At 33.7% G+C, this 57,671-nt stretch carries 52 protein-coding genes (2 of these 52 cut by a window edge); 27 read left to right on the top strand and 25 right to left on the bottom strand.

What is annotated here, in order from left to right:
* The 3 genes from cdd to porU all read right to left on the bottom strand — a co-directional run.
* Positions 1-116 carry the beginning of a cytidine deaminase gene (gene cdd, locus IR010_RS15490; protein WP_194605124.1) on the bottom strand. The gene continues 367 nt to the left of window position 1, outside the view, so the window shows 116 of its 483 coding nt (coding positions 1-116); it begins with the start codon at positions 114-116; its stop codon lies off the left edge, out of view.
* 77 nt (positions 117-193) lie between these two features.
* Positions 194-1,396, bottom strand: coding sequence for a type IX secretion system outer membrane channel protein PorV (porV, locus tag IR010_RS15485; RefSeq protein ID WP_029271888.1), 1,203 nt, complete (start codon positions 1,394-1,396; stop codon positions 194-196).
* 41 nt (positions 1,397-1,437) lie between these two features.
* Positions 1,438-5,274 carry a type IX secretion system sortase PorU gene (porU, locus tag IR010_RS15480; protein WP_194605122.1) on the bottom strand — a complete coding sequence of 1,279 codons (3,837 nt, stop codon included), beginning with the start codon at positions 5,272-5,274 and terminating at the stop codon, positions 1,438-1,440.
* Between the two features lie 212 nt (positions 5,275-5,486).
* Here porU and gldJ point away from each other — a divergent pair, with 212 nt between their 5' ends.
* Both gldJ and IR010_RS15470 read left to right on the top strand, forming a co-directional pair.
* The gene (gene gldJ / locus IR010_RS15475) at positions 5,487-7,172 is read left to right on the top strand and encodes a gliding motility lipoprotein GldJ (RefSeq protein ID WP_029271890.1); all 1,686 of its coding nucleotides are present in this window, start codon (positions 5,487-5,489) and stop codon (positions 7,170-7,172) included.
* Positions 7,173-7,288: 116 nt separating this feature from the next.
* A complete protein-coding gene (locus IR010_RS15470; protein WP_194605121.1) occupies positions 7,289-8,575 on the top strand; it encodes a UDP-N-acetylmuramoyl-tripeptide--D-alanyl-D-alanine ligase in 1,287 nt (428 codons plus the stop codon).
* A 55-nt stretch (positions 8,576-8,630) separates the two neighbouring features.
* Here IR010_RS15470 and IR010_RS15465 read toward each other — a convergent pair whose 3' ends face one another.
* On the bottom strand, positions 8,631-11,501 hold the full coding sequence (locus tag IR010_RS15465; RefSeq protein ID WP_194605119.1) for a triple tyrosine motif-containing protein: 2,871 nt from the start codon (positions 11,499-11,501) through the stop codon (positions 8,631-8,633).
* A gap of 345 nt (positions 11,502-11,846) precedes the next feature.
* Here IR010_RS15465 and IR010_RS15460 point away from each other — a divergent pair, with 345 nt between their 5' ends.
* The 11 genes from IR010_RS15460 to bglX all read left to right on the top strand — a co-directional run bounded on the left by IR010_RS15460 (position 11,847) and on the right by bglX (position 29,508).
* Positions 11,847-14,957 carry a SusC/RagA family TonB-linked outer membrane protein gene (locus IR010_RS15460; protein ID WP_194605117.1) on the top strand — a complete coding sequence of 1,037 codons (3,111 nt, stop codon included), beginning with the start codon at positions 11,847-11,849 and terminating at the stop codon, positions 14,955-14,957.
* 13 nt (positions 14,958-14,970) lie between these two features.
* Positions 14,971-16,479 (top strand): RagB/SusD family nutrient uptake outer membrane protein, encoded by a 1,509-nt coding sequence (locus tag IR010_RS15455; RefSeq protein ID WP_029271894.1) that lies wholly within the window; start codon positions 14,971-14,973, stop codon positions 16,477-16,479.
* A 31-nt stretch (positions 16,480-16,510) separates the two neighbouring features.
* The gene (locus tag IR010_RS15450; protein ID WP_194568182.1) at positions 16,511-17,389 is read left to right on the top strand and encodes a PKD domain-containing protein; all 879 of its coding nucleotides are present in this window, start codon (positions 16,511-16,513) and stop codon (positions 17,387-17,389) included.
* 151 nt (positions 17,390-17,540) lie between these two features.
* Positions 17,541-18,992 (top strand): glycoside hydrolase family 30 protein, encoded by a 1,452-nt coding sequence (locus IR010_RS15445; RefSeq protein ID WP_029271896.1) that lies wholly within the window; start codon positions 17,541-17,543, stop codon positions 18,990-18,992.
* A 94-nt stretch (positions 18,993-19,086) separates the two neighbouring features.
* Entirely contained in the window at positions 19,087-20,556 is a 1,470-nt protein-coding gene (locus IR010_RS15440; protein WP_194605114.1) for a glycoside hydrolase family 30 protein, read from the top strand.
* A 27-nt stretch (positions 20,557-20,583) separates the two neighbouring features.
* Positions 20,584-22,056 carry a glycoside hydrolase family 30 protein gene (locus IR010_RS15435; protein WP_194568187.1) on the top strand — a complete coding sequence of 491 codons (1,473 nt, stop codon included), beginning with the start codon at positions 20,584-20,586 and terminating at the stop codon, positions 22,054-22,056.
* A 36-nt stretch (positions 22,057-22,092) separates the two neighbouring features.
* Positions 22,093-23,829 carry a cellulase family glycosylhydrolase gene (locus tag IR010_RS15430; protein WP_194605111.1) on the top strand — a complete coding sequence of 579 codons (1,737 nt, stop codon included), beginning with the start codon at positions 22,093-22,095 and terminating at the stop codon, positions 23,827-23,829.
* A 23-nt stretch (positions 23,830-23,852) separates the two neighbouring features.
* On the top strand, positions 23,853-24,929 hold the full coding sequence (locus IR010_RS15425) for a glycoside hydrolase family 16 protein (protein WP_194605109.1): 1,077 nt from the start codon (positions 23,853-23,855) through the stop codon (positions 24,927-24,929).
* Between the two features lie 72 nt (positions 24,930-25,001).
* Entirely contained in the window at positions 25,002-25,841 is an 840-nt protein-coding gene (locus IR010_RS15420) for an endonuclease/exonuclease/phosphatase family protein (protein WP_194568192.1), read from the top strand.
* Positions 25,842-25,843: 2 nt separating this feature from the next.
* Complete coding sequence (locus IR010_RS15415) at positions 25,844-27,268, top strand: glycoside hydrolase family 30 protein (protein ID WP_194605105.1); 1,425 nt, start codon at positions 25,844-25,846, stop codon at positions 27,266-27,268.
* Between the two features lie 14 nt (positions 27,269-27,282).
* The gene (bglX, locus tag IR010_RS15410) at positions 27,283-29,508 is read left to right on the top strand and encodes a beta-glucosidase BglX (RefSeq protein WP_194605102.1); all 2,226 of its coding nucleotides are present in this window, start codon (positions 27,283-27,285) and stop codon (positions 29,506-29,508) included.
* 54 nt (positions 29,509-29,562) lie between these two features.
* On the opposite strand, the gene IR010_RS15405 is transcribed toward bglX, so the two are convergent.
* Positions 29,563-29,820: a hypothetical protein gene (locus tag IR010_RS15405; protein WP_029271904.1), complete on the bottom strand. Its 258-nt coding sequence runs from the start codon at positions 29,818-29,820 to the stop codon at positions 29,563-29,565.
* Positions 29,821-30,065: 245 nt separating this feature from the next.
* Here IR010_RS15405 and IR010_RS15400 point away from each other — a divergent pair, with 245 nt between their 5' ends.
* Both IR010_RS15400 and IR010_RS15395 read left to right on the top strand, forming a co-directional pair.
* The gene (locus IR010_RS15400; protein WP_029271905.1) at positions 30,066-30,821 is read left to right on the top strand and encodes an NUDIX hydrolase; all 756 of its coding nucleotides are present in this window, start codon (positions 30,066-30,068) and stop codon (positions 30,819-30,821) included.
* 27 nt (positions 30,822-30,848) lie between these two features.
* Positions 30,849-31,166, top strand: a complete 318-nt coding sequence (locus tag IR010_RS15395; protein WP_194605099.1) for an MmcQ/YjbR family DNA-binding protein — start codon at positions 30,849-30,851, stop codon at positions 31,164-31,166.
* Between the two features lie 57 nt (positions 31,167-31,223).
* On the opposite strand, the gene IR010_RS15390 is transcribed toward IR010_RS15395, so the two are convergent.
* The 7 genes from IR010_RS15390 to ahcY all read right to left on the bottom strand — a co-directional run bounded on the left by IR010_RS15390 (position 31,224) and on the right by ahcY (position 36,573).
* The gene (locus IR010_RS15390) at positions 31,224-31,832 is read right to left on the bottom strand and encodes an alpha-ketoglutarate-dependent dioxygenase AlkB family protein (RefSeq protein ID WP_194605096.1); all 609 of its coding nucleotides are present in this window, start codon (positions 31,830-31,832) and stop codon (positions 31,224-31,226) included.
* Positions 31,819-32,064 carry an Ada metal-binding domain-containing protein gene (locus tag IR010_RS15385; RefSeq protein WP_194605093.1) on the bottom strand — a complete coding sequence of 82 codons (246 nt, stop codon included), beginning with the start codon at positions 32,062-32,064 and terminating at the stop codon, positions 31,819-31,821. The genes IR010_RS15390 and IR010_RS15385 overlap by 14 nt, the downstream gene beginning before the upstream one ends.
* Before the next feature lie 170 nt (positions 32,065-32,234).
* On the bottom strand, positions 32,235-32,948 hold the full coding sequence (locus tag IR010_RS15380) for a 2OG-Fe(II) oxygenase (RefSeq protein WP_194605091.1): 714 nt from the start codon (positions 32,946-32,948) through the stop codon (positions 32,235-32,237).
* A 71-nt stretch (positions 32,949-33,019) separates the two neighbouring features.
* Positions 33,020-33,871, bottom strand: a complete 852-nt coding sequence (locus IR010_RS15375; RefSeq protein ID WP_194605088.1) for a methylated-DNA--[protein]-cysteine S-methyltransferase — start codon at positions 33,869-33,871, stop codon at positions 33,020-33,022.
* Between the two features lie 135 nt (positions 33,872-34,006).
* A complete protein-coding gene (locus IR010_RS15370; RefSeq protein WP_194605085.1) occupies positions 34,007-34,468 on the bottom strand; it encodes a GNAT family N-acetyltransferase in 462 nt (153 codons plus the stop codon).
* Positions 34,469-34,569: 101 nt separating this feature from the next.
* Positions 34,570-35,052: a hypothetical protein gene (locus IR010_RS15365; protein ID WP_194605082.1), complete on the bottom strand. Its 483-nt coding sequence runs from the start codon at positions 35,050-35,052 to the stop codon at positions 34,570-34,572.
* A 204-nt stretch (positions 35,053-35,256) separates the two neighbouring features.
* The gene (gene ahcY, locus IR010_RS15360; protein WP_029271915.1) at positions 35,257-36,573 is read right to left on the bottom strand and encodes an adenosylhomocysteinase; all 1,317 of its coding nucleotides are present in this window, start codon (positions 36,571-36,573) and stop codon (positions 35,257-35,259) included.
* Between the two features lie 303 nt (positions 36,574-36,876).
* On the opposite strand from ahcY, the gene IR010_RS15355 reads away from it, so the two are divergent.
* Positions 36,877-37,527, top strand: a complete 651-nt coding sequence (locus tag IR010_RS15355; protein WP_194568207.1) for a 4'-phosphopantetheinyl transferase family protein — start codon at positions 36,877-36,879, stop codon at positions 37,525-37,527.
* A gap of 107 nt (positions 37,528-37,634) precedes the next feature.
* Here IR010_RS15355 and IR010_RS15350 read toward each other — a convergent pair whose 3' ends face one another.
* The 3 genes from IR010_RS15350 to IR010_RS15340 all read right to left on the bottom strand — a co-directional run bounded on the left by IR010_RS15350 (position 37,635) and on the right by IR010_RS15340 (position 39,004).
* A complete protein-coding gene (locus IR010_RS15350) occupies positions 37,635-38,042 on the bottom strand; it encodes a group III truncated hemoglobin (protein WP_194605079.1) in 408 nt (135 codons plus the stop codon).
* Positions 38,039-38,326: a hypothetical protein gene (locus IR010_RS15345; protein WP_029271918.1), complete on the bottom strand. Its 288-nt coding sequence runs from the start codon at positions 38,324-38,326 to the stop codon at positions 38,039-38,041. The genes IR010_RS15350 and IR010_RS15345 overlap by 4 nt, the downstream gene beginning before the upstream one ends.
* 81 nt (positions 38,327-38,407) lie before the next feature.
* A complete protein-coding gene (locus IR010_RS15340; RefSeq protein ID WP_194605076.1) occupies positions 38,408-39,004 on the bottom strand; it encodes a Crp/Fnr family transcriptional regulator in 597 nt (198 codons plus the stop codon).
* Between the two features lie 94 nt (positions 39,005-39,098).
* Between IR010_RS15340 and IR010_RS15335 the strand changes: the two genes are divergently transcribed.
* The 5 genes from IR010_RS15335 to IR010_RS15315 all read left to right on the top strand — a co-directional run bounded on the left by IR010_RS15335 (position 39,099) and on the right by IR010_RS15315 (position 45,410).
* Entirely contained in the window at positions 39,099-39,830 is a 732-nt protein-coding gene (locus IR010_RS15335) for a geranylgeranylglyceryl/heptaprenylglyceryl phosphate synthase (RefSeq protein WP_194605074.1), read from the top strand.
* Positions 39,831-39,851: 21 nt separating this feature from the next.
* Positions 39,852-40,475, top strand: coding sequence for a nicotinamide riboside transporter PnuC (gene pnuC / locus IR010_RS15330; RefSeq protein WP_029271921.1), 624 nt, complete (start codon positions 39,852-39,854; stop codon positions 40,473-40,475).
* On the top strand, positions 40,436-42,550 hold the full coding sequence (locus IR010_RS15325; protein ID WP_194605071.1) for a DUF4301 family protein: 2,115 nt from the start codon (positions 40,436-40,438) through the stop codon (positions 42,548-42,550). Before pnuC ends, IR010_RS15325 begins: the two co-directional genes overlap by 40 nt.
* A complete protein-coding gene (gene arfB / locus IR010_RS15320; RefSeq protein ID WP_029271923.1) occupies positions 42,550-42,954 on the top strand; it encodes an alternative ribosome rescue aminoacyl-tRNA hydrolase ArfB in 405 nt (134 codons plus the stop codon). Before IR010_RS15325 ends, arfB begins: the two co-directional genes overlap by 1 nt.
* 293 nt (positions 42,955-43,247) lie before the next feature.
* The gene (locus IR010_RS15315; RefSeq protein WP_194605068.1) at positions 43,248-45,410 is read left to right on the top strand and encodes a TonB-dependent receptor; all 2,163 of its coding nucleotides are present in this window, start codon (positions 43,248-43,250) and stop codon (positions 45,408-45,410) included.
* A gap of 53 nt (positions 45,411-45,463) precedes the next feature.
* Here IR010_RS15315 and IR010_RS15310 read toward each other — a convergent pair whose 3' ends face one another.
* Entirely contained in the window at positions 45,464-45,877 is a 414-nt protein-coding gene (locus tag IR010_RS15310; RefSeq protein WP_029271925.1) for a Rieske (2Fe-2S) protein, read from the bottom strand.
* 155 nt (positions 45,878-46,032) lie between these two features.
* Here IR010_RS15310 and greA point away from each other — a divergent pair, with 155 nt between their 5' ends.
* On the top strand, positions 46,033-46,509 hold the full coding sequence (gene greA / locus IR010_RS15305; RefSeq protein WP_029271926.1) for a transcription elongation factor GreA: 477 nt from the start codon (positions 46,033-46,035) through the stop codon (positions 46,507-46,509).
* An 82-nt stretch (positions 46,510-46,591) separates the two neighbouring features.
* On the top strand, positions 46,592-46,978 hold the full coding sequence (locus IR010_RS15300; RefSeq protein WP_029271927.1) for an HIT family protein: 387 nt from the start codon (positions 46,592-46,594) through the stop codon (positions 46,976-46,978).
* Between the two features lie 58 nt (positions 46,979-47,036).
* Here the strand turns inward: IR010_RS15300 and IR010_RS15295 are convergent, their stop codons facing one another.
* Entirely contained in the window at positions 47,037-48,191 is a 1,155-nt protein-coding gene (locus tag IR010_RS15295) for a sensor histidine kinase (protein WP_194605065.1), read from the bottom strand.
* A 157-nt stretch (positions 48,192-48,348) separates the two neighbouring features.
* Between IR010_RS15295 and IR010_RS15290 the strand changes: the two genes are divergently transcribed.
* The 4 genes from IR010_RS15290 to IR010_RS15275 all read left to right on the top strand — a co-directional run bounded on the left by IR010_RS15290 (position 48,349) and on the right by IR010_RS15275 (position 51,325).
* Entirely contained in the window at positions 48,349-49,224 is an 876-nt protein-coding gene (locus IR010_RS15290; protein ID WP_029271929.1) for a flavin reductase family protein, read from the top strand.
* A 30-nt stretch (positions 49,225-49,254) separates the two neighbouring features.
* Positions 49,255-49,626, top strand: a complete 372-nt coding sequence (locus IR010_RS15285; protein ID WP_029271930.1) for a DUF3127 domain-containing protein — start codon at positions 49,255-49,257, stop codon at positions 49,624-49,626.
* A gap of 263 nt (positions 49,627-49,889) precedes the next feature.
* A complete protein-coding gene (gene aat, locus IR010_RS15280; RefSeq protein WP_194568219.1) occupies positions 49,890-50,525 on the top strand; it encodes a leucyl/phenylalanyl-tRNA--protein transferase in 636 nt (211 codons plus the stop codon).
* Between the two features lie 5 nt (positions 50,526-50,530).
* Complete coding sequence (locus tag IR010_RS15275; RefSeq protein WP_194605062.1) at positions 50,531-51,325, top strand: MOSC domain-containing protein; 795 nt, start codon at positions 50,531-50,533, stop codon at positions 51,323-51,325.
* Here the strand turns inward: IR010_RS15275 and IR010_RS15270 are convergent.
* The 8 genes from IR010_RS15270 to thiC form a co-directional block, all read right to left on the bottom strand.
* Entirely contained in the window at positions 51,322-52,032 is a 711-nt protein-coding gene (locus IR010_RS15270) for a HesA/MoeB/ThiF family protein (protein WP_194605059.1), read from the bottom strand. The genes IR010_RS15275 and IR010_RS15270 overlap by 4 nt on opposite strands.
* A 91-nt stretch (positions 52,033-52,123) precedes the next feature.
* Positions 52,124-53,236: a 2-iminoacetate synthase ThiH gene (gene thiH, locus IR010_RS15265; RefSeq protein ID WP_194605056.1), complete on the bottom strand. Its 1,113-nt coding sequence runs from the start codon at positions 53,234-53,236 to the stop codon at positions 52,124-52,126.
* A gap of 39 nt (positions 53,237-53,275) precedes the next feature.
* On the bottom strand, positions 53,276-53,653 hold the full coding sequence (locus tag IR010_RS15260; RefSeq protein ID WP_194605053.1) for a GxxExxY protein: 378 nt from the start codon (positions 53,651-53,653) through the stop codon (positions 53,276-53,278).
* 133 nt (positions 53,654-53,786) lie between these two features.
* Entirely contained in the window at positions 53,787-54,563 is a 777-nt protein-coding gene (locus IR010_RS15255) for a thiazole synthase (protein ID WP_317174476.1), read from the bottom strand.
* The gene (locus IR010_RS15250) at positions 54,544-55,182 is read right to left on the bottom strand and encodes a thiamine phosphate synthase (protein ID WP_194605050.1); all 639 of its coding nucleotides are present in this window, start codon (positions 55,180-55,182) and stop codon (positions 54,544-54,546) included. The genes IR010_RS15255 and IR010_RS15250 overlap by 20 nt, the downstream gene beginning before the upstream one ends.
* Positions 55,175-55,915, bottom strand: a complete 741-nt coding sequence (locus IR010_RS15245; protein WP_194605047.1) for a hydroxymethylpyrimidine/phosphomethylpyrimidine kinase — start codon at positions 55,913-55,915, stop codon at positions 55,175-55,177. The genes IR010_RS15250 and IR010_RS15245 overlap by 8 nt, the downstream gene beginning before the upstream one ends.
* A complete protein-coding gene (locus IR010_RS15240; protein WP_194605044.1) occupies positions 55,873-56,481 on the bottom strand; it encodes a thiamine phosphate synthase in 609 nt (202 codons plus the stop codon). The genes IR010_RS15245 and IR010_RS15240 overlap by 43 nt, the downstream gene beginning before the upstream one ends.
* Before the next feature lie 104 nt (positions 56,482-56,585).
* A protein-coding gene (gene thiC, locus IR010_RS15235; RefSeq protein WP_194605040.1) for a phosphomethylpyrimidine synthase ThiC crosses the window boundary here: on the bottom strand, positions 56,586-57,671 show its 3' portion. Its footprint extends 738 nt past the window's final position; only the last 1,086 of its 1,824 coding nucleotides appear in the window; its start codon lies beyond the right edge, outside the window — the gene reads right to left on this strand; it ends in the stop codon at positions 56,586-56,588.

Here is a 57,671-nt window from a genome sequence, read left to right as displayed (position 1 = left end):
GCATATGCTTTTTTTCTGATCTCAACGGCCTCATTCATTAATTGCTGTACTTCTTCAGATACTTCTTTTAAGCTGTCGTATACTGTAAATGATGATGTGATGCTTATTTCTTTCATTCTTTTTATGGGAAAAAAAATCCAAATTCCTAAAAAATTAGAAATTTGGATTGTTATTGGTTTTTTTATTTTCTTTTTTAATATTCGTCGTATTTGTCGCCAAAGTTAAAGGTTAAAGAAAAACGAAGTGTATTTTCTAATGGATTTTTAACTTTTGATGATGAAAATAAGTAAGAAACGTCAATTTTTACAATGTTATATTTGAAACCAGCTCCTAAAGAGAAGAATTGTCTAGCTCCTTTTTCTGGGCTCTCATGAAAATAACCAGCTCTAACTGCAAAAGCATCCTGATACATGTATTCTCCAGCAACACTATAAGTTATTTCTTTTAATTCTTCACTAAAGCCTCCTGGAGCATCTCCAAATGATTTGAAAATTCCTTCAACCCACCCGATGTCATTGTATTTGTTGTAGCTGATTGTATTTGCCTCTTCTTGTGAAATATCTTCAGGATCTGTAAAATCGCCATCTCCATTTGCATCTACAGGTGTTCCTGGACCCGGAGGAGTAGGAACTAATAGCTTAGTAAATTCGACACTGACGCCTACTTTATTATAATCGTCTAAGATAAAATCAAAACCTCCTCCTAATCTTAAATTAGCAGGTAAAAAGTTTGCGCTCAAATCATCATTGTCATAACTTATTTTTGGACCTAAATTCTGCATATTGAAACCTGCTCTCCACCTTCCGTTGAAATCGTTATAAGCAATTTCTTCTGATTGATAGAATCCGGCAACATCAACAGCAAAAGATTTCGCTGCAGAAGCATCAACATCTTCTGAAGCTACTTTTAGATTTGAGCGAATATATCTTCCTGCTACTGCCATAGAAAATGTTTCGCTGAGTTTTAGAGAATAAGATCCGTCTAAGGCAAATTCGTTTGGAGAAACAATATTTGGGACTTCATTTGGGTCGCCAGTTCTTCTTAATTCAATATCTCCAAAACCAAAAAAACGAAAGCTTCCTGCAAAAGCACTTTTTTCGTTAATCCTATTATAATAGGTTAATTGGCCAAGTGAAATATCGTTGGCTAAATCTGTTAAATAAGGAGTGTAGCTGATAGAAAGTCCTTGCTTGTCTAGTGCAAAAGCATATTTTGCAGGATTCCATTGTTGAGAATAAGCATCAGCAGATGTTGCAACACCTTGATCCGCAAGACCAGCTGCTCTGGCATCAGCAGCAACTAATAAAAAAGGAACTCCAGTTGTAATAGGTCGATCTTGGGCTTTTGCGTATGATATAATTAAAAAACAAATTAATAAAAGTGATATTTTTTTCATTTATAGGGCTAATGGTATTTATGATACAAATATATATATTATTATAAGATGACAAGCTTTTCGTACTTTTCTGCTTTTTTATTTGTCAAATTAGATTTTACAGTGAGTTTGTAAATATAAACTCCTTTTCCAATTCGATCTCCAAAATCATCTTTTCCGTCCCAAGTTATTTCTCTTGATAAAAAGCCCTCTGTTGTAATAATTTGATTTTTAGTCCACACTACTTTTCCTGTAATAGTCATGACCTGAACCTGAACATCTAATGGTTCATAAGGTCTGTTATGAGAAAACCAAAATTGGGTGTAAGTTGAAAAAGGATTCGGGTAATTAAGAACGTGCGTTAAAGATAATGATTCATCTCCAACAACAATAAATTGTATTTCACTTGTAACAGGATTATTGTAAACATCCCAAGCTGTAAAACTTATTGTATGCATTCCTGCTGTTAAATTTCTAAGCGGAAAGCGTAAATTTCCATTTGTATAATCATCTAATTTTGTCTGATAATAATCATTCAAAATATACGGATTATTTACATCCCCATCTAAAATAGCTACTATATCATGCCCAATACCGCTTGCTGTATTGATTCCGTTTTCATCTTCAAGAAACGCTAAAAGAAACGGCGATTCATTTGTAATACCACCTGAAACAAAAGTTTCGTCGTTCATATATAACTTAACTTTTGGACTTATATTGTCCTGAGGTGCATTTTCATTTATTCCTCCAATTTTAATAGCCGTATTATAACCGGATTGATTTTCTAAAAGCTGTGTTTTTTTAGCATAAAAACTTATGCGCCCATAATCAACAGGAATGCGTATATCTCTTGGGACAACAAAGCTGAATTCAAATTTGCCATTGGTTACAGAAGCATTTCCTCTGAATATAGTTTCACCAAGGGTTTTAAATGACATTGCAGGGCTATATCCATCATTATTTAATGTCGAAGCAGTGATTAATTTGTCAAAAATCGCTGTTGCTAATTCGCCATTATAATTGCTTAAAATGTTATTATTTTCGTCTGTGATTTCTCCGGAAATTTTAATTTTTGCCAAAGATTTTAAATCCGGAATCGGCTGCGAAATCACAATATCGTTTACTTTTGTTAAATTTATTCGTGGTTTTGGAATGGCAAGCATTAAAGCTGGATCTCCAATATAAAAAATTACGTTACTCGATGAACTTGGGTTTTCATTTTTAGAAATCCGAAGTGCTTCAGCAATTGTGGTATATTGGTTCGAGCCATAAGCAAGAAGATTTTTGCTTAAGCTGTCATTGAAATTTTCAGCGTTAAATTGACCAATGGCGCGAATTGTTGTCAGCATTGAAATTGCTCCTCCTTTTGGGTTCCAAAAAGTATATTCGCCGGCTGTTGGCCGCGTTGGATCATCAAATCTTGAAAATTCGCAGGTAATAGTTATAAATAAAGGATACTTGTATTGATTGTTTAAGTTTTGACCATCTGATTTTTCCCAAATTCGCTCGCTTGCCAAACCGTCCTCGCCGCCATGTCCTAAGTAATTAAATACTAGTGCTCCTTTTTCAAAAGCATCAAAAAAATCGGTTCTTGCTTTTGGGTATCTCGATCCTCCTGCAGAAGCTTCTTGAGTGTAAGAGTCTAAAATGATTTTATCAATATTAAAAAAAGGTTTTTCGGTTGCAATAACATCCGCTAAGCTGTTTTGACGCGATTGAATAGAAGCATCAGAACTTTGATCAGCGTCATCACTTATTAATACGAAATTATTTCTCCAGTTTCCGTACGATTTAACATCATGATATTCTAAAACCTTATTGACCATTTCGCTGGCTTGAGCATTGTCTGAAACCAGCATTCTTCCAACGGCAATATCAATTCCGCCGAAAAAAGAGGTTACATTTCCTTCATCAGCATCCATTAATCCATAAAAATCATCAGATGCAAATGAAGATTCTCCGATAGTATTGCTAATTAAAGAATGATATATAGGTACAATATTAGTATTGTTTGAAATTCGGTCTTTATAATCGAAGGAAGCATCTCCGAATAAATTTACATATTTTATTCTTTTGTCAGAGGAGGAGGCGTTGTTGTAAATGTATTTAATGCAGTTTCTAATGGCTGCAATGTCTTGTTTTCCAGAAGAAAATTCCTGATAGATATTTTCTAGAGTAATTACTTTTACGTTTAAATTAGAATAACTGCGATGAAAACTGGCTAATTTTTCAGCTTGAGAAACCAAAGATTTTGGTGAAATAATCACATAATCGATATCTTGAAAACTGTTTTGAGCATTTTTAAAGATTGTTCCTTTTAAGTTTTGATTTGTTACTTTGGATTGACTTTCTTTTAAAGGAGTAAAATAATCAGCAGCATCAATGGCTATATATTTTCTAATTTCTCCCAATGAAGCTTTAAAACTAAAAGTGGCTTGATTTGCGTTTTCAATTTTTGATACATTATATAGGTCTGTAATATCCCATATTTGAGAAATTCCTGATGCGTTTGTGATAGTGTAATTTGCAATTCCGGCTGTTGAGACAGCTAAATCGTATTGAAATTTAAATTGTTTTCCGGTGCCAATAAGCTTTCTTTTTGCGATTAAATTGATGTAATCTAGATAACCTTTTGAGCCGGGAACACCGTTATTATTATAGGTAAGCTTTATTTTAAGGTTTTCGGTTCCTGTAAATGTTGCATTTGAAGGCAGTTTTGCGGTGTAAAACTTTATATCTGAACTTGATACGAGTGCATTAAAATTAATGGTTCCTATGCTTTGTCCGTTAGTGCTTACTGCAAATGAAGTAGGGGTAAAAGCTGCCGAAGCTGCATTGACTTCAATTTTTATCGGAACTGAAGTATCTAGATTAGGAAAAGTAAATGAAAATTCCTGTTCCTGATTAATATCAAATGATTCTCCAAACCATTGGCGGCCTAAATGCGCAATATTTGTCTGATCGATTTCATGATATTGATAGTCATCAAACGTAGTTAGTTCTAATGTGCTGTTGGCTGTTGGCTGATTCAAAGTCGCAATCCGTTTTCCATCTCCGCCAGTAACAGTAATGTAATAATAAGATTTTGAGTCAAATAAATTAAGATTCGTCTGGCTCTCAGTGTTCCAGTTTTCGACTCCCTCAGCGTAAAAAAGAATATAATCTTCATTATTAAAGACGCCGTCGCTTTCTCCAATAATTTGAATGGCATTCTCTGTTAAATCATCAGGATAAAAAGTATTATTGGCTAACGGAAGCATTTTGCCTCCATTTCCATAAATTTTGATTTTTCTTGGATCTGTTTTGCTTGCATCAAACCCTAAACTTTGCAAAAATGATTTTGAAATTTTATAAGCTCCTGATTTTTCGACATAAAATCGGTACCAATCGCCAGTTGCTAAAATAGAATTATAGACGATATTTGATTTTTGTATAGAAGATGAACTGCTGTTTTTTGATGCAGAGTTAGTCGATGAATACGAAAATGATTTGATTCTTTTGTAGCTGTTTCCTTCTCTAATAATTGGTGAAAGTGATACGAAAATTTGCTTTTTATCTCTAGAAGATACCACTTTTAACGTTTCATTTGGTTTTTGCGGAATGTTTTCGACTGCTAAATCACCTAAATCAGCATTTGAAATTGCCTCGTAAGTGATGTTGGAAATCTGGACAGAATTGCTTCCGGAATAGTTCGATTCGCCTACATTAAGGAGCAGTGTTATGCTTTTTTTGGTAAAATCGTACCGAAAAGCATTTCCGGAAAAGTAGGGAATGATTGTTTTGAAATCGCCAAAACTCATTTCTTTTTTACCTTGCCAATCTATCGTTAAGCTCCCATTTATCTGGGAAAACGAAAGAATTGGAATTAGAAAAAGATATAAGATTAGGGCTTGTTTCATATGTAAAGAAAGTGAAAAAAATTATAAAATATTTTAGTAAGTAAAAATATAGTATTTCATGTTATAGTAAATAATAAAAAGTATATTTTTGCGTTCGTAACTATAGGTTATTTTCTGGTAAAAAACAGCTAAATAAAATTATTAGAACAGATGTTGCTAATTAAATGTTAATTATTATATTGCAGCACCTAAATTTATCACCTAGAATGAGTATGAAAGTAAACAAAATTGTAGCCCTGCAATTAATGATGTCAATGGTATTGATGTTAGGCACGGCTAGTTGTAGCAAAAAATCGAGTTCCTCTCACGCTTCTCGAGCAACGGGTTGGGACGTAGATAGTCAAAATGGAACTGCTGCTAGAAATGCAGGGAAAACACAACAGGCTGGTCCTGGTTTGGTTTTTGTTGAAGGAGGTACATTTACTATGGGTAAAGTACAGGATGATGTTATGCACGATTGGAATAACACACCAACTCAACAGCACGTTCAATCATTCTATATGGATGAAACTGAAGTTACGAATGGTATGTATTTAGAATACCTAGAGTGGTTAAAGAAAGTTTTTCCTCCAACAGAAGAAAATTACAAAAATATTTACGAAGGAGCATCTCCGGATACTTTAGTGTGGAGAAATCGTTTAGGATATAACGAAACGATGACTAACAACTACTTGAGACATCCTTCATATGCAAACTATCCTGTAGTAGGTGTTAACTGGATTCAAGCAGTTGAGTTTAGTAAATGGAGAACTGACCGTGTAAACGAGGCAGTTTTAGAGAAAAACGGATATCTTCAAAAAGGTGCTAAAACAAATGATGTTACTGCTGAGAATGCATTTAATACTGAAGGGTATTTAATGTCTCCAAGTACTTCACGTGGAGGTAATGAAGAGATTGTAATAAAGAAAAATCCAAACGGAAAAAGACCAAAAGCTGGAAAAGATGGAGTAGTTCCTGAAGAGAAAAATGTGTACGCACAACGTTCTTCTGGTGTTATCTTGCCTGAATACAGACTTCCTACTGAAGCAGAATGGGAGTATGCAGCTGCGGCAGATGTTGGACAAAGAGAATATAATATATACAAAGGACAAAAGAAATATCCTTGGTCTGGTGATTATACGCGTTCATCAAAACGTAAAAACAAAGGAGATCAATTGGCTAACTTTAAACAAGGAAACGGTGATTACGGTGGAATTGCAGGTTGGTCTGATGATGGAGCTGATATTACAAATGTCGTGAAAAGCTATGCGCCAAACGACTTTGGATTATATGATATGGCTGGTAACGTAGCAGAATGGGTTGCCGATGTTTACAGACCTATTATCGATAATGAAGCAAATGATTTTAACTACTATAGAGGAAATCAATATGCTAAAAACAAAATTGGTAAAGATGGTAAAGTTGAAATCGTTTCAACAGCTACTATTAAATATGATACTTTAAGTAATGGTAAAGTTGTAGCAAGAAATCTTCCAGGAGAAATTGCTCAAGTTCCAGTTGACGAACAAGAAACATATTTGAGAACAAATTTCAGTACAAGCGATAATATCAATTACAGAGATGGTGATAAACAATCTTCTAGATATTTTGACTTTGGAGATTCTGAATCAGGACCAAAAACGGATCAAGCAATGTATAATTCTCCTAAACATAATATTACTACTGATAGTTTAGGCAAGATGATTAGAAAATATGATAACTCAAGCAAACGTACTACTTTGATCGATGATAAAGTAAGAGTTTACAAAGGAGGTTCTTGGAGAGATAGAGCTTATTGGCTAGATCCAGCTCAAAGAAGATATTTCCCTCAAGATATGGCAACTGATTACATTGGTTTCAGATGTGCAATGTCTAGAGTAGGTTCTAAAGCTGAAAAAAGAAAATCACCAAGGAATTAAGATTTAGAAATTCCAATAAAAAAAATTCCAAATTCCAAATCCTGAACATTCAGTATGGGATTTGGAATTTTTTTATTGTTTTTTTTCTATTTTTATGATCTATAAAATTTTTATAAATGAATATTCAAGACATTCATAACTTGTTTTTACAATGTAAATCTCTTTCGATTGATACTAGAAAAATTGAAAAGGGATCTATGTTTTTTGCTATAAAAGGCGAAAACTTTGATGCTAATGCCTTTGCTGAAGAAGCTTTGAAATTAGGAGCTTTATTTGTTGTTATAGACAACGAATCTTACTTTATAGATGGTAGAACTATTTTGGTTGAAAATAGTTTAGAAACTTTGCAAGAGCTGGCTAAATTTCATAGAAATTATTTAAAATTGCCAATTGTCGCCCTGACAGGAAGCAATGGAAAAACAACAACAAAAGAGCTGATAAATGCTGTTTTGTCTAAAAAGTTCAATACAAAAGCTACAGTCGGAAATTTAAATAATCACATTGGAGTTCCGTTGACGTTATTATCTTTTACTAAAGAAACGGAGATTGGAATTGTAGAAATGGGTGCGAATCATAAAAAGGAAATTCAATTTTTATGCGAAATTGCCCTTCCGGATTACGGCTACATAACGAATTTTGGAAAAGCACATTTAGAAGGTTTTGGTGGAGTGGAAGGAGTAATTGAGGGCAAAAGCGAAATGTACCAATATCTCGCTAAAAATGATAAATTGGTTTTTGTAAATCTCGAAGATCCTATTCAGATCGAAAAATCTGCGGGAATACGATCATTTACATTTGGCGTAAATAATGATAAGGCAAATATTAATATCAAAAATATTCAGGCGAATCCTTTTGTTGCTATTGAGTATGATAATTTTGCTATACAATCTCATTTAATTGGTCTGTATAACGCGAATAATATAAATGCTGCAGTTTCTATTGGTAATTATTTTAAAGTTGATGACGAAGCTGTAAAAGAAGCAATCGAAAATTATATTCCAGAAAACAACAGATCACAATTGTTAAAAAAAGGCTCTAATCAAATTATTTTAGATGCTTATAACGCAAACCCTAGCAGTATGTCGGTGGCTATCGCGAACTTTCTGCAATTAGAAAATCAGAACAAAATTATGATTTTGGGAGATATGTTTGAATTGGGTAAAGAAAGTGAGCAAGAACATAAAATTATTGTTGATTCACTTATAAACCAAGATAATTCGATTTGTTATTTAATTGGAAAATCGTTTTATCTGAATAAAGTTTCCAGCGAGAAAGTTTCATTTTTTGAAACATTTAATGATTTTGCTGATTATCTAAAAACGCTTCAGTTTAATGAGAATACAATTTTGATAAAAGGCTCAAGAGGAATGGCATTAGAACGTACTCTTGAATATATTTCTTAAATACATTCTATTTATAGAGAAGGCCATTCGTCGCAACGAATGGCCTTCTTGTTTTCTAAATACTCATTAAAAAACCAATTAAGTTTTCTTTTTTATTTAATCCGAGTTTTTTTCTCAAACGATATCTTGCCAATTCAACTCCTCCAGTCGAAATGTTCATAATTTCGGCTATTTCTTTGGTTGACATGTTCATTAATAAATAAGTTGATAGATCCAATTCGCGTGGCGAAATAGTTGGATATTTTTCTTTGAGTCGTTTTAAAAATTCAAAATGAACGTTCTTAATGTGTTTTTCTAAATCTTTCCAGCTCTTGTCTGTATTTACTTCTTTAACTATACTTTTGTTCAGTTTGCTGACTTGAAACTTAGTTGAATCATCTAATGCTTCAATATCAATTTCCTTTAGTTTGTGTATAATTCCATTTAAGATTTTATTTTTCTTTACAACCTGTAAAGAATTGTTTACTAGTTCTTTGTCTTTAGCTAGGATTTTGATTTGAAGTTTGTCATTTTTCAATTTTTCAATTTCCTTTTCCAAGTCATATTGTTCTTGTCTAATTCTCGATTCTTTTTCAAGGTAAAGCCTTCTTTGTTCGATAGTTTCGTAATATTTGTTTTTTCTAATCTTCATTTTAATTCGATCAGAAACTACATATATTCCAATTATAATTAAAATAAAGTAAATCATAAGCGCTAAAAAATGTCTGTACCACGGCGGAGAAACGGTAAATGACAGCGTCGACGCCTCAGATTGAATTCCGTAGCTGTTTCTCACTTTTACCTTCATCGTATATTCTCCCTCTCGAAGATTAGTATATTCCTTAATAGAAATAGTAGACCAATTACTCCATTTCTCGTCAAAAGGCTCTAATTGATAAGAGAATTCGACATTCTCTAGATTTTCATAAGTTGGCGATGAAAAAGTGAAGCGAACATGGTTTGATGAATATGGAATTCGAATATTTTCTATTTTATTCTGATTGTTTCCTAGAATTACAGTGTCACCAGGAAATGAAAAACTTCGGATAAAGGCTTTTGGCTTTGTTACAAAGTTGTTTAGCAATTCAGAATCGTAATGTGCTAATCCGTCTGTTAGTCCAATAAAAATATTTTTTGAATCGATTGTATTAACAGATAAATAACTGCTGACCAAATTGCCAGTTAAATTTGAAAATGGTGCGACAATATTTGTGTAATAATTATTTTTCTTCATTAAAACCCCCAAAGACTCATTAAATGCATACCATAAATTTGATTGTGAATCTTCGCTTAAGCTATTAATGATGGGAATGTTTTGGAATAATTTTGATAAATTTTTGTCTTCGTAAAATATATCCTGTTCTTTAGAATATTTATAAAAATGATTGTTAGTTTGAAAATACAGTTGATTGTCTATCTTCTGAATGCTCCCAATATTTTTGTATTGAGAAGTTAATCGATCTATTTTTTTAATTGATGAAAATCGTGTTAAATCATCGCTGAGTGCCATTCTATAAATAGATTCGTCTTTTTTAAGCCATAAATAAGAATCGTCAAGCTCAAAACTGTTAGACGATTTGTCAAAACCAATTACCTGATTTTTATACCTTAATCCGGTTGGTGTTTTTTCAAAAACTGCAAATCCGTCATAATTTGAACCTAAGAAAAATCCAGGTCGATTTGGAATTTTCTTAAAACCAAAATATCCTTTAGAATCTATAATTTTGGTTACTTTACCTCCTTTTATAACAAGAGCACCTCGGTTGTTAGAACAGATAAGTTCATCATCGATAACCTGAACGTTCCAAGACTGAGCCGTTGTTCCTTCGACAAGTTTAAAAGTATCTTCTTTAAAGCTGTTATTCCAAGCGTGGTAAAAAACACCTTGATTTGTGGCTACATATAAGTTTCCCTGATGAATTACTGAAGCGTATACGGTACTAATGTCATAACTAAATCCAAAATAAGTAAATGGAGAAGCTTCATTTACAAACGCGATACCGTTATCAAGCCCAAGCCAAAGGTTGTTTTTATTGTCTATAAAAGAGGTCAAAACGGTATTATTCTGGAGTCCTTTTTTTCTATTAATATGCTGAATTATTTTTCCATTAAAGTCGCAAATAACAATTCCATCCAAGACAGAATTTAAAACAATAAAATTGTCTTTTATGGTTACACCACCAAGAGAGTTATTCTTTTTGACAAAACTATTGGCTTCCGTATCCCAAGGTTTTACATTATGGTTTTCGTAAATAAATAAACCCTTTTCTAATGTGATGATTAAAGTTTTGTTTTTTGCCAGCGGATACATTCCCCAAATTTCTGTATTATTTAAGACAGTTGTATTTGGCAAAGCGTATAGTCTGCCGTTTTTGAATTCTAAAATTCCTTTCTCAATATCCTGAAAGTATAATTTTTTATTAACTACAAAAGAAAATTGAAAGCGTTTAGGCGCTTTTAGTATTGTAAGCTTGCCATTTTTGAAAACATATGCCCTTGCAAATGATTGAAAAATGGTTTGATTTTCTATAGTATGAATTTTCCAGATAAAGTCGATTATTTTGATTTTATTCTTATCTACTTTTTTGGCTAAAGATGTGTATTTTAATCTTCCTTTTTCATTTGGCTGAAAATATCCAAACTCATTATAACCCCCTACATATATTTTTCCGTCATTATCAATCTTTAAGCATCTTACAGAAGTTAAATTAGGCAAAGGATATTTTCTCCAAGAAGAACCATCAAATTGCAAAAGACCATTGTTATTGGCAAAATATAGGTTTCCGTTTTTATCTTGTCCAATATTCCAATTTTGTGTACCTCCTTTATATTCGTTTCGTTTGTAATTTCTTACATCAGGAAGTCCAATGTTTTTAACTTGACCAAAAAAAGTGATTGTGAATAATGTAAAAAAAGTAATAATAAAATATGATTTTCTCAATTTCATAATTTTTTTTATTTGTTTGGGATTTTAATGCTTAACATGTTTGTTTTTAATGCTTTATGTTTATTTTGGCTCTACTACTTCGATGTAGAAACCTCTTTTATTAATAAAAATAAGCAATCTTAATCAACTGTAGTGTTTATTTTTGCAATTAACATTTTCATAACATCTTATTTTTTATTATTAAATAACTATATATTAGATATTTATATAAAAAATGATGTGTTTTTGTAATGTAATAAAATTTGCTTTGATGTGTTTTTGTAATGAATTTTAATTGTTGATAGTAAAAAAATAACATTATTATTGCATCAAATTACTAATTAATTAACCAAAATTTTTAGAAAAATGAAATTAACAAAATTACTTCTTTTTTGTGTTTCGTCTCTGTTATTCTCGGTTATAGCTGTGGCTCAGGATGTCACGGTAAACGGGATGATTAATGATGAAAGTGGAATGCCAGTTCCAGTTGCAACAATTGTATTGAAAGGTACAACAAAGTCAACGGCATCAGATTTTGATGGGAAATTCCAAATTCAAGTGCCATCAAATGGTGTTTTGACAGTTACTTTTATTGGATATACTACAGTTACAGAAGCTGTAAACGGAAGAACAAAAATTACTATTCAATTAAAACCTGAATCACAATCACTAAATGAAGTTGTGGTTGTAGGATACGGTACTCAAAAGAAAGCAGTAGTTACAGGATCAATTTCCAGTGTAAAAGCTGCAGATCTTGAAAAAGTACCAAATGGTCGCGTTGAGCAGGCTTTGCAAGGTAGAGTTTCTGGTGTAACGGTTGCGGCGAGTTCAGGACAGCCGGGATCTGGGTCAACAATTCGTGTACGTGGTATTACTACTTTTGGAGACGGAGGTAACAATCCGCTTTGGGTTGTAGACGGAAACGTTGTTGATGCAGGAGGAATTAACTTTTTGAATCAATCAGATATTGAATCTATTGAGGTTCTTAAAGATGCAGCATCTGCCGCAATTTACGGTACTCGTGCTGCAACGGGTGTAATTTTGGTTACAACGAAAAAAGGAAAATCAGGAAAAATTTCAGTGAATTATACTGGTTTTAGTGGTGTTTCTTCTCCAGCTAAAAGACTTAACTTATTAAATGCTACACAGTATGCTACAATAATGAATGAAAAATCTTTAGCAGATGGAGGTTCGCCTGTTTACGCTAATCCTTCCGCTTTAGGCAAAGGTACAGATTGGCAGGATGCAATTTTTAATGATCATGCTTACAGATATTCTCACGAATTAAGCTTTAGCGGTGGAGGTGAATTTTCTACTTTTTATGCGTCATTCGGTATCCAAGATCAAGAAGGTATCGTTGCAACTGATATTTCTAACTATACTAAAAAGACTTTTCGTTTAAACTCTACTCACAAAATTTCTAAGTTTTTCACTTTCGGACAAACTTTTGCGTACGCAAAACAAAAGTCACTTGGAATTGGAAATACAAACAGTGAGTTTGGAGGACCTTTGAGTTCTGCAATCAACCTAGATCCAACTACTCCTTTAGTAGTAACTGATCCTGCTGTTGCAAATGCGGCTCCATATTCAACTAATCCAGTTATTCGTGATGCAAACGGAAATCCTTACGGAATTTCTAGTGTTGTTGGTCAGGAAATGACAAATCCATTAGGATATGTTCAAACAAGATTAGGTGCATATAACTGGTCAGATGATTTCGTAGGGAATGCTTATTTAGAGGCTAATATTACAAGTCATTTAAAAGTTAGGTCTACATTGGGAGGTAAGTTAGCTTATTGGGGAGATACAGGATTTACACCTGTTTATTTCTTAAGTTCAAATGTAAATGTTCTTAAAAACAACTATCACCAAAATAATAACAAATCATTTGCTTGGAATATAGAAAACATCGTTACTTATTCTAACAAATTTGGAGATCATAATGTTAATTTATTAGGAGGTCAAGGAACTTATGTTGATAACATTGGTGGATATGTTGGAGCTACAATGTTTGGTTTGCCTATCTCTAGTTATAAAGACGCTTCTTTTAACTTTGATATTCCACAATCAGACAGAACAAGTGGTACAAGTGATTTGATACAACATAAAGTAACATCATTATTTGCTCGTTTAAACTATGATTATAAAGAAAAATACCTTGTAACAGGTGTAATTCGCCGTGATGGATCAACACGTTTTGGAGATAATAATAAATTTGGTGTTTTCCCTTCATTCTCTTTAGGATGGGTAGTTTCAAAAGAAGATTTCTGGAAAGAAAATGAATTTGTTAATACATTAAAAATTCGTGGAGGTTACGGAGTTGTAGGTAATGACCAAGTTGCTGATTTTAGATACATCTCATTAGTATCTGGAGGATATAACTATGCACTTGGAAACACAGGTAATATCACAACTGGTTACGCTAACGTAACACTTGATAACCCTGATTTGAAATGGGAAGAAACTTCTCAGACAAGTATTGGTTTTGACGCGAAATTATTCAATGATTTCAATTTTACTTTTGACTATTTCATGAAAAAAACAACTGGAATTTTACAGCCAGTAGTTATTCCTGGATATGTTGGAGTTGCAGAACAACCTTGGGCAAACGTAGCTGATATGAACAATAGCGGTTTAGAGTTTGAATTAGGATACAAAAAAAGACTTGGAGATTTCAATTTAGGAGTAAACGGAAATGTTTCTACACTTAAAAATGAAATTACTTATATTGGTGCTACTGCTGATTATATTGAAGGAAATGCTTCTTTTCAATCTATGGGTCCAGTTACAAGAACTGAAGTAGGGCATTCTTACAATGAGTTCTACGGTTACAAAACAGCTGGGATTTTTCAAAATGAAGCAGAAATTGCTGCTTACAAAAATGCTGCAGGCGGATTAATTCAGCCAAATGCAAAACCTGGAGATTTTCGTTGGGTAGATAATAACGGAGACGGTTCTATCTCAGATCAGGATAAACAATATCTAGGAACAAGTTTGCCAAAATTAACTTTCGGTTTAACATTGAACTTAGATTACAAAAACTTCGATTTCATGGCATTTGCTCAAGGAACTTCTGGAAGCAAAATTTTCCAAGGATTACGCAGGCTAGATATCTTGAATGCTAATTATCAAACTACAGCATTAGATCGTTGGGTAGGAGAAGGAACATCAAACGATTATCCAAGACTTGCTAACAATGATACGAACAAAAACTTCAGCAACATGTCTGACTTTTATCTTGAAAAAGGAGATTACGTTCGTTTGAAACTTGTACAATTAGGATATACTCTTCCTCTTAATTTATCATCTAAAATTGGAGCTGATAAAATTCGTTTCTACGTTAATGGAGAAAACCTAGTAACGTTTACTAAATATACTGGATACGATCCTGAAATTGGAGGTCAAGTATTTGGTATCGATAGAGGTGTTTATCCACAAGCAAGATCTATTATGCTTGGGGCTAACTTTCAATTTTAATACATAAAGAATCATGAAAAATATAAAATATAAATATATATACATTGCCGTTGCATTGGCAGTTCTAGGCTCTTGCTCTGAGGATTTTGTAACTCTTCAGCCAAAAGGATCTTTCCTTTCAACAAGTTATTATAAAAATGAACAACAAGCAACAGCTGCATTAGTTGGAGTTTATGATCCATTAAGAAAAAACACGGGTGGATTTGAAAATATGGTAGCAATGCTGAATGCCGGATCAGATGATTTTTATGCTGGTGGTGGTGGTGCTTCAGATGGTAACGGAATTCAAAATTTTTCTACTCACTCTTTGACATCATTAATTATTCCAGGAAGTTTCTGGAATGACCATTATCAAGGTGTTTACAGAGCGAATGTTTTGCTTTCTAAAATGGCAGATGTTGATATGTCAGATGCTTTAAAAGTGAGATTTACAGCAGAAACAAAAACGTTAAGAGCTTTATACTACTTTAATTTGGTGAGAATGTTTAAAAACATTCCGCTTATTTTAGAGCCGCTTACTACATCTACAATGTTAGAAGTTGAACAAGCAACTCCAGAAGCGATTTATGCTCAAATTGAAAAAGATTTAACTGAAGCTATTCCTGGTTTGCCAACTGCTGTAAATGCTGCATCAGAATCTGGTCGTTTGACTAGAGTTTCTGCTCAAGCTTTATTAGGTAAAGTTTATTTATTTGAAGGTAAAAAACCTGAAGCAGCTGCTATTCTTGCGCAAGTAAATGGAACTCCAGGTGCTGCGAATCAATACGGAAATAAATTGCTTGCTAATTTTAGCGATTTATGGGTAACTTCAAACAAATACAACTCTGAATCATTAATTGAAGTTTCACACACAAGTGCTGGTAATTCAAACTGGGATTTCTGGGGTTCAGGTAGAGACGAAGGAAACTCATTAAATGTTATGGTTGGACCTAGAGGTTACGCTAGACCTGCTAATTCAACAGCACCAGATCTTCCATCAGGATGGAGTTTCAGCGTGCCTACACAAAAGTTGTATGACGCTATGAAAAATGATCCAAGATTTGGAGCTACAATTTTAGACATTAAGGCATTAAAAGCGGCTGGTTCTGCTGATTATATTGGCGGTTACCAAGATACTGGATATTTCTTAAATAAATTCTTGCCTAGACAATCAGATGTTCGTACAGGCGGAGGAGCTGCAGAGTTAAACTACAAACAAGATTCGTATATCATTAGACTTGCAGATACTTATTTAATGGAAGCTGAAGCATTAGGTTCAGGAGCTAGAGCGCAGGCATTATTAGATGCTGTTAGAGCTAGAGTTGGATTGCCATCTGTTCCTGTAACATTAGCTGCAATTAAAAATGAAAGAAGAATGGAGCTTGCAGGAGAAGGTCATAGATTTTTTGACTTAGTAAGATGGGGAGATGCTGCAACGGCTTTAGCTGATAGAGGTTTTAATGCAGGAACAGATGAGATCTTTCCAATTCCTCACGTTGAGCTAGTGGGTACAAAATTAAAACAAAACCCTAACTACGAATAATAAAAAACTATCTAACCAAAAACCAAAAAAGATGAACCTAAATATAAATTTAAAGAAAAGTGTATTCCTAATGCTAGCTGTAGCATTAGGAACACTAACAAGCTGCGATGACGAAGTTGGTAACGGAAATGGATTAGCTGCAGCTAATGTTGATGCTTCATTTACTGTAACTCCAGTTACAGGCGCAGTAAATACCTATCTATTAACGGCACAGCCAAAAGGTGTTATTTCATCTAAATGGAATATCGGTGATGGTGATTATGCAGGTAAAATGAATGAAACAATTACGTTGCCAGATGCAGGAACTTATACGGTAACTCATACGGCTATTGGAGCTGGAGGAACATTAGGAAAAGCTACTGCTCAAATTGTTGTGGCTAAAACGGATCCTCTAAAAGGAAATTTAGTTCAAGGAGGCTCTTTTGAAACTGCTGCTGATCAAGCAAAATGGACTGTGCTAAATCTTAGTGCAACTGGAGCTGCTTTCTGGTCGTATGCAAATAAAAGTGCTACAATACATTCTCCTGGAGGATGGGCACAAGAAGGGATTTACCAGGCAATTGATGTTATTAAAGATAAAGAATATACAATCGATATGTTAGTTTCTTGCCCTAGCGGTTCTGATGAAACTTGGTTCGAAGTTTACGCAGGTACATCAGCTCCTAAATCTGGAGTAGAATACAAAGACAACAAAGTAATGGGATTAAGTACTTGGGACGGTTGTGCTAAAGCAGCTTTCTCTGGCAAATTATCTGTTGTAGGATGCGTTAAAAATGACGTAACCGGAACGGTTTCTAATACAGTAAAATTCGCTCAAAGCGGAAAAATTTATCTTCTTATCAGAAGTGGTGGTAATACATTTACTAAAGATGGTATCACTGTTTCTAAAATTGAATTAAGAGGGAAATAAAATATTAAGTTAAGTTTAAGTTTGGTTGTAAATAGCCCATAATCGTTATGAGTATGGGCTATTTTTTAAATCCTTAAACTGATGCAGATAAACTTTCGTTAAAAAAATTTCTGTAAAAACTTCAAATTAGAATTTAAATAATAAGGGAAGAATGAAAAATAATAGTTTTAAAATTCTATGTTTTTTGTTTTCAGTGGCATCTTTTGGCCAGCCGAAAACAAAAAAAGAATTTACAACCAGTGGAAAAAAAATAACGGTATATACTACTGCTGAAAACTCAAATTTGAGATTAACGTCTACAGATAATTTGACTTTTTCTGCATCTAAACAGCCTCTTGAAGTAGAGTCGTCTGTTTTTGTAGAACCATCAAAAAAGTTTCAGACTTTCATGGGAATTGGAGGAGCTATTACTGATGCGAGTGCCGAAATATTTGCTAAACTTTCAAAAGAAAAACAAACTGAATTCTTAAATGCCTACTATGATAAACAAAAAGGTATAGGCTATTCTTTGCTAAGAACAACGATACAAAGTTCTGATTTTAGCAGTGGAAGCTATTCTTATATCAAAGAAGGAGATAAAGATTTAAAAACTTTTTCGATTGATCATGATAGACAATATCGTATTCCATTAATAAAACAAGCTATTCAAACCGCTGGCGGAAAGCTAACAACTTATGTAGCGCCATGGTCTCCAAATGCTTTTATGAAAAGCAATAAAGATGTACTTAAAGGCGGAACATTATTGCCTGAATATTATCAGACCTGGGCAAACTTTTACGCAAAATTTATTAAAGAGTATGAGAAAGAAGGAATTCCAATTTGGGGAACTTCAACTCAAAATGAGCCGATGGCAGTTCAAACTTGGGAATCTTGTATTTATACTGCCGAAGCAGAAAGAGATTTTATTAAAAATTTCCTCGGGCCAACACTTAAAAAAGAAAAACTGGGAAATGTAAAAATCATAGTTTGGGATCACAACCGTGACTTGATGAATTATAGAGCAAATGTTATTTACTCTGATCCAGAAGCTTCAAAATATGTTTGGGGAATGGGTTTTCATTGGTATGAAAACTGGTCTGGAGGAGCATCAATGTTTGACAATGTTGGTAAAGTAAATGAAGCTTATCCTGACAAAGGACTGCTATTTACAGAAGGCTGTGTCGAAAAATTTGATGCCAAAAAATACCAATTTTGGGGTAACGGAGAAAGATATGGAATTTCTATGATCAACGATTTTAATAATGGAACTGCCGGCTGGACAGACTGGAATATTCTTTTAGATCAAAATGGAGGTCCTAATCATGTTGGTAATTTCTGTTTCTCACCAATTCATGCTGATACAACAACTGGCGAATTAATTTATACCCCATCTTATTATTATATTGGGCATTTTTCAAAGTTCATTCATTTAAATGCAGTGCGAGTTAGCTCTGCAGTAAGCAGAAGTGCATTGTTAAGTACTTCATTTTTGAATACAGATGGTACAATGGCAACTGTTGTTATGAATCAATCTGATAAAGAGATTACTTATAATTTAATTATAGCTGCTGAAAAAGCAGTAGTTAAGATTCCTCCCCACGCTATACAAACACTTGTGTATTAGTATTGTGTAGTAAATAATGAGGGCTGAATTGAATCATCCAAATTAGCCCTCAATTTTACTTTTATTTTAAATTAAATCGTTTTTTGAAAGTACAATGAAAACCATAAATCGAATTTTATTAGTCCTAATATTAATACTGCAATTAAGTTGTAATTCATCAAAAATTGCAGATGGTTCTTCAGTTTCTGTACCTCAAGCAAATAAAAAAATCGAAGTTTATACTACAGCTGAAAACTCAAAATTACGATTGTCATTATCGAATAATTTTATTTCGAATGCTGCTTCACAACAAACAAATTTAACAGTTTCTATTGCTATAGATCCTACAAAAACAGATCAGACATTTTTAGGAATTGGAGGTGCAATTACAGACGCAAGTGCAGAAGTTTTCGCCAAATTATCACCTAAAAAACAACAGGAATTCCTAACTGCTTACTACGACAAAAACAAAGGAATTGGCTATTCATTAGCCAGAACCAACATACATAGCTGCGATTTTAGCAGTGAGAGTTATACTTATATTGCTGAAGGTGATAAAGATTTAAAAACTTTCAATATCGATCACGATCGAAAATTCCGAATTCCACTTCTTAGAAAAGCAATTGAAACTGCCGGCGGGAAATTAACTTTATTTGTTAGTCCGTGGAGTCCCCCAGCTTTCATGAAAGACAATAATGATATTTTGCACGGCGGCGTTTTATTGCCTCAGTTTGCACAATCGTGGGCAAATTATTATGTGAAATTTATTAGAGCATACGAAAAAGAAGGTATTCCTGTTTGGGGTTTAACCATTCAGAATGAACCAATGGCCAGACAGAGTTGGGAATCTTGTATTTATACTCCTGAGGCCGAAAGAGATTTCTTGAAAAACTTTCTTGGTCCAACTTTAAAAAAGGAAGGACTTGGTTCTAAAAACATTATCATCTGGGATCACAATCGAGGAGATATGTTAGAAAAAAGAGCCAATCTTGTTTTCTCAGATCCTGAAGTTTCAAAATATGCATGGGGAATAGGGTTTCACTGGTATGAAACCTGGAACGGAGGACCACCTCAATTTGAATCTGTAGCGAAAGTTCATGAAGCTTTTCCAAATAAAAATTTACTTTTTACAGAAGGCTGTGTCGAAAGATTTGATGCTGCAAAATTTCAGTTTTGGGGAAATGCGGAACGCTATGGTCTCAACATAATTAACGATTTTAATAACGGGACAGTTGGCTGGACAGATTGGAATATTCTTTTAGATGAAAGAGGAGGACCAAATCACGTAGGTAATTTTTGCTTTTCGCCTATTCATGCCGACACCACAAAAGATGAATTGATCTACACACCAATGTATTATTATATTGGACATTTCTCAAAGTTTATTCGCCCAAATGCGAAGCGAATAACACAGACTGTTAGTGATAAAACTCTTTTAAGTACATCATTTAAAAATAGTGATGGAAGAATCGCCACTATTGTTATGAACCAAACCAATAAAGATGTTGTATATACTTTAAACAGCAGCATTTTAAAAACTACTATTACTATTCCAGCACACGCTATACAGACTGTTGTATACTAGTGTTCTATTAACTAAAAAACTATAAAAATGAAACTGAATTTAAAAACCACGATAAAAGCACTATTTTTTGCAGCAGCTATATTGGCTCAAGTGAAATGTTCTTCCTCAAATGATGTGGTAGATCCGCCTGTTACGCCTCCGGTTGTTGTTCCTCCAGTTGTAGTAACAAATGATGTTGATTTTTGGCTCACAAAAGGAGATCAAAGCGTTTTGCTGGCTAAACAATCTGGAACTTTAGGATTTGGAACTACGCCTAATACATATACAAACATTGAAGTTAATGCTTCTCAAAAATATCAGACTGTAGACGGTTTTGGATATACTTTAACAGGCGGAAGTGCAGAGGTAATTAATCAATTAAACGCAGCTAAAAAAGCAGCTCTTTTGCAAGAATTATTTGGTTCTGGCGAAAACTCAATTGGAATAAGTTATCTAAGAATCAGCATTGGTGCCTCGGATTTGAATGCTGCACCTTTTACTTATGATGATCTTCCTACTGGAGATACGGATTTAGATTTGGCGAAATTTAGTTTGGATAAAGATAAAACAGGAGTAATTGCACTGTTGAAAGAAATTCTTGCCATTAATCCAAAGATTCTAATTTTAGCAACGCCATGGTCAGCACCACTTTGGATGAAAGATAAAAACAGCTTTATTGGAGGAAAATTACAAACCCAATATTATGATGTTTACGCAAAATATTTTGTAAAATACATTCAGCAAATGAAGGCGGAAGGAATTACAATTGATGCTGTAACACCTCAAAACGAACCTTTACATGATGGGAACAATCCAAGTATGTATATGTCTGCAGGAGAACAGGCGAATTTTATAAAAACAAATTTAGGTCCTGCATTAAAAGCAGTAAATCTTAGTGTAAAAATTATTGCTTACGATCACAATTGTGATAATCCAAATTATCCAAAAGCAATTTTGGCTGATGCCGATGCATTTCCTTTTGTAGACGGTTCGGCATTTCACTTATACGCTGGAGATATCAGTGCGCTTACAAATGTTTACAATTCTTACCCAACAAAAAATGTGTATTTCACAGAACAATGGACATCTTCTGCTGGTGAATTTGCAGGTGATTTAAAGTGGCATGTTCGAAATGTTGTTATCGGCTCAATGAGAAATTACAGCAAAAATGCACTAGAATGGAATTTAGCCAACAACGGTGCTTTCGAACCTCATACTGCAGGCGGATGTTCAATGTGCAAAGGTGCGCTGACAGTTACTACAAGTGATACTTTTCAGCGTAATGTTGCGTATTATATTATTGCTCATGCGTCGAAATTTGTTCCGGCAGGCTCAATCAGAATTGCAAGTAATTCAAGTGGAAATCTGCAAAATGTAGCTTTTATTACACCATCTGGTTCAAAAGTTTTAATTGTTGAAAATGATGGAGCAGCAAGCGAAATCTTCAATATTAAATTCAATGATAAATGGATCACAACTTCTTTAGATGCAGGAGCTGTGGGAACGTATACTTGGAAATAATCAGATAATTTAAACCGGAAATAAATCAATTTTCAGATGAAAAGAACACTTATAATAGCGCAGTTTTTGTTCACTATAGCTTCTTTTGGACAAGGTTTTTTGCACAGAGACGGACAAAAGATTGTTGACGGAAATGGCAAAAATATTATATTAAGAGGTCTTGGTTTAGGCGGATGGATGGTGCAGGAAGGATATATGATGCAGACACAGCCTTTTGCAAGTCCGCAATATAAGATCAAGCAAAAAATTCAAGATGTTGTTGGAGAAGAGGGAACAAAAGAATTTTATGCAGCATACAAAGCAAACGGAATTACAAAACGAGATATCGATTCACTGGCAAAATGGGGTTTCAATTCGATTCGTTTACCTATGCATTACAATTTATATACACCATCAATTCAAGAAGAAAAAAATGGTGAAATTACTTGGATAGAAGAAGGTTTCACAATGACAGATAATTTGCTTAAATGGTGTGCCGAAAATAAAATATACCTTATTTTAGATTTGCATGCAACTCCTGGAGGTCAAGGAAACGACGCTGCAATATCTGATTATGACACTACAAAACCATCGCTTTGGGAAAGCGAAGCAAATCAGAAAAAAATGATTGCTCTATGGAAAAAACTGGCTTCTCGTTACAGAGATAATCCTTGGATTGGTGCTTACGATATTATCAACGAACCAAACTGGAATTTTACCGGAACGAATAAAAATGGCTGTGATGAAAATTCAAACGGGCCTTTAAGAGATTTGATGGTTGCCATTACAAAGGCAATCCGCGAAGTCGATATTAACCATATGGTAGTTATCGAAGGAAATTGCTGGGGGAATAATTACAACGGAATTTTTCCTTTATGGGATGAAAATATGGCGTTGAGTTTTCATAAATATTGGAATTACAACGACAAAGAATCGATTCAGAAAATGTTGGACTATAGAACACAATACAATGTTCCGATTTGGCTGGGAGAAAGTGGAGAAAATTCTAATGTCTGGTTTAAAGATGCCTTGACATTGGTTGAAACTAACAATATTGGATGGGCTTTTTGGCCAATGAAAAAAATAGAAAATATTGCGGGTGTAACTTCGGTAACTAAAATTCCAGAATATGATGTTCTGCTGAAATACTGGAAAGATGGAGGTCAAAAACCAAATCCAGAATTTGCCAAAAAAACATTGATGAAAATGGCAGATAATTACAAAATGCAAAACGTAACGGTTAAGCCAGATGTTATCGATGCGATGTTCAGACAAGTACAGACAAACGATACCAAACCATACAAAAACCATATAATTCCAGGAAAAATTATTGCCACTCAATATGATTTAGGAACAAACGGATTTGCTTATTCTGATAAAGATTTTGTGAATTATAAAGTGGCGACAGGAAACTTCGACCAATGGAACAAAGGAAATACAATGCGTAACGATGGTGTTGATATTTTGCCTTGCAAAGATGCTGGTTCTAACGGTTATCAGGTTTCATTTATAGAAGATGGAGAATGGCTGCAATTTACATCAGAAGTTAAGAAGCAAAACTCATATAAGGTTGCCATTCGCTATTCAAGCGAAAAAGCGGAAGGCAAACTTCATTTTGAAACAGAAAATGGCAAAAAATCAGAAACAATCGTTCTTCCTGCAACTGGAGGAAATGATAAATGGGAGACCATTATTTTATCTGGAGTTGAGCTAAATACAGGAACAAATAAAATCAAAGTAGTTTTCGAAAAAGGAGGCTTTAATTTGAATTATTTAGATTTTTTAAACAAGTAATTACAAACTCAAATTAATAAAAGATGAAAATAAATAATCTCATAAACAAAGTAGGTGTTTTAACATTTATCTTATTGTTTGTATTTCAGTCTTGCAGCAGCAGTAATGATGCAGCAGATGATACACCAGTTGTTGTTGCACCTTCAAATCTTTCTGTTCAGGTTGAAGTACTTGGCAAGACAGCCGATAAACCAGATGGCGACGGAAGCGGAAAAATACATTTAACGATAACTGCTTCAAACGCAACTTCATATAAAGTTTTGATTGATAATCAGCTTAAAGAAATTTTCACTGGTGATTTTACTTATGAATTTACAGCTTCGGGAACTAAAAATTATCCAATAATCGTTTCAGCTTATAACGGTGCGCAGTTTGTGAGTTCAACAACTTCTGTAAATGTTTTTGTTTCCAGAAAATTGCTTTGGGCAGATGAATTTGATGCTGATGGCGCCCCAAACACTTCAAAGTGGGGTTACAACACAGGAACTGGAGACGGCTGGGGGAATAACGAATTAGAATATTACACTACTCGACCAGAAAATGTAATTATCTCAAACGGAACCCTAAAAATAAAAGCCATAAAAGAAGAATATTTAGGAAGCCATTATACTTCTGCAAGATTGCTTACAAAAGGAAAATTTTCTTTTAAATACGGTCGAGCCGAAGTTCGTGCAAAACTCCCAGTTGGTGGCGGTACTTGGCCAGCATTCTGGATGTTGGGCGATAACATTGATACTGCAGGCTGGCCTTTATGCGGTGAAGTTGATATATTAGAATCGGTTGGGAATAACCCAAACGTAAATCATTCATCTTTACATTCGCCTGGGCGCTCAGGAAATACGCCAGATACTGCAACTACAACGGTTCCAAATTCGGCAACAGAATTTCATGTTTATGCAGCAGATTGGAGTCCTGAAAGCATTAAGTTTTACGTAGATGATAAATTGTTTTATACCTATGCAAATGCTGCTTCAACTCCTTTTAATCAAAACTTTTTCCTGATTTTAAATTTGGCTATGGGAGGAAATTTTGGAGGAGCAGTCGATCCAAATTTTGCTAATGCAACTTTTGAAGTCGATTATGTGAGAGTGTATAATTAACATAAGTTTTAAATTAATTTTTTCTTCTAAAGCTCATGAACAGCTAGCTTTACAGGAATAAAATTTTTAAACATGAAAAAGATAAATACAATTGTTTTAGTAGTAATGATGCTTTTGGTAAGTGGGTCATTTTATGGTCAAAATTTAAAAATTATGACTTATAACATTCGTTTGGATAATGCTTCTGACGGAGAAAATGCCTGGCCTAACCGAAAAGAGTATTTTACATCTCAAATACAATTTTATAGTCCGGATATTTTTGGAGTTCAGGAAGCAACACCGCCCCAAGTTGATTATATCGCATCGGCTATGCCAAATTATAACAAATTTGGAATAGGAAGAGAAGAAGGCGCAACAGGAGAAGCTTGTACGATTTATTATAAAAAAGATCGTTTTAAGGTAGAGAACTCTAATACATTTTGGCTCTCAGAAACACCAAATGTAGTTTCAAGAGGCTGGGATGCTGCTTGCAATAGAGTTTGTACATATGGACTTTTTACCGATTTAAAAACTAAAAAAACGTTTTGGGTTTTTAATCTGCATCTTGATCATATGGGCGAAGTAGCTAGAGTAAAAGGCGTACAGCTTGTTTTGAAAAAAATAAGCGAACTCAATTCGAAAAAATACCCAGCTTTTTTAATGGGAGATTTCAATTCTGAACCGAATACGCCACAAATTGCTGAAATCAAAAAAGTGATGGACGACACCAGAGAAGTTTCGAAAGAAAAGCCTTTTGGGCCATCAGGAACTTTCAACGGTTTTAAACATAATGAGCCAGTAAAATTATTGATAGATTACATTTTTGTTTCTAAAAATAGCGGGCTCAAAATTCAAAAACATGCAGTTCTAAGTGATTCTAAAGATTTAAAATATCCTTCGGATCATTTGCCTGTCTTAATAGAAATAGATTAAAAATGAAAAACAGCAGCAAAAAACTTCAAATTTTACTTTTACTGCCACTTATTGCAGTTCAAATGAAATGTGGATCTTCAAAAACTACAGTATCCAATTCTGGTAAAGCAGCATCTTGGATTACGACTGTAGACGAAACATCAAAATTGCAAAAACAAAACGATTTGGTTTTTAATTCAAAAACCAATTCAAACCCAACTATTTCAGTAGACGCTTCCCAGAAATTCCAAACCATTGAAGGTTTTGGATTTTCATTAACTGGAGGAAGCGCACAAGCCATTTTAAAGTTAGATAAAACTAAAAAAGAAGCCCTGCTTCAAGAATTGTTTTCTAGAAAAAATGATGCAATTGGGTTGAGCTATTTGCGAATTAGTATTGGTGCATCTGATTTGAATGAAAAAGTTTTTTCGTATGACGACATGCCAGAAGGCCAAACCGATTTAAAACTTGAACATTTTAATCTTGGTCCGGATTTAAAAGATGTCGTGCCGCTTTTAAAAGAGATTTTGGCAATAAATCCAAAAATAAAAATCATGGGTTCTCCTTGGTCGCCTCCTGTTTGGATGAAAGACAACGGAAGCTCAAAAGGAGGAAGCTTACAGCCTAAATATTATCAGGTTTATGCAGAATACTTTGTGAAATATATTCAGGCAATGAAAGCGCAAGGAATTGTAGTTGATGCTATAACACCTCAAAATGAACCTTTGCATCCAAGAAACAATCCTAGTTTGTTAATGTTTGCAGAACAGCAGGCAGATTTTATCGGTAATCATTTAGGGCCCGCTTTCGCGAAAGCAAATATCAAAACCAAAATCGTGGTTTACGATCACAATTGCAACAAACCCGAATATCCGTTAACTATTTTAAAAGATGCAAAAGCGAATCCCTTTGTTGCGGGTTCAGCATTCCATTTATATGAAGGAGATATTAGTGCATTGACAACAGTTCACGATGCATTTCCTAATAAAGATTTATATTTTACAGAACAATATACAGGTTCAGGAAGCAGTTTTGCTGATGATTTGAAATGGAGCGTGAAAAATGTGGTAATTGGTTCTATGCGCAACTGGAGTGTAAATGCGCTTTCATGGGGATTGGCTAATGATGAGTATTACAAACCTTTTACGCCGGGTGGCTGCTCGACTTGTAAAGGCGCTTTAATGATTGATCAAAATCATAATATTAAGAGAGAAGTGGGTTATTATATTATTGGTCACGCTTCGAAGTTTGTTCCTGAAGGATCAGTTAGAATTGGAAGTAATATTAGCGGAAATCTTTATAATGTCGCTTTCAAAACGCCATCAGGACAAATTGTTCTAATTGTAGAAAATGACGGCACTGCAGCACAAACATTCAATATCAAATACAATCAAAAACAAATTTCAACTACTTTAAATGCAGGTGCAGTAGCAACTTATGTTTGGTAATCAAAATTAATTAAATGAAAAAAATAACAACATTTGCCTTGTTGATGGTCACGTTTTTTGCGGCCGCACAGCAAGAAACTATCGATCAGAAAGTAAATGCTTTATTGAAGAAAATGACTATTGAAGAAAAAATGGGTCAGTTAAATCAATACACAGGCGATAATTCAGCAACGGGTCCAATTACAATAAATCCAAATAAACAAGCGGAGATAAAAGCTGGTTTAGTAGGTTCGATGCTAAATATCATCGGAACAAAATATACCAGACAATATCAGGAATTGGCGATGCAGTCACGTCTTAAAATACCGTTGTTGTTTGGCCAAGATGTTATTCACGGTTATAAAACAACATTTCCAATTCCGTTAGCCGAGGCTGCGAGCTGGGATTTACCAGCAATTGAATTGGCTGCTAGAGTTGCGGCTACAGAAGCTTCTGCAAGTGGTATTCACTGGACATTTGCACCAATGGTGGATATTGGGCGTGACCCGCGTTGGGGACGCGTAATGGAAGGCGCTGGAGAAGATACTTATTTAGGATCTAAAATTGCTTACGCTCGAGTAAAAGGTTTTCAAGGAAATAAACTGGGAGATTTAAACTCTGTTATGGCTTGTGTCAAACACTTTGCAGCTTACGGAGCAGGAGTGGGTGGAAGAGATTATAACTCTGTTGATATGAGTGAAAGAATGCTTTTAGAAACGTATTTGCCTCCTTTTAAAGCAGCTTTAGATGCCGGTGCAGCAACTTTTATGAATTCATTTAATGATTTAAACGGAATTCCGGCTACTGCAAATGCACATTTACAGCGCGATATCTTAAAAGGCAAATGGAACTTTCAAGGTTTCGTAGTTTCAGATTGGGGTTCTATTGGAGAAATGGTCGCTCATGGTTACTCAAAAGATCTTAAAGAAGCAGCTTATGCAGCCATTACTGCCGGAAGTGATATGGATATGGAAAGTAATGCTTACCGATATAATTTAGCTGCATTGGTTAAAGAAGGAAGAGTTTCCATCGATTTAATTGATGATGCTGTGAAACGTATTTTGCGTAAAAAATATGAGTTAGGCTTATTCGAAGATCCTTACAGATATTCAAATGATAAAAGAGCTGAAAAAGCCTTGAGTAATCCTGAAAATAGGAAAGCAGCACTTGAAGTTGCTGAAAAAAGTATCGTTTTACTGAAAAATGAAAACCAAACTTTACCACTTTCTAAAAACTTGAAAACGATTGCTTTCATTGGGCCAATGGTGAAAGAATACAAAGCCAATATGGGTTTTTGGTCTGTAGAATTACCAGATGTAAATTACGATAAATGGGTCGTTTCTCAATGGGATGGTTTGCAAAACAAAGTGGGAAAAAACACCAAATTGCTTTACGCAAAAGGCTGTGAAGTTGATGGCGATAGTAAAGATGGTTTTGCCGAAGCAGTTGCAACAGCAAAACAAGCTGATGTTGTTATTTTGAGTATTGGAGAAAGACGCGACATGAGCGGTGAAGCAAAAAGCCGAAGCAATCTTGGTTTGCCAGGCGTTCAGGAAGATTTAGTAAAAGCAATTCAGGCAACAGGAAAACCAGTTGTGGTTTTAGTAAATGCAGGAAGACCGCTTATTTTTAATTGGACAGCAGATAACGTTCCTGCAATCGTATATACTTGGTGGTTAGGAACTGAAGCTGGAAATGCAATCGCAAATGTTTTATTTGGAGATTACAATCCGTCAGGGAAACTGCCAATGACTTTTCCTAGGGAAGTAGGTCAAGTACCAATTTATTACAATCATTTTAGTACAGGAAGACCAGCCAAAGATGAAGATTCAAAAAATTATGTTTCTGCTTATATTGATTTAAAGAACTCACCTAAATTTCCTTTCGGATATGGTTTGAGTTATACCAAATTCGAGTATTCAGGTTTGAAGCTTTCTTCAGCAAAAATGAAAACTAATGAAACAATTAAAGTTTCTTTTCAATTATCAAATGTTGGAAAAGTGGCTGGTGAAGAAGTGGTGCAATTGTATTTAAAAGACAAATTTGGATCTGTAGTTCGTCCGGTTTTAGAATTGAGAGATTTTCAAAAAGTAAAATTAAATGCTGGAGAAACAAAAACTATAGAATTTACAATCGATAAAGAAAAACTTTCTTTCTACAATAATAAATTAGAATGGACAGCTGAACCAGGAGAATTCGAATTAATGATTGGAGCTTCGTCAGCAGATATTAAATTAAAAATGGGGTTTGAATTAGAGTAATAACAAATTTAAAATTCAAATTTGGTGTTATGGATTTTATAAATGGGTTTTGAATTATTTCAGAACTGTATTTATAAAATCCATAGCGCCAATTCCTTTATATGATGCATATAACGCCTTGTCAAATGCTTCGCGTTTTGCTTTTTTATCCTTTGCCTCAGTCTCAACAATCATTTGGTTGAAAATTTTTTCTTGCTCTTGACTGTATTTTATAGATTCTTCTAATAGATATGTTTTCGAAACAAATCCGAATGATGTCCAAATTTTATTTCTTATTTTTTTGTTGATATTTTTTAACGGATTGGTATTCATATCTCTTGCATTGGCTTTCTTAAGTATCTAAAAAAGAATAACATGTTTTTTAATGTGTTATTATGACGCAATGTACTTATTTTTTTTAAATTGCACTTAAATTTTAAGTTAAAATTGTAATTCATACACTTCTTTTAGAGTATTTCTCTTTAGAGATATTAAGGCAAAAGTGATTTGGTTTTAAGAAAATGAACTAAATTGGCAGATTATTCGAGATAAAAAAGTTGTATTAAATTGAAATTAGAATGTTAAGAGACATTATAGAAAATAATCAAAATTATCAGCCCGGACTTTCTATTGACTGTGTGATTTTTGGTTTTCATGATAATCAGCTTAAAGTTTTGTTGATTAAAATTCCAAACAGTCAAACATGGTCCCTGCCCGGCGGATTTATTCCGATAGATCAGGATATTGATACTGCGGCCGTTACAGTTCTAAACGAACGAACTGGAGTTGAAGGTATCTTTTTAAGACAATTTGCGACTTTTGGAAAAATAAAACGAAACGATCAACATTTTGGAAAAGAAGTACTCAAATATCTGAAAATTGACGAAGAAAAAGGCAAATGGCTCACACAGCGATTTGTTACCATTGGTTATTATGCTTTAGTCGACTTTTTGAAAACCATTCCGAAACCAGCAAATAAAGATGAGGTGATAGAATGGATTGATCATAAAGAAGTGCCAGCACTTATTTTAGATCACAAAGAAATTCTAGGCAAAGCTTTAGACACTTTAAGAATTGAATTGAATTTAATGCCTATTGGCTATAATTTATTGCCCGAAAAATTTACGATTCCGGAACTTCAGAAATTGTACGAAACTATTTTAGATAAAAAACTGGACAGAAGAAACTTTCTCCGAAAAATCACCAACATCGGAATCCTGACAAAACTCGACGAAAAGAAAAGCAACGTTGCCCATAAAGCACCCAATTTATATTCGTTTGATAAAGATAAATATGAAGAAGTCCTTAAAAATGGCTTGAATCAAGGGTGGTAAATTTAAGTTTAATTTAAATTAGCAATTATGGTTTCTATTGAAACATTCAGAAAATTAGCAATGTCTTTTCCAGATGCAACCGAAGAACCTCATTTTGAGAAAACTTCTTTTCGTGTCAACAAGAAAATCTTCTCGAGTTTTGATGAAAAAAACAATCAAGCTGTTTTAAAATTAAACGAAATCGATCAATCTGTTTTTTGTGCATCAAGCGAAATGATTTTTTATCCAATTCCGAATAAATGGGGAAAACAAGGCTGGACCATTGTTGAACTTTCAAAAGTAAGACCAGAAATGTTTGAAGATGCTTTGATACGATCTTATGAAAATGTTATAGCTAAAAAGTAATATTCGAAATACAAACCTAACAGGTTTTAAAAACCTGTTAGGTTTCGAAACTAAATTCTATTTCACAATCGTTCTAAAAGTTAAATTTACTCTCGGTTTTTGAGTTGTTTTTGTTGGAGGCAAACGATGCAGCCAATGCGTTTGTGTTTCATCCTTCATAACCAGTAAACTGCCGTGTTCTAAAATTAAAGAAACGGTTTCTTTGGTTTCTTTATGTTTGAAGGCAAACTTTCTTTCTGCACCAAAACTTAATGAGCCAATTGCGCCGTTCTTTTTTAAATCTTTTTCGGCGTCGCTGTGCCAAGCCATTCCTTCATCGCCAGAATGATATAAATTAAGTAAACAAGAATTGAATGTTTCTCCGGTTTTTTCTTCAAGAAAAGTTTTTAACTTTAATAATTCAGTTGTCCAAAGAAGTGCTTTTTTTGTAGTGTTTGAATAGGTATATTCGAATTCCTGATCGCCGTACCAGGCTACTTTTCGCTTGGTTAAAATTAATTTTCCAAATATAATAGCTTCATCATTTTTCCATTCAATTGTATTTAACAGAATATCACGATAGAAATCGGCTTCTTCTCTCGAAAACAATTTTCCATAATAATTTACAGTTCCATCTTTCGGAAGCAGGTTTGTAGTTTCGTCTATTTGAGTATTAAATAAGTCCATTTTTCCATTTTAAATATTCGGTTCTCATACAATGACCACAGGGTCTGAAACCTTTTTGTAGTGCTTCATTTTCAGATAAAAAGAAAACCCGATTTTCGCGTTTCATTCTTTTTCCGGAAGCACATTTTAATGTTCCGTAGATTTTTAATTTTTGGTTGCCGCCAAGGCAAATCTCCGAATTTTTAATTTTATTTCGAAGATCTGAATCTGAAATTTTATTATGTTGAAGCATTCCTAATAATTTACGATTTTTTATTTTGTAGAGACGCACCGCAGTGCGTCTATGCAAAGATTGTCGACAAAGATTCTCAATGGAAATACGTGACGTTAGACGCACTGCGGTGCGTCTCTACAGATATACTGTTGCCTAAGTATACTTTTGTACCTCTGCAACTTTGAACCTCAACTTAACGCATCATGAAATATAATTCCCAAAGTAAAACGCTCGCCAGAATGAATTTCGCTCACGCCATGTTTCATATTGACCCGATAATATCCTTTTGTTCCTTTTACAGGTCTGAAATTAGTCGTAAAAACCAAAACGTCTCCTTTTTTAGGTTTTAAAACAATTGCTTTAGATTGCGCTCTCGGCGTTTGTTGTGTCAAGACAAATTCCCCTCCGGTAAAATCTTGGTCAGGTTCGTTTAGGAAAAGCACAATTTGAATTGGAAAAAAAACATCTCCATATAAATCTTGATGTAAAGTATTAAATCCGCTTTTTTCGTATTTTAAAATTAAAACCGTGGCTTTGAGCTGATTATTATCATGACATTGTTCTAATAGTTTTTCATGCGTTTGAGGAAAAACAGTATTGATGTTCAAAGCTTTCATCCAAGAATTTGCAATTGGTGCTAACCTCGGATAAATTGAGGTTCGAATATTCTGAATCAAATCTGGCAACGGATAATTAAAGTATTTATATTCGCCTAAGCCAAAACGATAGCGCTCCATTACAACTGTTTTTCTGTATAAATTTGGATTGTCATAATCGAATTTTAAATCCTCACATTCCTCGTTAGTGAGGATTTTTGGAATAATTGCAAATCCGTTTTCGTGCATAGATTCGGTGATGTTTTCCCAATTTTGAGAAGCAATTTTTGATTGTATATTTTGCATAAGAATTTTGGATTGAATTTATAATGAAGAATCTTTCGCATACACACAGCATATCTGATACTTTGTCTTGATTATAATTGTTGATTTAACTGCGCGCCTTCCCAGCCAATTATGGCTGTTTTTCGAGTATTTCCCCACATATAACCTCCAAATGTTCCTGAAGATTGAATAACGCGGTGACACGGAATTAAAAATGCGACCGGATTGCTTCCAATTGCAGTACCGACTGCACGTGAAGCAGTTGGTTTTTGAATTTGCTGTGCAATAGAACCATACGTAGAAAGCTTTCCCATTGGGATTTTTAGTAAAGTTTCCCAAACCTTCAATTGAAAATCGGTTCCTTTTAAGTGCAATTTTATTTCAGATAATTTGCTCCAATCGTTTTGAAAAATAAATAAAGCATTTTGTTGTGCTAAATCTAATTTTCTTGTGAAAGAAGCATTTGGGAATTTGTGTTTTAAATCCTGAAATCCGATTGTTTCATCTTCGGCGAAAGCCATAAAACAAACGCCTTTTTGAGTTGACGCAACGATAATATTACCAAACGGACTTTCGGCAAAACTATAATTAATTTCAAGGTTTTTGCCTCCGTTTTTATATTCTGCCGGCGTCATTCCTTCAATGTTTACAAATAAATCATGTAAACGGCTTGTGCCTGATAAACCAGTATCGAAAGCAGCATCAAATAATGTTGCATGACTGTTTTCTTTGAGAATTTTTTTAGCGTGTTCGACACTTATATATTGCAAAAATTTCTTCGGACTTGTTCCTGCCCATTCGGTAAACAAACGCTGAAAGTGAAACGGACTTAAATGTACTTTTTCGGCAACCTCGTCTAAGTTAGGCTGTTCTTTAAAGTTAACTTTGATATAATCTATCGCATCGGCAATTCGATTATAATTGATGTTTTCCTGTGTGTTCATTTTCTTCAATTTTATAATACAAATATCGAGTGATTTTTGTGGGTATAAAATCCGAAACTTGCGGAAATAGTTTTTTTAGTTTTGTTTCAGGTTTCAGGTTTCAAGTTTTGTGATACCTGAAAACTAAAATAACTATTAAATTTCTTTTTCCATTTTGTAATTGATAAGTTCAACGCCTAATCGGATGTTTTTTTGTTCTCCTTTTATGATAAAACCTTTCTTTTCAAAAAATGGTTTCGCTGTTATGCTAACATCAGCTGTCATAGTTTTTGAATTCTCTTTTTTAGCTTCGAGCTCTAATTTGATAAAGATTTCGTCAGCAATTCCTTGGCGCTGATAGTTTTTGTGAACGCAAAAGAAATCAATATAATTTCCGTCTTTCAGAGTTCCGTATCCTACAATTTTATTTTCGATAAGAGCTAATAAAACAAATTGATTATGAATAACTTTTAGCCAGCGTTCTGTGTTATTAAGACCAGAAACCCATGCGTCAATCTGCAGTGGAGTGTAATCATTTTTACAAACCCATTTAATGGTTTCGATATACATTTCCTGCATTTCTGATAAATCTGAAATAGTTGCTTTTCTGAAATCCATTTTTTAAATTTTAAATTAGTATAAATTAGTTTCCGAAAAGACATTCATTGTGATAAGTTTATTAAGAGTGTTTTGTTATTTTATTTTGCTCTTATTTTCTCTCAATCTTCTTTTTCCTTTTTTTCAAGTTCTTCTTTATTTGTCACTGAAAATTGGCCGACTAGTTTTAAGCTTTCAATTTTTTTAGAACTTGTTTCGAGTTCGTTTTTAGTTTTGCTTAGCTTTTCTTCTGTCTTTGTTATTTGATTTTTTATTTTTTCGCTATCCTTTTTAGAATAATCATTTGTGTTTGCAACATTTTCAAGAGCCGTTAATTGGTTTCTTTGTTTTTCTAAATCTGCATTTAACTGTGTTATTTTTTCTTCTAATTTATGTTTGTTCTTTTCTTCTTTGGCTATTTTTTTTTCGGCTATTTCAGTTTGAGACTTTGAGTTTCCCATCTGTCTTTCGTGCCATTTTAGGTTTTGCTGATTTGTCCATTGCTGATTTCTTTGAGTCATTTGCATTCTAGGTGAGTTTGGCATTTGAGCATTTGATAAACAAGGAAGTACTATCAGCAATATTAAAATTAAATATTTTCTCATGTGGTTAGTTGGTTGGAGTCCATTTAAAGGTTAATTGTCGAAATTATGAAAAATAATCTTATAATTTGCTTTCTTTTTTAATGATAGGTGTAATAAATAAAAAACAAAACCCGACAGATTTTTAAAATCTGTCGGGTTTGAAATGTATTTCTAAAAAAATCAGAAATCTATCCCGAAGTCTTGGGACATAAATCTAAAATCAATTTAGTATCTGTAGTATTCTGGTTTGAATGGACCTTCAACTGGAACACCAATGTAAGCAGCCTGATCGTCACGTAAAGTTTCTAATTCAACGCCTAATTTAGCTAAGTGCAAAGCAGCAACTTTTTCATCTAAATGTTTTGGCAACATATAAACGTCATTGTTGTAAGCAGCGCTGTTTTTCCATAATTCGATTTGAGCCAAAGTTTGGTTTGTAAATGAGTTACTCATTACAAAACTTGGATGACCTGTAGCACAACCAAGGTTTACTAAACGACCTTCGGCAAGAATAATGATGTCTTTTCCAGCGATTGTATATTTGTCAACTTGTGGTTTGATTTCGATTTTAGAAGCACCGTGGTTTTTGTTCAACCAAGCCATATCAATTTCGTTATCAAAGTGTCCGATGTTACAAACAACAGTTTTGTCTTTCATTTGCTCGAAGTGCTCTCCAAGAACGATATCTTTATTTCCTGTAGTTGTAATGATGATATCAGCATTAGCAATTACAGTGTTTAATTTTTTAACTTCATAACCGTCCATTGCAGCTTGTAAAGCACAAATTGGATCGATTTCAGTAACTGTTACAATAGATCCTGCACCTCTAAAAGAAGCAGCAGTTCCTTTTCCAACATCACCGTATCCACAAACGATAACTCTTTTTCCAGCCAACATTAAGTCAGTTGCACGACGTACAGCATCTACAGCAGATTCTTTACAACCGTATTTGTTATCAAATTTAGATTTAGTAACAGAGTCGTTAATGTTGATTGCAGGCATTGGCAAAGTTCCAGCTTTTACTCTTTCGTAAAGTCTGTGAACACCTGTTGTAGTTTCTTCAGAAAGACCTTTAATTCCAGGAACCAATTCAGGGTAACGATCAATAACCATGTTTGTTAAATCTCCACCATCATCAAGAATCATGTTCAATGGTTTTCTGTCTTCACCAAAGAATAAAGTTTGCTCAATACACCAGTCAAATGATTGCTCATCTAAACCTTTCCAAGCATAAACTTGAATTCCAGCAGCAGCAATAGCAGCGGCAGCTTGATCTTGAGTAGAGAAAATGTTACAAGAAGACCAAGTAACCTCAGCACCAAGAGCGATTAAAGTCTCGATCAAAACAGCAGTTTGAATCGTCATGTGCAAACATCCAGCGATACGAGCACCAGCAAGAGGCTGTTCGTCTTTATATTCAGCACGAAGCGCCATTAAACCTGGCATTTCAGCTTCAGCTAATTCAATTTCTTTTCTTCCCCAAGCCGCTAGAGAAATGTCTTTTACTTTGAAAGCCACATAAGGCGTAGTTGTAGTACTCATTTATAGTATATTTGTATATTGTAATATTTTTTGCAAATTTACGTAATAACTTTATAATTTTTACTAACTTCTATAAGATTTGTGAAATGTTTAATTTCTTAATCTCTAGAATGTTAGTTATAAAGGTTTTTATACGCTAATCCTGCTGTCCGCTTTATCTTTATGGTGAACTCCGCCATAAAAGGATGCCTCCCGAAGCTTCGGGACCATTAGGACTATAAAGACCAGATATTCATGAAGAAGTTTCATTTTCAAAAGAAAAATAATTTATAATTAACCATTCGTAATTCATAATTAAAAAGCATGCCTTTATTTCAGACCATACAATTCAACGAAACTACTAAAATCTTAATTTGGGAAATAACCGAATCTTTTGAGGAATTGTTGAGTAAAGTTGTCCTGAAAGAAAAAACAAAGCTGCGATTGAACGGAATGAAATCACAGATGCATCAGCGTGCTTTTTTGAGTGTTCGTATGCTGATTCAGGAAATGGGTTTTACAGATAAAGATTTACATTATGACGAATTCGGGAAACCTTATTTTGATTGTCATAATTATATTTCGATTACGCATTCGTATCATTTTGCAGCTATTATTATAAGTCATGAAACCGTTGGAATAGACATGGAATTACAGCGCGAAAAAATCCTACGCATTGCTGATAAATTTGTTGATACCGAATTTGAATATTTAAACCCAAATTTTTTAGAGGAATACGTAAAAAAACTTACTGTAATCTGGGGAGCAAAAGAAGCGATCTTTAAAATCAGAAACGAAAAAGGAATCAGTTTTAAAGATCATATTCGAATTGGAGATTTTTCTTTAGATAATCCTCAAACTCATGCAAGTCTTTATTTTAATGATTTGATCAAAGATTTTGATGTGCATTATGAAGAAATCAAATCAGATAATTTTGAAGGAAAGTTTACTCTGGTTTATGCTTTTGAGAAGTAGTTGATAAATTAAATCCTGATTCTTTTTTATTTAGGAAATAACTACAATCTTGTCATTTTGATCCCGAAGCCTCGGGATCGAAATGACAAATAATACAATGACAATTGTTATTCTAGAGAATTCTCAGCCATTTTTTTACGATGTTCAAACATACTCACAAACAAAAAAGTTCCCATTTTACGGGCGCGTCTTTTTAGGATTTCTACATTTTCACCTTCAAAATATTCTTCTAAAGTCTGAAACCAGTAGTTGAGCCAGATTCCGAATTCATTCGAGGTAATCTGACCGTTGAAACGAGCATCAACTTCATTATGAACAGCATGCGGATTTCCTTTGTATTTTTTTACGGCAAACAAATTGGTTTCCCAAAAATCAGTCAGTTTTTCGAGATGCGCGTCCCAGTTTTTTATCATCGTATTAAAATAAAAGCCAATTTCTTCATCTGCTCTTATTTTAGAATAGAACTGATGTACTAAAAATTCCACATCAGTTCTATTTTTTATTTGCTTTTTCATAGTACAAAACTATTCAAAACTATAAGGAAGACGCTTAATATAGCGCTTAAAATAATAAGATTAAAAACCACTTTATGTTTCATTTGTGCCAAAATTGAAGTGTTGGCAAAAACAGAGGCTAAAACAATAATTGCCAGCTGCATCATTTGTCCAATTGAGGTTCCGTGAGAAAGAATGTACATTGCAGCAACGCCGCCTAAACAGCTTTGACCAATTACCGCCATTGCAGCAGAACCCATGTAACTTTTATTGAAGTTTTCGAATGTTGTTTGATATAGTGTCATGATATTGAGATTTTTATACCACAAAGATACGCTCGCAATACCGTTGCGTTTTATGACTTAAATCATAAAACAAGAATTATTTTATCTGTATACTTTTCTGTTTATAATCTTCAATTCGCCTTTTTTTTCTAAAGCTTTTATAGTTCTAATTACAGTTTCTACGCGCAAACCGGTTAAGTCGCCAATTTGCTGTCTGGTAAAATTGATGAGGTAACCGTTTGGATCTTTCTTAAAATTAAAATAAGCGATTCCGTGATCGATCAATTTTAAAACTCGGTGTTCAGGTTCATGTGTCGACATTTCTGCCGCCATAACCGATTTGTAATACAGTCGCTGCGCTAAATTTTCGATTATTTTAATGCTGATAATCACGTTTTCTTCCAGCAGTTTCATGAAATTATTTTTTGGAAGAAGAAGAATTTCGGAATCTTCAACAGCAATGGCATTTGCAGGATATTTTTGATTCAGAAATAATGGCGGTTCTCCAAATGATTGCTGTTTATAAAAAATTCCCTGAATAAATTCTCGTCCATCATCATTATAATTGCTCATTTTTACCTCGCCAGAAATAATCTGATAATAGTAAGCTGGGAGATTTCCTTCTTCAAAAACAATGGGTGTTTTGGCAAAAGATTTTTTTAGCGCACCATATTTTTCTAACAATTCAGGAGCAATCATAAATTTGTTCTTTGGTTATCAAAATCTATTCTACAAATATAATTGATTCAAAATAGTTCTTCTGCACTAAAAAACTTTTACTTTTACGCCCATTATGCGGCAAAAAGTACTTAATATACACCAGCAGATTTTGGAAGCTAAAAAAGAAGGACAAAAATTATTGGCCATACTTTTAGATCCAGATAAAATTGTATGGGAAAAACTTGATCATTTATTATTTAAAATAAATCAATCTCCGGCGACACATATTTTTGTGGGAGGAAGTATTGTTAAGACTGCAATTATAGAAGATTTAATTGCTTCATTAAAACTAAAAACAAACTTGCCAGTTGTTATATTTCCTGGTGATCCTTCGCAGATTTCGCCACAGGCAGATGCGATTTTATTTTTGTCTTTATTATCTGGGAGAAATCCAGATTATCTAATAGAATATCAAGTTCAGGCAGCACCGATTTTAAAAAAGACAAATCTTGAAGTTATTTCGACAGGATATATTTTAATAGAAAGCGGTAACGAAACTGCGGTTGCAAGAGTAAGTAAAACAAAACCGCTTAATCGTGAAAATTTCGATTTGGTTTTAGCTACAGCTCAGGCAGGGGAAATGTTGGGAAACAAATTAATATATTTAGAAGCGGGGAGCGGAGCGAAAAATGCAGTTCCGTTGAAAATGATACAGTTAATTTCGCAAAATATTGAAATTCCGATAATTGTTGGAGGAGGAATTGTAGATTTGCACGGAATTCAAAATGCATACAACGCTGGTGCCGATTTAGTAGTTATTGGAACTGCTTTTGAAAACGACAGTCACTTTTTTGAACTTAAATAACCAAACAAAACAACCAGTCAAATGATAGATTTTTTTCTCGATAGTTACAAAAATGCTCCGTTATGGCATATTGCTTTAGAGTTTTTGGTCTTTGTTTTTGGAATTTTAAGTGTCTGGTTTGCTAAAAAAGAAAACATTTGGGTTTATCCAACTGGGCTAATTGCAACAGTAATTTCAGTCTATCTTTTATATGTTGCGGGTTATATTGGAGATATGATCATTAATGCTTATTTCTCGATTATGAGTATATATGGCTGGTACGTTTGGGCAAAAGGCGGCACTACTGAAGATAATTTGCCTATTACTCGTACAAATTTTAATGAAAAAATAATCGGAATAGCACTGTTTATTGTTACTGTTTTTGTAGTTTTCGGGATTTATAAATATTTCGATTACGAAATACACAATGACAATTATGTCGATATGATATCGTCTGGAATATTTTTTGCGGGAATGTGGTACATGGCCAGGAAAAAAATCGAAAACTGGACACTTTGGATTATTGGCGATATTATTGTAGTGCCTCTTTATGCTTATCGTGGCTTAGGGATGCTGTCACTTCAATATTTAATTTTTACAATTTTGGCTATTTCAGCTTATTTAGAATGGAGAAAAATCTTAGACAGCAAAAAACAACAATCATAAAAATTGCTTTATTTGGACCTGAAAGTACAGGGAAAACCACATTGGCAAAACAGCTTGCAGCATATTATGAAACCGAATGGGTTCCTGAATTTGCACGTGATTATCTGCAGAAAAAATGGGAAGAAAATCAGCAGATTTGCACAGCAGATGATATGTTGCCTATTGCATATGGTCAAACCGAACTAGAAAATCAAAAGCTTTCTACAGCAAATAAATATTTATTTTGTGATACTAATTTGATGGTCACAAAAGTTTTTTCTGAAATGTATTATGGTTTTTGCGATCCGCTTTTAAATGAAGCAGCCTTAGAACACGAATACGATTTGTTTTTTCTGACAGATATTGATGTTCCTTGGGAAAAAGATGATATTCGCGATTCGCCTGACGGAAGACAAACCGTTTTTTCTGTTTTCAAACAAACGTTGATTGACAACAATAAACCTTTTATAACGTTGTCTGGTGATGAAAAAAGCCGTTTAGCAAAAGCTACTGCAATTGTAGATGATTTGATAATAGCCAAAGAACGTGGCTTTTCGTCATCAGATTTTGTTCAGTTGTATGAACGTGGAATTTCTTTTGAAAATGTTTTAAACCAATTGGAAATTTTCGAAAACGGAATTGCAAAAAGCAATTTGGTAAGTCCGGCAACAATTGGCAACGGAATTCTAACTTTATCAGAAGATGAATTTGAACAAAAATCAAACTTCTTTGACCATCAAAAATCAAACTTAAAAATAAAGAAATTTGTTCCAGCATCTGGAGCGGCAACAAGAATGTTTAAGTTTTTAAGTGCTTTTTTGAATGATTTTGACATTGAAAAAGAAACCATAAATGCTTACATCAATAGAAAAAAGGACAAGGAACTTTCTATTTTTATTGTCGCAATGGATAAGTTTCCTTTTTTTAAAACTATCGATAAAAAATTAAAATTGGTTTATCCTGATTTTGAGACTTTAGATCGTGATTACAAGAATTTTTATTTCATAAAGTTATTGCTTTCTTCAGATTATTTTGACTTTGCGAATAAGCCAAAAGCAGTTTTACCTTTTCATATATATAAAACGTATATCGCAAATCCAATAGAAGAACATTTGAATGAATGTGCGCATTATGCATCATCAAATAAAATTTCGAATCTTCATTTTACTGTAACAGAAGCGCATCAAAATCTGTTTGAAAAAGAAATCAAAGTTTTAAAAGAAAAGATAGAAAAAAATTCGGGAATTCAGATCAATATTAGCTATTCTTATCAAGACAAAGGTACAGATTCGATTACTGTTGACAAGGAAAATAAATTGGTAAGAGATAAAAAGAATCTTCTCGTTTTTAGACCAGGCGGACATGGAGCATTAATTCAGAATTTGAATGCACTTGATTCAGATATTATTTTTGTAAAAAATATTGATAACGTAATTCAAAATCATATTGATAAAATTACGCTGTATAAAAAAGCTTTAGCGGGTGTTTTAGTTGAATTACAGCAAATCGTTTTTGGTTATTTGAAAGCTTTTGAAAAACAAGAAATAAAAGAAGATAATTTAGAAGAAATTATTCTTTTTTTAAAGGAAAAACTAAATATAAAAATGACGAGTGACTTCAATAAGCTTACTCTAGAAAATAAGATTAATAAAATTAAAGACTTGCTTGACAGGCCAATTCGTGTTTGTGGTATGGTAAAAAATGAGGGTGAACCCGGCGGCGGACCTTTTTGGGTTATGAATGAAAAAGGTGTGAAATCATTACAGATAGTTGAAACATCGCAAGTAGATTTGTCAAATAAAAAGCAGCAGGATATTTTAGCGGCAGCGACTCACTTTAATCCTGTTGATTTAGTTTGCGGGGTCAAAAATTACAAGAATCAAAAATTTGATCTTCTTAAATTTGTAGATGCGAAAGCGGGATTTATTGTAGAAAAAAGTATTGAAGGAAGAACCGTTAAAAGTTATGAATTGCCTGGGTTATGGAATGGCGCAATGGCGAACTGGCTGACTATTTTTGTGGCAGTTCCGTTAATTACTTTTAATCCGGTAAAAACAGTAAATGATTTATTAAAAGCAGCACATCAGCCACAATAATGGATATAGATAAAATCATATCAGAATTAAGTTTTAAGGCCGTTCGAAGCAGTGGTGCCGGCGGACAAAACGTAAACAAAGTTTCTTCAAAAGTAGTTTTGACTTTTGATTTGAATGCTTCTCAGGCTTTGTCTGATGAGGAGAAATTACTTTTGCTTACGAATATCGCGCATCGTCTAACAACTGAAAATATGCTGATATTAAATTGTGATGAAGATAGAAGTCAGCTTAAAAACAAAGATATTGTTGTAAAACGTTTTTTAGAAATTATAAAAAAAGGATTATTTGTTCCTAAAGTTCGTAAAGCAACCAAGATTCCAAAATCTGTGATCAAAAAGAGAATTAAGGATAAAAAGAATATCTCAGAAATAAAGCAATCACGCAGAAAGCCAAATTTAGAATAAAATCCCTGTTCGCTATCGCTCTGGTCTAAATTCAAACAGCCTGCTTCTTGGAGTTAAATTGGAAATTGGAATTTCAATTCTTGGAATTTAATTTTTTAACACTACATTTGCACTGTCTCAAAGGGGTGCTCTAAATAACGAGCTGAGATCATACCCAAAGAACCTGAGCGAGTAATGTTGCTAAGGGAAAAAACGACAATTGTTAGCGTGCACACTATATCTTGTCGTAAGAAACACATTTATTAATTTAACAAAAAGAATAATTCCCCCTTTTATTCGTAATTCTTTTACGGATGAAAACTATTTTTCAAGTTGCTTTTAGAGCCACAAAGGTTCAAAGGTTCAAAGGTTCAAAGTTGAACAACGAATCTATTTTCTTTCTTCTTTTTTCTATTTTCTTTACTTTATCCTCTTTCTCACAACAGCAAGATTCTACAAAAGTAAATTCTCTTGATGAGGTTTTGGTTTCTGCAGTTCGTGTGACTACAAAAACGCCAGTTTCGTTTAATAATCTCGATAAAAAAGATATCAAATACAGAAATCTTGGTCAGGATATTCCAATTTTGATGAATTATTTGCCATCTGTTGTGACAACTTCTGATGCAGGAAATGGTTTTGGATATACCGGAATCAGAGTCCGCGGAAGCGATGCCACAAGAGTCAATGTTACTATAAATGGAATTCCATACAACGATGCAGAAAGCCAAGGAACTTTTTGGGTAAATATGCCTGATTTTGCTTCGTCAGTAGAAAGTCTGCAATTGCAGCGCGGCGTTGGAACATCTACAAATGGTTCTGGTGCTTTTGGTGCCAGCTTAAACATGCTTACAGATAATTACGCATCAAAAGCTACAGGCGAAATTTCAAGTTCTTATGGGACTTTCAATTCAAATAAAAATACTGTAAAATTTAGTACGGGTTTATTAAACGATCATTTTGAAATTGCCGGACGTTTGTCCTCTCTTAAATCTGACGGATATATAGACAGAGCAAGTTCGGATCTAAAGTCTTATTTTTTGCAGGGAACTTATGTAGGCAAAACGACTTTAATTAAAGCATTGGTTTTTGGCGGAACTGAAAAAACATACCAATCTTGGAACGGAATCGACGCTGAAACAATGAATACAAATCGCACATACAATTCGGCAGGAATGTATACTGATGAAGCTGGAAACATCCGTTTTTACGATAATGAAACAGACAATTATAAACAAGATCATTATCAATTGCATTGGAACGAATCCTTCTCAGATAAATGGAGCACGAACTTGGCTTTTCATTATACAAAAGGAAAAGGCTATTATGAAAATTACAAAGAAGATGCTGCTATGGCCGATTATGGTTTACTGCCAGTTGGAGCCATTACAACTACCGATCTAGTACGCCAGAAATGGTTGGATAATGATTTCTACGGAACGACTTTTTCTGTAAAATACAAAGATGAAAAACTAGATGTTATTTTTGGCGGAGGCTGGAATAAATACGAAGGCGATCATTACGGAAAAGTAATTTGGGCAAGATATGCTTCTCAATCAGAATTGGGAGATTATTATTATGATGATTTTTCAACAAAAACAGACGGGAATATTTTCGCAAAAGCCAATTATCAATTCACAGACAAATTGAGCTTTTACGGAGATTTACAATATAGAAGGGTAGTGTATAAAGCCAATAGTATCGAAACAGGTTTAGTTGATGATGCATTCAATTTCTTTAATCCAAAAGCGGGTTTGAATTATGAAATCAATCAAAAAAACACCCTTTATTTTTCTTATGCAAGAGCCAATCGTGAGCCAAACAGAACCGATTATGAAGGCGGAAATGTAAAACCAGAAAAATTAAATGATTTTGAATTAGGCTGGAGACTCAATTCAGAGAAATTTCAATTGACTTCTAACGTATATTATATGGCCTATAAAGATCAATTAATTTTAACGGGAACATTAGATGATGTTGGATCGCCAATTCGTTCAAATACTGATAAAAGTTACCGTTTAGGTTTTGAGGTAGATGCCACTATTAAGCTTTCAGACAAATTCATTCTTCGCCCAAACTTTACTTTAAGCAGTAATAAAAATGTGGATTTGGCTGTTGAAGGTCAAAATTACGGGACAACTAAAATTGCCTATTCTCCAGAAGTTATCGCAGGAAATATTATTGTTTACAGTCCAATTAAAAATTGGCATATTTCACTGCTTCAAAAATATGTTGGCGAGCAATATATGAATAATATTGAATTGCCTTCAGCAAAACTGGCGGATTATTTCGTAAACGATTTTAATATTTCTTATGAAATTAAACCAAAGTCTATTTTCAAATCAATCATTATTACGAGTTTAGTAAATAATATTTTCAATAAAAAATATGTGTCAAACGGTTATATGTATGATGTATATCCATATTATTATCCGCAAGCGGGAATAAATGGCTTAGTGGGATTAACTTTGAAATTTTAAAATACTGCATAAAATAAAAAAGCCTGAAAATTTAAAACTTTCAGGCTTTTATTTTAATTATAAACGTGAATCACGGTTCCGATCACTTCGACACGATATTGTTTCAACGGATATTCTTTTCCTCCAAGGCCGGTAAATAAACTGTAAGAACTTTTATCGCAAGAACAAACTGCATTTATTCCATCAATTGTCATTGCAGTACAGGCTGTTATTGGTTGATTAGGACAAGCAGCATCAAATGCATTATAACCGCTTCCGGCATTAAATATAATAATTCCTTTTGCTCCAAAATTAGGAACAATAACGCCATTACTCACAAACTTAAGATTTGAATAAGCAGGCAAATTCATATCTACAGATAAATTGACAGAGTAATTGGGTATGTTAGGATTTTTATTGCTGATGCCATTATCACTGCAAGAGAAAAGAATAGAAACAAATACGATTAAGAGCCAGATTTTTTTCATTATTTTAATATGAATTAGTGAAACAAAAATAAATTATTTAGATTTGATTTTTATATGATTAACATATAATTATGTACTATTAAAAATAATAGTATATTTGTATTACAAAATCCCGTCCCGATGGGATTTTTTGTATTTATATAAACGATGAAGTTATGAGTAAAGTATCTTATTATACAGCAGAAGGATTAAAAAAGTTGAAAGATGAGTTGGAGCATTTAAAAAGTGTAATGCGTCCGAAGGCATCTCAAGATATAGCAGAGGCAAGAGACAAAGGTGATTTATCTGAAAACGCCGAATATGATGCAGCCAAAGAAGCGCAGGGTTTATTAGAAATGAGAATTGCCAAGTTAGAAGAAGTATATTCTAACGCAAGATTAATTGACGAATCACAATTAGATGTTTCGAAAGCATTGGTGCTTTCTAATGTAAAAATTAAGAACCAAAGCAACGGAATGGAAATGAAATATACGCTTGTTGCTGAAAGCGAAGCTGATTTAAAAACGGGAAAGATTTCAGTAACGTCTCCTATTGGAAAAGGCTTACTGGGAAAATCTGTTGGAGAAGTAGCAGAAATTACAGTTCCAAACGGAGTGTTGAAATTCGAAATACTTGAAATTTCAAGAGACTAGATTGAATTTGGTTATTTGTTTAATCGATTAAGTTTCAATAAATCTTGAAATCTACTATTTAAGAAGTCTAAATATCTAAGAAATGAGCATATTTACCAAAATAGTAAACGGAGAAATTCCTGCATATAAAATCGCCGAGGATGAAAATTATTTGGCTTTTTTAGATGTAAATCCAAACGCTAAAGGACACACGCTTTGTATCCCGAAACAAGAAATCGACAAGATTTTTGATATGGACGACGAGTTGTATTTAGGGTTGATGAAGTTTTCTAAGAAAATTGCAATTGCTTTAGAGAAAACAGTTCCGTGCAAAAGAGTCGGAATGGCAGTTGTTGGATTAGAAGTTCCTCACGCACATGTGCATTTGATTCCATTAAACCATATGGATGAAATGCGTTTTCATAATAAAGTATCGCTTTCTAAAGAAGAATTTGAGGCTTTAGCAAAGAGTATTCAATCGAATTTGTAGAAGAATATTTGACTCTAGTCTTACATTTGAAATAAATAAAAAAGTGCAGTAAATTATTTTACTGCACTTTTTTATTTAGTGAAATCTGAAACGTAGTTCCTTTTCCAATTTCAGAATGTAAAACTTTAATTTTTCCGCTGTGGTATTCTTCGACTATTCTTTTTGTTAGAGAAAGTCCTAATCCCCAGCCTCGTTTTTTGGTGGTAAAACCGGGTTCAAAAATGGTTTTAAATTGTTTTTTTGGAATTCCAGTTCCAGAATCTTTCACATTTACTTTTACATGATGTGCATCTTGTTCAATTTGAAGGTCTAGAGTTCCCTTTCCTTTCATTGCATCAATAGCATTTTTTACTAAATTTTCGATTGTCCAGCTATGCAGTGTTGGGTTTATCATAGCGAAAACAGGTTCTTTTGGTGCATGATAAGAAAAAGAAACTTGTTTAGAAAAACGCGATTGCAAATATTCATAAGTGCTTAAAGTTTCAGAAACAACATCATGAGGTTCTAAAACCGGAACAGAACCAATTTTTGAAAAACGATCTGTTATAGTCTGTAATCGTTCAATATCTTTTTCAATTTCAGTAGTAATAGACGCATCAATTTCTTCTGTTTTTAATATCTCTACCCACCCAATTAATGATGAAAGCGGTGTACCAATCTGATGGGCGGTTTCTTTCGCCATTCCGGCCCAAAGTTTGTTCTGCGTAGCCATTTTGGTGCTTTTGTAGAAATTATAAATTAAGGCACTAAACAATACAATAATCAATAATAAAGCTACAGGATAATATTTAAGTTTGTTGAGCAATTCAGAATTTCCATAATATAATTTCTGAAATTTTCCGGGAGAATATTCGATAACAATCGGCTCATTTTCACCTTTTAAATTATTTAAAAAAGAAAGCGATTTTTTTTCATCTTCCAGAATTTTTTCCGGGACATTAACAGAACTTATGATCTTGTCGCCGTACATCGTTAACATTACCGGAACTGAATGGTTGTTGTTTAAAATCTCAAGAGGTAAATCCAAGTCGGTATTTTCATTTGCACTGACTAATGTTTTTTGTGCATGAGCCACAAGATTCATTTTTATACGTTCTTCATTTTTGAAAATTTGAAAAAAAGTATAAGTATTCCACAGAATCAAGGATATGATTAAAAATGAAATAAAAATAATAATCCAACGGGTTGTATTTCTACTTTCAGAAAAACGCATAAATTAATTTTTGAGGTATAAATATAACGAAATAAACACATTTTATATTTTGTTCTTCGTTAAAGATTTTTGTTTTTATGTCCTAAAGTATTTCTTTTGATTAAACGATTTCTCTACTTTTGTAATTACCGAAATGAGATCGGTTAAAATCAAAAATATGATTAGCATCAATCCAAAAGAAATACCCACGGCAAAATTACACGGTTATTTACAAAGTGCTGTAGGGCCTAGGCCTATTGCATTTGCAAGCACAATCAGTGCAAAAGGAATTCCGAATTTATCGCCATTCAGTTTTTTTAATGTGTTCAGTGCCAATCCTCCAATTTTGGTTTTTTCACCGGCAAGACGCGTGCGCGACAATACGATTAAACACACTTTAATTAATGTTGAAGCAACTCGCGAAGTGGTAATAAATGTGGTTAATTATGATTTGGTACAGCAAACCTCATTAGCCAGTACAGAATATGGCGAAGGAGTAAACGAATTTATCAAAGCCGGATTAACACAAATTCCGTCAGATCTTGTAAAACCATATCGCGTTAAAGAATCTCCGGTGCAGTTTGAGTGCAAAGTCACGCAGATTATTCCGTTAGGTACAGAAGGCGGAGCTGGAAATTTGATTTTGTGTGAAGTGGTAAAAATGCATATTCACGAATCAGTTTTAGATGAAAATGGAGCAATCGATCAGCATAAAATAGATTTGGTTTCGAGATTGGGAAAAGATTGGTATTCAAGATCGAATCAAGGACTTTTTGAAGTGCCAAAACCGATTACAACTTTAGGTGTTGGAGTAGACGCGATTCCGAATTTTATTAAGGAAAGTACCGTTTTTAATGGAAATGATCTCGGAAAGTTAGGAAATATTGAAGCCTTGCCTACAACGGAAGAAGTTAGTATATTTGTGAAAGAAAATTTTTCTGTGAAAGGAGTTTTAAGTTCAGACGATCAGGAAAAAATTCATTTAGAAGCCAAAAAATACCTGAATAATGATGATATTTCATCAGCATGGAAAGTGCTTTTAGCCAAAAAATAAGAATAGAAACAATAATTAATATAGACGAAGATGGAAGTTACAGGAAAAGTAAAAGTGGTTAACCCAGAGCAACAAGTTAGTGCTGCATTCAAAAAAAGAGAATTGGTTGTTACTACAGACGAGCAATATCCTCAACATATTTTGATTGAATTTACTCAAGATAAATGTGATTTATTGAGCAGCTACAAACAAGGTGAAGCGGTAAAAGTTTCTATCAATTTAAGAGGAAGAGAATGGGTTAATCCACAAGGAGAAACTAGATATTTCAATAGTATTCAAGGTTGGAGAATCGAAAGATTAGCACCAGAAGGTCCTAGTCAAACGCCTCCAATGCCTGCGGCAGAAGCTTTTGCTCCAGCAACAAACGTAAATGAAGACGAACCAGACGATTTGCCTTTCTAAAAGTTTAAATTTCAAAAAATAAATTCCAAATTCCAATTCATAAAATATGCAATTGGAGTTTGGAATTTTGTTTTACTCGTAGTTTATGTCATTTCAACCGAAGGGAGAAATCGCACACGGACCTTATTAAAGAATATCGACAATTATTGTAGAGCAACTAGTGCGATTTCTCCCTTCGGTCGAAATGACAAGATTGCGGATAATAGGTCTCCATAAAGCGTTTGGAATTTGGAATTTTAAAAAATACATTATTTTAAAAAAGCATGCATTACATATTCGAAGATTTATTTTTTCCTCCCGTTTCAGAAGCCGATGAAGAAGGTATTCTGGCCATTGGCGGTGACTTAAATCCAGAACGTTTAAAGCTGGCTTATAAAAGCGGTATTTTCCCTTGGTTTAATGAAGGAGAACCGATTCTTTGGTGGTCGCCTGATCCTAGAATGGTTTTGTTTCTGGATGAACTGATTGTGTCTAAAAGCATGCGTAATATTTTGAACCGAAATCAATTTAAGGTTACTTTTAATAAAAATTTTAAAGACGTAATTTCGAATTGTCAAAAAATAAAACGTGACGGTCAAGACGGAACCTGGATTTCTAATGCAATGATCGATGCCTATTGTAAATTAAACGACGAAGGAATCGCAAAATCTGTTGAGGTTTGGCAGGATGATATTTTAGTAGGCGGTTTGTATGGAATTGACTTAGGCGATGTTTTTTGTGGAGAAAGTATGTTTTCTAAAGTTTCAAATGCTTCAAAAACAGCTTTTATAGCTTTAGTAAATTATTTAAGAGAAGGAAATTATAAGCTTTTAGATTGCCAAGTTTATAATCCACATTTAGAGAGTTTAGGCTGTCGCGAAATTGATCGTGAAGAATTTATGTCTATTTTAAAAAGTTAATAAAAATGAGTACAGTTCATGTTGTAAAAGAAATTTACATTTATCCAATAAAAAGTCTGGCAGGTATTAGTTGTCAAACGGCACTTGCAGAAGAAATGGGCTTCGAAAACGATAGACGCTGGATGTTGCTAGATGCTGAAAATAAGATGATTACGCAGAGAGAACATCGACTTATGAGTCAGTTTTATCCGCAGATTTCAGATGGGAAAATCAGCTTAATTTATAAAGATCATACACATGAATTTTTTATTGAGGAACATTTAGATTATAAAATTGAAACAGATGTCTGGGACGATATAAGTGAAGTTTTTGAGGTAAATAAAACAACTTCAAAATGGTTCAGCCAACACTTAGGTTTTGAATGTAAATTGGTCAAAATCACCAAAATTGGAGATCGCAAACATGAAAGTTCTACATTGAAAGAAACCTTCAATGTAAGTTTAGCTGATGGTTATCCGTATTTAGTTGTTGGAACGGAAAGTATGGATTTTTTAAATGAAAAATTAGCGGACAAAGTAACTGTTTTAAGATTTCGCCCAAACATCGTAGTAAGTACTCAAAATGCACACGAAGAAGATGATTATGATACGTTTAAAATTGGAGAAGTTCAATTTAAAAATATAAAACCCTGCGGAAGGTGTATTATGGTGAATAATGATCCTCAAAATGGGAAACTGAAAAAAGAACCACTAAAAACGTTAAGCAAATATAGAGTCGTCGATAATTCTGTTTTATTCGGGACTAATGTTGTGAGTTTAAATTCGGGAATTATTAGTGTTGGCGATGCCGTTATTTTTTAGAAATTTAGTTTTGTAAAACTCCAGTTCACTGTATTAAAAAGCACTAATTCATTATTTAAAGTTGGTAATTCTAAAATTAATTTTAGAGTTTCATGCGCCATCATAGTTCCGATAATTCCGGGCAGTGTCCCTAATACGCCATTCAAATTACAATTCGGAACATCTTTTGGATCTGGCATTTCGGGAAATAAATCACGAAGATTTTTGCTTCCTTTATGATTGAAAACTGCAACCTGACCTTCGAATTTTAAAATACTTCCATAGATCAAAGGCTTGTTAAGTTGAACACAAGTATCGTTAACCAAATAACGTGTTGCGAAATTGTCAGAACCATCAACTATAATATCATATTGTTTGATAATTTGACTTGCATTTTCGATTGTCAACTTTTCGTTAATAGATTTAACTTCTATTAATGGATTTAACTTCGAAACAACTTCTTGAGCAACTATTGCTTTTTCTCTACCAATTTCATTTTCAGTATATAAAATCTGTCGGTGTAAATTGTGAATTTCGATAGTGTCAAAATCGATAATTCCAATAAAACCAACTCCTGCAGTAGCAATATATTGTAAAATTGGACAACCCAATCCGCCAGCACCAATCACCAGAACACGTGCTTTTTTTAGTTTTTCCTGACCTTCGTCTCCAATTTCCGGAAGTATGGTTTGTCTGTTGTAACGAAGAAATTCTTTTATAATGCTCATTTTTTTAATTGTGAATTGTGAATTGTGAATTGTAAAATGTTAAGTTCACAAACCTGAAACTTGAAACTTGAAACCTAAAACCTAAAACGTTTCAACTATAAACTTTATCCCAATCCTTCCAAACGGGTTCGTAACCTTTCATTTTTATGATTTTTGAGATTTCTTCTGCAGAACGTTCATCACTGATTTCGAATTGTTCCAAAGACTGCGGATCAACTACATAACCACCCGGATTTGTTTTAGAGCCAGCGCTCATACTCGTTACGCCAATCGGAATAATATTGTTTCTGAATTTTTCATTTTCTCGTGTTGAAATCGAGATTTCGAGATCTTCATTCCACAAACGATACGCGCAAATGAGCTGTGTCAAATCTTTATCATCCATAATAAAATTGGGTTCGATAATTCCTTCGGCAGGGCGGAGACGCGGAAAAGAAACAGAATATTTAGTCTGCCAGTATTTTTTCTGAAGATAATCTAAATGCAAAGCATTAAAGAAACTATCCGTACGCCAATCTTCTAAACCTAATAAAACTCCCAAACCAATTTTATGGATTCCCGCAGTTCCTATTCGGTCTGGTGTTTCAAGTCTGAAATCGAAATTTGACTTTTTTCCTTTCGTATGGTATTTTTTGTAAACTTCCTTATGATACGTTTCCTGATAAACCAAAACAGAATAAACTCCAGCTTCATGCAAACGTTCGTAATCTTCTATAGAAAGTGGCTGGACTTCAACAGAAATAATCGAAAAATCTTTTCGAATTAGGTCAATTGCATTTAGGAAATAGTTAATATTTACGGTATAATTGGCTTCGCCTGTGACCAGTAAAACATGATCGAAGCCAGTGTTTTTTAAGGCTTCAACTTCTACTTTTATCTCAGCATCAGTCAGCGTTTTTCTTTTGATTTTATTGTCTAGACTAAATCCACAATAGGTACAAATGTTTTGGCATTCGTTGCTCAAATAAAGCGGTGCATACATTTGAATCGTTTTCCCGAAGCGTTTTTTGGTGATTTCATGGCATTTTTGCGCCATTTCTTCTAAGTAATTTTGAGCTTCAGGTGAGATCAAAATCAAAAAATCATCGAGATTGTATTTGGTTTTTGCCAAAGTTCGCTCGACATCTTTTGATGTGGCTTTATATATTTTGGATTGAATGGAATCCCAGTTATATTGCTCAAAAATAGATTTGAATGTGTTCATTTTTATTTTGTTTCCCGCAGATTTTGCAGATCATGCAGATTAAATTTTATTTGCAACGCGATGAATATTTTCAAGGATATTAGAACAGTTAAAATTGACTAATAATCCGAGTTTTTTACTAGTCAATTTTAAATACGTATTTAATTGTTTAAAATGAATAGGCTTCATCTCATCTACCGATTTTAATTCTATAATTACTTTGTCTTCTACTAAAAGATCCAGTCTAAAAGTTATTTCTAAATAAACATCATCATATTTAACGGGTAAATCAATTTGTTTGACTACTTGTAATCCATCTTTTTTCAATTGATAATAAAGCGCACTCTCATATACAGATTCTAATAATCCAGGTCCAAGAGTATTATATACTTTAAAAATTGCTCCTCTGACTTTATATGAAATTTCATTTTCTGACATAATTTTTTTAATTCAAAATTAAAGAAAATTCTGTCTTTTTTATTGATCAATAAAATCTCAATTAATTAGATTTATCAATTTCAACATAATATTATCTGCAAAATCTGCGAGATCTGCGAGAGAAAAAATCAATTTATTCATAAAGAAAAGAAGTCAAAGGGCTTGAAGCAACAGCATAATTTTGTTGATTAGCAATTTTAGCTTCAAAAGCTTTTCGCCCTGCAATTACAGCTTCTTTAAAAGCCTCGGCCATTAATTTGGGGTTTCCTGCAACGGCAATCGCAGTATTCACCAGAACAGCATCGGCACCAATTTCCATTGCTTTTGCAGCGTCAGACGGAGCGCCAATTCCAGCATCTATAATAACCGGAACATTACTTTGTTCAATTATAATCTCTAAAAAATCAATTGTTTTTAAACCTTTGTTACTTCCAATTGGAGAACCTAACGGCATTACGGCAGCTGTTCCGGCACTTTCTAAATGTTTGCATAAAACAGGATCGGCATGAATGTAAGGCAGAACAAAAAAGCCAAGTTTTGCCAATTCTTCTGTTGCTTTCAAAGTTTCTATAGGATCAGGCATTAGATATTTCGGATCAGGATGAATTTCGAGTTTTACCCAATTGGTTTCTAAAGCTTCACGAGCCAATTGTGCGGCAAAAACAGCTTCTTTTGCATTTCGTGCTCCAGATGTATTGGGTAATAAATTAATATTTGGATGTTTTAAATGAGATAAAATAGCGTCGGTTTCTGTTTCTAAATCAATACGTTTCAGGGCGACAGTAACCAATTCACTTTCTGAAGCCAAAATAGCCTGCTCCATTTCTTCATTCGAGCCAAATTTTCCTGTTCCTAAAAACAAACGAGATTTGAAAGTTTTGTCTCCAATATTAAACAATGACGTTTGCATATAATTTTTCTTTTAATTGTTGAATTAATTTTTCCTTTTCATCGCTTTCTGTAATAATTCCAGACACCGCAATTCCGTGAATTCCAGTTTCCATTAACGGATTTATATCTTGCAGTGTGATGCCTCCGATTGCATAAACAGGAACATCAATTTTATCTTTCTTCAGTTTTTGAAGAATGTCAAAATATCCCGATAACCCTAAAATTGGACTTAATTTTTCTTTTGTTGCGGTAAAACGAAAAGGTCCCAAACCAATATAATCACAGCCGTTTTTGACATGATTCTGAATATCTTCAAAAGTATTAGCCGTTCCGCCAATTATTTTTTTAGCACCTAAAATTGCTCTTGCTTCATCTATTTTCGTATCGGTTAATCCTAGATGAACGCCATCTGCTTCAATTTGCTGGGCGAGATGTAAATCATCATTTACAATAAATTTGACCTGATATTCGTCGCATAGAAGTTTTACATCTTCTGCCAAAGTGAGCCTATTTTGAGTTGTTTGATTTTTAAATCGCATTTGTACCCACTCACATCCAGCATCAAGAGCTTGATGAATATTTCGTAGTTGTTCTTCGATCGTTTCGCCTTGCGAAATGTATTGCAGTTTTTTATACATAATGATATCCAATTAAAGTTGAAGTTGAACTCAAATAATTTTCGATATATATTTTGGCATTTTTACAGGCTTCTATCATGGTTTGGTTTAATGCTAAATTGGATGCAATTGCAGAAGAAAGTACGCAGCCGGAGCCATGTTTTTCAAAGCATTTCTGATTTGAAGGAACCAATTCTAAAACTTCATCTTCTAGAAATAAAGTATCTGTACCTAATGCCTTTTTGTTATGTCCGCCTTTCAATAAAATACTTGTTGAGAAGCTGTTTTCTTTAGAACTAAAATTAGGAAACAGAATTTTGGCTTCATGATAATTCGGCGTAATCAAATCGATTTTGGATAAGATTTCGTTTAAGTTTGAATGATCCTCAATTGTCATAAATTCAAATTTTGTTGTTGATTTTAAAACTGGATCCCAAACGATTTTTGTTGAAGGAGAAAGTAGTTTTATAGTCGAAATAATTTGATTTAAGTCGTATAGAGAGGCTACAATTCCAATTTTGACAACAGCAATTTTATAATTAGAGAACAGCGTTTCGATAGACCGAATAACAAAATTCAAATTCGTCCATTCAATTTCATAAAACTTGTTTTCCGTCTGAATTGTATTCGCTGTCGGAATGGCAAAACCGGTTACTTTGTGCTGTTCAAAAGTTTTGATATCAGCCAAAATCCCAGCACCGCCAGACGGATCTAAACCTGCGATTGTAAGTGCGAAAGGGCGATTTGCTGACATAATTTAAATTGTTTTAAAGGATTTTCATTTTTCCAGATGCTTCCCAAAAGAGCAATATCATCAAAACCGTTTTGAAGCACTTTTTGAATATTTTGCGAATCAATTCCACCTAAAGCGATAACTTTAGTTTTATGATTTGTTCGTGATTTTGTCTCTTCAAAAAGATCTTTTTTGGGATGATAATTTTCTTTTGAAATACTTTTAAAAACGGGACTTAAAAAGGAATAATCAAAATCACTCTCTAATGAATTGAAATCTTTAATAGAATGTGTTGATGTTGAATATCTACAATGTTTTAAAAACCTTGCAGGAGAATCCGTCATATTTTTTCTTTCTTTTTCAGAAAAATGAAATCGGTTAATTCCAAAATCTTCTGCCAATAGATGATGATTGTGCAAAACAATTCGATCTCTAAATTCTAGTTTTATTTGATGAATGAACTGCGCCATTTCCAATTCAGAAAAATCAGGTTTTCTAATATGAAGGAAAGACAATCCCTCGGCAAATAAAGATTGAATCATATTTGTTTCATTTTCAACAGAAAAAGGATTCGTAATTACAATCATATTTTTAAAGTATTAAGATTTGAGTATTAAGTATTAAGAAGTTTTAGAAAGAATAGGGTTGACTAAAAAATCTTAATACTTAATACAATAGTCTTGATTCTATCTTAAATATAAATCTCTTTCCCCTGTTCAATAAATTCTTCTGATTTCTCCTGCATTCCTTTTTCTGCGGCAGCGACATCTCTGATTTCCTGAGATATTTTCATAGAGCAGAATTTCGGTCCGCACATTGAACAGAAATGAGCCACTTTTGCACCGTCTGCGGGAAGGGTTTCGTCGTGAAATTCTCTGGCCGTATCCGGATCTAAAGCCAAATTAAACTGGTCTTCCCAGCGGAATTCAAAACGAGCTTTACTCAATGCATTGTCACGATATTGTGCTCCTGGATGGCCTTTCGCTAAATCGGCGGCGTGAGCAGAAATTTTATAAGTAATCACACCATCTTTAACATCTTTTTTATTCGGTAAACCCAAATGTTCTTTTGGTGTTACATAACACAACATCGCACAACCATACCAGCCAATCATTGCGGCGCCAATTGCCGATGTAATGTGATCGTAACCTGGTGCAATATCGGTTGTTAAGGGACCTAAAGTATAAAATGGCGCTTCATGGCAATGTTCTAATTGTTTGTCCATATTTTCCTTAATCATATGCATTGGTACGTGTCCGGGACCTTCAATAAAAACTTGTACATCATGTTTCCAAGCAATTTTGGTCAATTCGCCTAAAGTTTCCAATTCGGCAAACTGCGCAGCGTCGTTTGCGTCAGCAATACAACCTGGACGTAAACCATCGCCTAAAGAAAAAGCAACATCATATTGTTTCATGATTTCGCAGATTTCTTCAAAATGCGTGTACAAGAAATTTTCTTTATGATGAAATAAACACCATTTTGCCATAATCGAACCACCGCGCGAAACGATTCCGGTAACGCGATTGGCGGTTAAATGAATGTAACGAAGCAATACTCCCGCATGAATTGTAAAATACGAAACGCCTTGTTCTGCCTGTTCAATTAAAGTATCACGGAAAATTTCCCAAGTTAAATCTTCGGCAACTCCTTTTACTTTTTCCAATGCCTGATAAATCGGAACGGTACCAATTGGAACAGGCGAATTACGAATGATCCATTCTCTCGTTTCGTGAATATTTTTTCCAGTCGATAAATCCATAATCGTGTCAGCGCC

The sequence above is a fragment of the Flavobacterium sp. MR2016-29 genome, from assembly GCF_015350695.1.
In the GTDB taxonomy this organism is placed as follows: domain Bacteria; phylum Bacteroidota; class Bacteroidia; order Flavobacteriales; family Flavobacteriaceae; genus Flavobacterium.
The sequence above is the reverse complement of the archived record's forward strand: the minus strand, read 5'-3'. Positions and strand labels throughout refer to the sequence as shown.

Excerpts from the sequence above, each read along its gene's own strand:
- porV (WP_029271888.1), bottom strand. The coding sequence starts at position 1,396 with ATGAAAAAAATATCACTTTTATTAATTTGTTTTTTAATTATATCATAC.
- porU (WP_194605122.1), bottom strand. The coding sequence starts at position 5,274 with ATGAAACAAGCCCTAATCTTATATCTTTTTCTAATTCCAATTCTTTCG.
- gldJ (WP_029271890.1), top strand. The coding sequence starts at position 5,487 with ATGAAAGTAAACAAAATTGTAGCCCTGCAATTAATGATGTCAATGGTA.
- IR010_RS15470 (WP_194605121.1), top strand. The coding sequence starts at position 7,289 with ATGAATATTCAAGACATTCATAACTTGTTTTTACAATGTAAATCTCTT.
- IR010_RS15465 (WP_194605119.1), bottom strand. The coding sequence starts at position 11,501 with ATGAAATTGAGAAAATCATATTTTATTATTACTTTTTTTACATTATTC.
- IR010_RS15460 (WP_194605117.1), top strand. The coding sequence starts at position 11,847 with ATGAAATTAACAAAATTACTTCTTTTTTGTGTTTCGTCTCTGTTATTC.
- IR010_RS15455 (WP_029271894.1), top strand. The coding sequence starts at position 14,971 with ATGAAAAATATAAAATATAAATATATATACATTGCCGTTGCATTGGCA.
- IR010_RS15450 (WP_194568182.1), top strand. The coding sequence starts at position 16,511 with ATGAACCTAAATATAAATTTAAAGAAAAGTGTATTCCTAATGCTAGCT.
- IR010_RS15445 (WP_029271896.1), top strand. The coding sequence starts at position 17,541 with ATGAAAAATAATAGTTTTAAAATTCTATGTTTTTTGTTTTCAGTGGCA.
- IR010_RS15440 (WP_194605114.1), top strand. The coding sequence starts at position 19,087 with ATGAAAACCATAAATCGAATTTTATTAGTCCTAATATTAATACTGCAA.
- IR010_RS15435 (WP_194568187.1), top strand. The coding sequence starts at position 20,584 with ATGAAACTGAATTTAAAAACCACGATAAAAGCACTATTTTTTGCAGCA.
- IR010_RS15430 (WP_194605111.1), top strand. The coding sequence starts at position 22,093 with ATGAAAAGAACACTTATAATAGCGCAGTTTTTGTTCACTATAGCTTCT.
- IR010_RS15425 (WP_194605109.1), top strand. The coding sequence starts at position 23,853 with ATGAAAATAAATAATCTCATAAACAAAGTAGGTGTTTTAACATTTATC.
- IR010_RS15420 (WP_194568192.1), top strand. The coding sequence starts at position 25,002 with ATGAAAAAGATAAATACAATTGTTTTAGTAGTAATGATGCTTTTGGTA.
- IR010_RS15415 (WP_194605105.1), top strand. The coding sequence starts at position 25,844 with ATGAAAAACAGCAGCAAAAAACTTCAAATTTTACTTTTACTGCCACTT.
- bglX (WP_194605102.1), top strand. The coding sequence starts at position 27,283 with ATGAAAAAAATAACAACATTTGCCTTGTTGATGGTCACGTTTTTTGCG.
- IR010_RS15405 (WP_029271904.1), bottom strand. The coding sequence starts at position 29,820 with ATGAATACCAATCCGTTAAAAAATATCAACAAAAAAATAAGAAATAAA.
- IR010_RS15400 (WP_029271905.1), top strand. The coding sequence starts at position 30,066 with ATGTTAAGAGACATTATAGAAAATAATCAAAATTATCAGCCCGGACTT.
- IR010_RS15395 (WP_194605099.1), top strand. The coding sequence starts at position 30,849 with ATGGTTTCTATTGAAACATTCAGAAAATTAGCAATGTCTTTTCCAGAT.
- IR010_RS15390 (WP_194605096.1), bottom strand. The coding sequence starts at position 31,832 with ATGGACTTATTTAATACTCAAATAGACGAAACTACAAACCTGCTTCCG.
- IR010_RS15385 (WP_194605093.1), bottom strand. The coding sequence starts at position 32,064 with ATGCTTCAACATAATAAAATTTCAGATTCAGATCTTCGAAATAAAATT.
- IR010_RS15380 (WP_194605091.1), bottom strand. The coding sequence starts at position 32,948 with ATGCAAAATATACAATCAAAAATTGCTTCTCAAAATTGGGAAAACATC.
- IR010_RS15375 (WP_194605088.1), bottom strand. The coding sequence starts at position 33,871 with ATGAACACACAGGAAAACATCAATTATAATCGAATTGCCGATGCGATA.
- IR010_RS15370 (WP_194605085.1), bottom strand. The coding sequence starts at position 34,468 with ATGGATTTCAGAAAAGCAACTATTTCAGATTTATCAGAAATGCAGGAA.
- IR010_RS15365 (WP_194605082.1), bottom strand. The coding sequence starts at position 35,052 with ATGAGAAAATATTTAATTTTAATATTGCTGATAGTACTTCCTTGTTTA.
- ahcY (WP_029271915.1), bottom strand. The coding sequence starts at position 36,573 with ATGAGTACTACAACTACGCCTTATGTGGCTTTCAAAGTAAAAGACATT.
- IR010_RS15355 (WP_194568207.1), top strand. The coding sequence starts at position 36,877 with ATGCCTTTATTTCAGACCATACAATTCAACGAAACTACTAAAATCTTA.
- IR010_RS15350 (WP_194605079.1), bottom strand. The coding sequence starts at position 38,042 with ATGAAAAAGCAAATAAAAAATAGAACTGATGTGGAATTTTTAGTACAT.
- IR010_RS15345 (WP_029271918.1), bottom strand. The coding sequence starts at position 38,326 with ATGACACTATATCAAACAACATTCGAAAACTTCAATAAAAGTTACATG.
- IR010_RS15340 (WP_194605076.1), bottom strand. The coding sequence starts at position 39,004 with ATGATTGCTCCTGAATTGTTAGAAAAATATGGTGCGCTAAAAAAATCT.
- IR010_RS15335 (WP_194605074.1), top strand. The coding sequence starts at position 39,099 with ATGCGGCAAAAAGTACTTAATATACACCAGCAGATTTTGGAAGCTAAA.
- pnuC (WP_029271921.1), top strand. The coding sequence starts at position 39,852 with ATGATAGATTTTTTTCTCGATAGTTACAAAAATGCTCCGTTATGGCAT.
- IR010_RS15325 (WP_194605071.1), top strand. The coding sequence starts at position 40,436 with ATGGAGAAAAATCTTAGACAGCAAAAAACAACAATCATAAAAATTGCT.
- arfB (WP_029271923.1), top strand. The coding sequence starts at position 42,550 with ATGGATATAGATAAAATCATATCAGAATTAAGTTTTAAGGCCGTTCGA.
- IR010_RS15315 (WP_194605068.1), top strand. The coding sequence starts at position 43,248 with ATGAAAACTATTTTTCAAGTTGCTTTTAGAGCCACAAAGGTTCAAAGG.
- IR010_RS15310 (WP_029271925.1), bottom strand. The coding sequence starts at position 45,877 with ATGAAAAAAATCTGGCTCTTAATCGTATTTGTTTCTATTCTTTTCTCT.
- greA (WP_029271926.1), top strand. The coding sequence starts at position 46,033 with ATGAGTAAAGTATCTTATTATACAGCAGAAGGATTAAAAAAGTTGAAA.
- IR010_RS15300 (WP_029271927.1), top strand. The coding sequence starts at position 46,592 with ATGAGCATATTTACCAAAATAGTAAACGGAGAAATTCCTGCATATAAA.
- IR010_RS15295 (WP_194605065.1), bottom strand. The coding sequence starts at position 48,191 with ATGCGTTTTTCTGAAAGTAGAAATACAACCCGTTGGATTATTATTTTT.
- IR010_RS15290 (WP_029271929.1), top strand. The coding sequence starts at position 48,349 with ATGATTAGCATCAATCCAAAAGAAATACCCACGGCAAAATTACACGGT.
- IR010_RS15285 (WP_029271930.1), top strand. The coding sequence starts at position 49,255 with ATGGAAGTTACAGGAAAAGTAAAAGTGGTTAACCCAGAGCAACAAGTT.
- aat (WP_194568219.1), top strand. The coding sequence starts at position 49,890 with ATGCATTACATATTCGAAGATTTATTTTTTCCTCCCGTTTCAGAAGCC.
- IR010_RS15275 (WP_194605062.1), top strand. The coding sequence starts at position 50,531 with ATGAGTACAGTTCATGTTGTAAAAGAAATTTACATTTATCCAATAAAA.
- IR010_RS15270 (WP_194605059.1), bottom strand. The coding sequence starts at position 52,032 with ATGAGCATTATAAAAGAATTTCTTCGTTACAACAGACAAACCATACTT.
- thiH (WP_194605056.1), bottom strand. The coding sequence starts at position 53,236 with ATGAACACATTCAAATCTATTTTTGAGCAATATAACTGGGATTCCATT.
- IR010_RS15260 (WP_194605053.1), bottom strand. The coding sequence starts at position 53,653 with ATGTCAGAAAATGAAATTTCATATAAAGTCAGAGGAGCAATTTTTAAA.
- IR010_RS15255 (WP_317174476.1), bottom strand. The coding sequence starts at position 54,563 with ATGCAAACGTCATTGTTTAATATTGGAGACAAAACTTTCAAATCTCGT.
- IR010_RS15250 (WP_194605050.1), bottom strand. The coding sequence starts at position 55,182 with ATGTATAAAAAACTGCAATACATTTCGCAAGGCGAAACGATCGAAGAA.
- IR010_RS15245 (WP_194605047.1), bottom strand. The coding sequence starts at position 55,915 with ATGTCAGCAAATCGCCCTTTCGCACTTACAATCGCAGGTTTAGATCCG.
- IR010_RS15240 (WP_194605044.1), bottom strand. The coding sequence starts at position 56,481 with ATGATTGTAATTACGAATCCTTTTTCTGTTGAAAATGAAACAAATATG.